General features: G+C 34.6%; 59 protein-coding genes and 1 pseudogene (2 of these 60 cut by a window edge). 42 read left to right on the top strand and 18 right to left on the bottom strand.

What is annotated here, in order from left to right:
- The 5 genes in view from ACUN0F_RS25015 to ACUN0F_RS24995 are tightly spaced (at most 20 nt apart) and all read left to right on the top strand, a layout consistent with a single transcriptional unit that may run on beyond the window.
- Positions 1 to 287, top strand: the end of a protein-coding gene (locus ACUN0F_RS25015; protein ID WP_088062929.1) for an ABC transporter ATP-binding protein. Its footprint begins 706 nt before the window's first position; 287 of the gene's 993 nt are visible here — the last part of the coding sequence; its start codon lies beyond the left edge, outside the window; the stop codon is at positions 285 to 287.
- On the top strand, positions 265 to 1,290 hold the full coding sequence (locus tag ACUN0F_RS25010; protein ID WP_445540382.1) for an extracellular solute-binding protein: 1,026 nt from the start codon (positions 265 to 267) through the stop codon (positions 1,288 to 1,290). The genes ACUN0F_RS25015 and ACUN0F_RS25010 overlap by 23 nt, the downstream gene beginning before the upstream one ends.
- A gap of 12 nt (positions 1,291 to 1,302) precedes the next feature.
- Positions 1,303 to 2,973: an ABC transporter permease gene (locus ACUN0F_RS25005; RefSeq protein WP_445540381.1), complete on the top strand. Its 1,671-nt coding sequence runs from the start codon at positions 1,303 to 1,305 to the stop codon at positions 2,971 to 2,973.
- The gene (locus ACUN0F_RS25000) at positions 2,970 to 4,232 is read left to right on the top strand and encodes an MBL fold metallo-hydrolase (RefSeq protein ID WP_445540380.1); all 1,263 of its coding nucleotides are present in this window, start codon (positions 2,970 to 2,972) and stop codon (positions 4,230 to 4,232) included. The genes ACUN0F_RS25005 and ACUN0F_RS25000 overlap by 4 nt, the downstream gene beginning before the upstream one ends.
- Positions 4,233 to 4,252: 20 nt before the next feature.
- Complete coding sequence (locus ACUN0F_RS24995; protein WP_445540379.1) at positions 4,253 to 5,086, top strand: hypothetical protein; 834 nt, start codon at positions 4,253 to 4,255, stop codon at positions 5,084 to 5,086.
- Positions 5,087 to 5,138: 52 nt separating this feature from the next.
- Here ACUN0F_RS24995 and ACUN0F_RS24990 read toward each other — a convergent pair whose 3' ends face one another.
- Positions 5,139 to 5,561, bottom strand: a complete 423-nt coding sequence (locus ACUN0F_RS24990; protein WP_000214575.1) for a YfmQ family protein — start codon at positions 5,559 to 5,561, stop codon at positions 5,139 to 5,141.
- A 41-nt stretch (positions 5,562 to 5,602) separates the two neighbouring features.
- On the opposite strand from ACUN0F_RS24990, the gene ACUN0F_RS24985 reads away from it, so the two are divergent.
- The 7 genes and pseudogenes from ACUN0F_RS24985 to ACUN0F_RS24955 all read left to right on the top strand — a co-directional run bounded on the left by ACUN0F_RS24985 (position 5,603) and on the right by ACUN0F_RS24955 (position 9,972).
- The gene (locus ACUN0F_RS24985; protein ID WP_080377814.1) at positions 5,603 to 5,719 is read left to right on the top strand and encodes a multidrug transporter MatE; all 117 of its coding nucleotides are present in this window, start codon (positions 5,603 to 5,605) and stop codon (positions 5,717 to 5,719) included.
- 65 nt (positions 5,720 to 5,784) lie between these two features.
- Positions 5,785 to 5,946 (top strand): hypothetical protein, encoded by a 162-nt coding sequence (locus ACUN0F_RS24980; protein ID WP_000108701.1) that lies wholly within the window; start codon positions 5,785 to 5,787, stop codon positions 5,944 to 5,946.
- Between the two features lie 162 nt (positions 5,947 to 6,108).
- Complete coding sequence (locus ACUN0F_RS24975) at positions 6,109 to 6,744, top strand: cupin domain-containing protein (protein ID WP_046955133.1); 636 nt, start codon at positions 6,109 to 6,111, stop codon at positions 6,742 to 6,744.
- A gap of 98 nt (positions 6,745 to 6,842) precedes the next feature.
- A complete protein-coding gene (locus ACUN0F_RS24970; protein ID WP_193671515.1) occupies positions 6,843 to 7,934 on the top strand; it encodes a serine hydrolase in 1,092 nt (363 codons plus the stop codon).
- A 50-nt stretch (positions 7,935 to 7,984) separates the two neighbouring features.
- A pseudogene (locus ACUN0F_RS24965) lies at positions 7,985 to 8,777 on the top strand (DUF3885 domain-containing protein).
- A 158-nt stretch (positions 8,778 to 8,935) separates the two neighbouring features.
- The gene (locus tag ACUN0F_RS24960) at positions 8,936 to 9,511 is read left to right on the top strand and encodes a histidine phosphatase family protein (RefSeq protein WP_000208291.1); all 576 of its coding nucleotides are present in this window, start codon (positions 8,936 to 8,938) and stop codon (positions 9,509 to 9,511) included.
- 89 nt (positions 9,512 to 9,600) lie between these two features.
- On the top strand, positions 9,601 to 9,972 hold the full coding sequence (locus tag ACUN0F_RS24955) for a hypothetical protein (RefSeq protein WP_000461777.1): 372 nt from the start codon (positions 9,601 to 9,603) through the stop codon (positions 9,970 to 9,972).
- 18 nt (positions 9,973 to 9,990) lie between these two features.
- Here the strand turns inward: ACUN0F_RS24955 and ACUN0F_RS24950 are convergent, their stop codons facing one another.
- The 3 genes from ACUN0F_RS24950 to ACUN0F_RS24940 are packed head-to-tail and all read right to left on the bottom strand — an operon-like array spanning position 9,991 to position 11,607.
- The gene (locus ACUN0F_RS24950) at positions 9,991 to 10,923 is read right to left on the bottom strand and encodes an alpha/beta hydrolase (protein WP_052760588.1); all 933 of its coding nucleotides are present in this window, start codon (positions 10,921 to 10,923) and stop codon (positions 9,991 to 9,993) included.
- Positions 10,884 to 11,213 (bottom strand): DUF3147 family protein, encoded by a 330-nt coding sequence (locus tag ACUN0F_RS24945; protein ID WP_000545644.1) that lies wholly within the window; start codon positions 11,211 to 11,213, stop codon positions 10,884 to 10,886. Before ACUN0F_RS24945 ends, ACUN0F_RS24950 begins: the two co-directional genes overlap by 40 nt.
- Positions 11,197 to 11,607: a MarR family winged helix-turn-helix transcriptional regulator gene (locus tag ACUN0F_RS24940; protein ID WP_000651933.1), complete on the bottom strand. Its 411-nt coding sequence runs from the start codon at positions 11,605 to 11,607 to the stop codon at positions 11,197 to 11,199. The genes ACUN0F_RS24945 and ACUN0F_RS24940 overlap by 17 nt, the downstream gene beginning before the upstream one ends.
- Before the next feature lie 125 nt (positions 11,608 to 11,732).
- Between ACUN0F_RS24940 and ACUN0F_RS24935 the strand changes: the two genes are divergently transcribed.
- Positions 11,733 to 12,560: a protein phosphatase 2C domain-containing protein gene (locus tag ACUN0F_RS24935; protein ID WP_002007354.1), complete on the top strand. Its 828-nt coding sequence runs from the start codon at positions 11,733 to 11,735 to the stop codon at positions 12,558 to 12,560.
- Between the two features lie 42 nt (positions 12,561 to 12,602).
- Here the strand turns inward: ACUN0F_RS24935 and asnB are convergent, their stop codons facing one another.
- Positions 12,603 to 14,426, bottom strand: a complete 1,824-nt coding sequence (asnB, locus tag ACUN0F_RS24930) for an asparagine synthase (glutamine-hydrolyzing) (RefSeq protein WP_445540378.1) — start codon at positions 14,424 to 14,426, stop codon at positions 12,603 to 12,605.
- A gap of 419 nt (positions 14,427 to 14,845) precedes the next feature.
- Between asnB and ACUN0F_RS24925 the strand changes: the two genes are divergently transcribed.
- On the top strand, positions 14,846 to 15,412 hold the full coding sequence (locus tag ACUN0F_RS24925; protein WP_000840023.1) for a sigma-70 family RNA polymerase sigma factor: 567 nt from the start codon (positions 14,846 to 14,848) through the stop codon (positions 15,410 to 15,412).
- Positions 15,409 to 16,515, top strand: a complete 1,107-nt coding sequence (locus ACUN0F_RS24920) for a DUF4179 domain-containing protein (RefSeq protein WP_000653149.1) — start codon at positions 15,409 to 15,411, stop codon at positions 16,513 to 16,515. The genes ACUN0F_RS24925 and ACUN0F_RS24920 overlap by 4 nt, the downstream gene beginning before the upstream one ends.
- Positions 16,516 to 16,557: 42 nt before the next feature.
- Here ACUN0F_RS24920 and ACUN0F_RS24915 read toward each other — a convergent pair whose 3' ends face one another.
- Complete coding sequence (locus tag ACUN0F_RS24915; protein ID WP_445540377.1) at positions 16,558 to 17,631, bottom strand: WD40/YVTN/BNR-like repeat-containing protein; 1,074 nt, start codon at positions 17,629 to 17,631, stop codon at positions 16,558 to 16,560.
- 212 nt (positions 17,632 to 17,843) lie between these two features.
- On the opposite strand from ACUN0F_RS24915, the gene ACUN0F_RS24910 reads away from it, so the two are divergent.
- Positions 17,844 to 18,743, top strand: coding sequence for a cation diffusion facilitator family transporter (locus ACUN0F_RS24910; protein WP_445540376.1), 900 nt, complete (start codon positions 17,844 to 17,846; stop codon positions 18,741 to 18,743).
- 193 nt (positions 18,744 to 18,936) lie between these two features.
- Positions 18,937 to 19,107 carry a Fur-regulated basic protein FbpA gene (fbpA, locus tag ACUN0F_RS24905; protein WP_000098304.1) on the top strand — a complete coding sequence of 57 codons (171 nt, stop codon included), beginning with the start codon at positions 18,937 to 18,939 and terminating at the stop codon, positions 19,105 to 19,107.
- Positions 19,108 to 19,163: 56 nt separating this feature from the next.
- Here fbpA and ACUN0F_RS24900 read toward each other — a convergent pair whose 3' ends face one another.
- A complete protein-coding gene (locus ACUN0F_RS24900; protein ID WP_001145069.1) occupies positions 19,164 to 19,835 on the bottom strand; it encodes a GntR family transcriptional regulator in 672 nt (223 codons plus the stop codon).
- 16 nt (positions 19,836 to 19,851) lie between these two features.
- Positions 19,852 to 20,817: a DMT family transporter gene (locus ACUN0F_RS24895; RefSeq protein ID WP_000371449.1), complete on the bottom strand. Its 966-nt coding sequence runs from the start codon at positions 20,815 to 20,817 to the stop codon at positions 19,852 to 19,854.
- Between the two features lie 255 nt (positions 20,818 to 21,072).
- Between ACUN0F_RS24895 and ACUN0F_RS24890 the strand changes: the two genes are divergently transcribed.
- From ACUN0F_RS24890 to fumC, 3 genes are all read left to right on the top strand, one after another.
- Positions 21,073 to 21,732, top strand: coding sequence for a class I SAM-dependent methyltransferase (locus ACUN0F_RS24890; protein WP_001104679.1), 660 nt, complete (start codon positions 21,073 to 21,075; stop codon positions 21,730 to 21,732).
- A 332-nt stretch (positions 21,733 to 22,064) separates the two neighbouring features.
- Positions 22,065 to 23,468, top strand: coding sequence for a Na+/H+ antiporter NhaC (nhaC, locus tag ACUN0F_RS24885; RefSeq protein ID WP_000843982.1), 1,404 nt, complete (start codon positions 22,065 to 22,067; stop codon positions 23,466 to 23,468).
- Positions 23,469 to 23,591: 123 nt separating this feature from the next.
- Complete coding sequence (gene fumC / locus ACUN0F_RS24880; RefSeq protein ID WP_046955119.1) at positions 23,592 to 24,980, top strand: class II fumarate hydratase; 1,389 nt, start codon at positions 23,592 to 23,594, stop codon at positions 24,978 to 24,980.
- Positions 24,981 to 25,068: 88 nt separating this feature from the next.
- Here the strand turns inward: fumC and ACUN0F_RS24875 are convergent, their stop codons facing one another.
- Positions 25,069 to 25,491: a PH domain-containing protein gene (locus tag ACUN0F_RS24875; RefSeq protein ID WP_445540375.1), complete on the bottom strand. Its 423-nt coding sequence runs from the start codon at positions 25,489 to 25,491 to the stop codon at positions 25,069 to 25,071.
- 362 nt (positions 25,492 to 25,853) lie between these two features.
- Positions 25,854 to 26,639: an MBL fold metallo-hydrolase gene (locus ACUN0F_RS24870; protein ID WP_046959027.1), complete on the bottom strand. Its 786-nt coding sequence runs from the start codon at positions 26,637 to 26,639 to the stop codon at positions 25,854 to 25,856.
- A gap of 224 nt (positions 26,640 to 26,863) precedes the next feature.
- Between ACUN0F_RS24870 and ACUN0F_RS24865 the strand changes: the two genes are divergently transcribed.
- Positions 26,864 to 27,628: a DUF2087 domain-containing protein gene (locus ACUN0F_RS24865; RefSeq protein ID WP_001280299.1), complete on the top strand. Its 765-nt coding sequence runs from the start codon at positions 26,864 to 26,866 to the stop codon at positions 27,626 to 27,628.
- 99 nt (positions 27,629 to 27,727) lie between these two features.
- Complete coding sequence (locus ACUN0F_RS24860) at positions 27,728 to 29,137, top strand: MATE family efflux transporter (RefSeq protein WP_000804151.1); 1,410 nt, start codon at positions 27,728 to 27,730, stop codon at positions 29,135 to 29,137.
- A gap of 56 nt (positions 29,138 to 29,193) precedes the next feature.
- On the opposite strand, the gene ACUN0F_RS24855 is transcribed toward ACUN0F_RS24860, so the two are convergent.
- A complete protein-coding gene (locus ACUN0F_RS24855; protein WP_445540374.1) occupies positions 29,194 to 29,892 on the bottom strand; it encodes a peptidase E in 699 nt (232 codons plus the stop codon).
- A 488-nt stretch (positions 29,893 to 30,380) separates the two neighbouring features.
- Between ACUN0F_RS24855 and ACUN0F_RS24850 the strand changes: the two genes are divergently transcribed.
- From ACUN0F_RS24850 to ACUN0F_RS24825, 6 genes are all read left to right on the top strand, one after another.
- Positions 30,381 to 30,779, top strand: a complete 399-nt coding sequence (locus tag ACUN0F_RS24850; RefSeq protein ID WP_002108594.1) for a DUF3942 family protein — start codon at positions 30,381 to 30,383, stop codon at positions 30,777 to 30,779.
- 107 nt (positions 30,780 to 30,886) lie between these two features.
- A complete protein-coding gene (locus tag ACUN0F_RS24845) occupies positions 30,887 to 31,303 on the top strand; it encodes a BlaI/MecI/CopY family transcriptional regulator (protein WP_000495069.1) in 417 nt (138 codons plus the stop codon).
- Between the two features lies 1 nt (position 31,304).
- Positions 31,305 to 32,117, top strand: a complete 813-nt coding sequence (locus ACUN0F_RS24840; RefSeq protein WP_264462592.1) for a M56 family metallopeptidase — start codon at positions 31,305 to 31,307, stop codon at positions 32,115 to 32,117.
- A 54-nt stretch (positions 32,118 to 32,171) separates the two neighbouring features.
- The gene (gene ccdA / locus ACUN0F_RS24835) at positions 32,172 to 32,885 is read left to right on the top strand and encodes a cytochrome c-type biogenesis protein CcdA (protein ID WP_000990452.1); all 714 of its coding nucleotides are present in this window, start codon (positions 32,172 to 32,174) and stop codon (positions 32,883 to 32,885) included.
- 18 nt (positions 32,886 to 32,903) lie between these two features.
- A complete protein-coding gene (locus ACUN0F_RS24830) occupies positions 32,904 to 33,458 on the top strand; it encodes a TlpA family protein disulfide reductase (RefSeq protein ID WP_000733168.1) in 555 nt (184 codons plus the stop codon).
- Positions 33,459 to 33,476: 18 nt separating this feature from the next.
- Positions 33,477 to 34,157, top strand: coding sequence for a prolipoprotein diacylglyceryl transferase family protein (locus tag ACUN0F_RS24825; RefSeq protein ID WP_445540846.1), 681 nt, complete (start codon positions 33,477 to 33,479; stop codon positions 34,155 to 34,157).
- 43 nt (positions 34,158 to 34,200) lie between these two features.
- On the opposite strand, the gene ACUN0F_RS24820 is transcribed toward ACUN0F_RS24825, so the two are convergent.
- Positions 34,201 to 35,487, bottom strand: coding sequence for an acyl-CoA thioesterase/bile acid-CoA:amino acid N-acyltransferase family protein (locus ACUN0F_RS24820; protein WP_445540373.1), 1,287 nt, complete (start codon positions 35,485 to 35,487; stop codon positions 34,201 to 34,203).
- Between the two features lie 165 nt (positions 35,488 to 35,652).
- Complete coding sequence (locus ACUN0F_RS24815; RefSeq protein WP_000427657.1) at positions 35,653 to 36,198, bottom strand: helix-turn-helix domain-containing protein; 546 nt, start codon at positions 36,196 to 36,198, stop codon at positions 35,653 to 35,655.
- A 150-nt stretch (positions 36,199 to 36,348) separates the two neighbouring features.
- On the opposite strand from ACUN0F_RS24815, the gene ACUN0F_RS24810 reads away from it, so the two are divergent.
- Positions 36,349 to 37,689, top strand: a complete 1,341-nt coding sequence (locus tag ACUN0F_RS24810; RefSeq protein WP_445540372.1) for a D-serine ammonia-lyase — start codon at positions 36,349 to 36,351, stop codon at positions 37,687 to 37,689.
- Between the two features lie 159 nt (positions 37,690 to 37,848).
- A complete protein-coding gene (locus ACUN0F_RS24805; protein ID WP_046955111.1) occupies positions 37,849 to 39,096 on the top strand; it encodes a DUF445 domain-containing protein in 1,248 nt (415 codons plus the stop codon).
- Between the two features lie 29 nt (positions 39,097 to 39,125).
- Here the strand turns inward: ACUN0F_RS24805 and exsE are convergent, their stop codons facing one another.
- The 4 genes from exsE to ACUN0F_RS24785 are packed head-to-tail and all read right to left on the bottom strand — an operon-like array spanning position 39,126 to position 42,064.
- Positions 39,126 to 40,082, bottom strand: a complete 957-nt coding sequence (gene exsE / locus ACUN0F_RS24800) for an exosporium protein ExsE (protein ID WP_087983118.1) — start codon at positions 40,080 to 40,082, stop codon at positions 39,126 to 39,128.
- The gene (locus tag ACUN0F_RS24795; RefSeq protein WP_087983115.1) at positions 40,079 to 41,149 is read right to left on the bottom strand and encodes a hypothetical protein; all 1,071 of its coding nucleotides are present in this window, start codon (positions 41,147 to 41,149) and stop codon (positions 40,079 to 40,081) included. Before ACUN0F_RS24795 ends, exsE begins: the two co-directional genes overlap by 4 nt.
- Positions 41,142 to 41,585 (bottom strand): hypothetical protein, encoded by a 444-nt coding sequence (locus ACUN0F_RS24790; RefSeq protein ID WP_264462587.1) that lies wholly within the window; start codon positions 41,583 to 41,585, stop codon positions 41,142 to 41,144. Before ACUN0F_RS24790 ends, ACUN0F_RS24795 begins: the two co-directional genes overlap by 8 nt.
- Positions 41,582 to 42,064 carry an RNA polymerase sigma factor gene (locus ACUN0F_RS24785; protein ID WP_242015944.1) on the bottom strand — a complete coding sequence of 161 codons (483 nt, stop codon included), beginning with the start codon at positions 42,062 to 42,064 and terminating at the stop codon, positions 41,582 to 41,584. Before ACUN0F_RS24785 ends, ACUN0F_RS24790 begins: the two co-directional genes overlap by 4 nt.
- A 283-nt stretch (positions 42,065 to 42,347) precedes the next feature.
- Here ACUN0F_RS24785 and ACUN0F_RS24780 point away from each other — a divergent pair, with 283 nt between their 5' ends.
- The 6 genes from ACUN0F_RS24780 to cls all read left to right on the top strand — a co-directional run bounded on the left by ACUN0F_RS24780 (position 42,348) and on the right by cls (position 48,782).
- Positions 42,348 to 42,986, top strand: a complete 639-nt coding sequence (locus ACUN0F_RS24780) for a response regulator transcription factor (protein ID WP_002007365.1) — start codon at positions 42,348 to 42,350, stop codon at positions 42,984 to 42,986.
- A 4-nt stretch (positions 42,987 to 42,990) separates the two neighbouring features.
- Positions 42,991 to 44,091: a sensor histidine kinase gene (locus ACUN0F_RS24775; RefSeq protein WP_046955108.1), complete on the top strand. Its 1,101-nt coding sequence runs from the start codon at positions 42,991 to 42,993 to the stop codon at positions 44,089 to 44,091.
- Between the two features lie 136 nt (positions 44,092 to 44,227).
- Positions 44,228 to 45,166, top strand: a complete 939-nt coding sequence (locus tag ACUN0F_RS24770) for an ABC transporter ATP-binding protein (protein ID WP_046955107.1) — start codon at positions 44,228 to 44,230, stop codon at positions 45,164 to 45,166.
- 37 nt (positions 45,167 to 45,203) lie between these two features.
- Complete coding sequence (locus ACUN0F_RS24765; protein WP_445540371.1) at positions 45,204 to 46,313, top strand: ABC transporter permease; 1,110 nt, start codon at positions 45,204 to 45,206, stop codon at positions 46,311 to 46,313.
- A 1-nt stretch (position 46,314) separates the two neighbouring features.
- On the top strand, positions 46,315 to 47,460 hold the full coding sequence (locus ACUN0F_RS24760; protein ID WP_445540370.1) for an ABC transporter permease: 1,146 nt from the start codon (positions 46,315 to 46,317) through the stop codon (positions 47,458 to 47,460).
- Between the two features lie 110 nt (positions 47,461 to 47,570).
- On the top strand, positions 47,571 to 48,782 hold the full coding sequence (gene cls, locus ACUN0F_RS24755) for a cardiolipin synthase (protein WP_046955105.1): 1,212 nt from the start codon (positions 47,571 to 47,573) through the stop codon (positions 48,780 to 48,782).
- Between the two features lie 52 nt (positions 48,783 to 48,834).
- Here cls and pyrH read toward each other — a convergent pair whose 3' ends face one another.
- A complete protein-coding gene (gene pyrH, locus ACUN0F_RS24750; RefSeq protein ID WP_048543321.1) occupies positions 48,835 to 49,578 on the bottom strand; it encodes a UMP kinase in 744 nt (247 codons plus the stop codon).
- Between the two features lie 376 nt (positions 49,579 to 49,954).
- Between pyrH and ACUN0F_RS24745 the strand changes: the two genes are divergently transcribed.
- From ACUN0F_RS24745 to ACUN0F_RS24720, 6 genes are all read left to right on the top strand, one after another.
- Positions 49,955 to 51,226, top strand: a complete 1,272-nt coding sequence (locus ACUN0F_RS24745; RefSeq protein WP_445540369.1) for a cation:dicarboxylate symporter family transporter — start codon at positions 49,955 to 49,957, stop codon at positions 51,224 to 51,226.
- A 24-nt stretch (positions 51,227 to 51,250) separates the two neighbouring features.
- Positions 51,251 to 52,690, top strand: a complete 1,440-nt coding sequence (gene aspA / locus ACUN0F_RS24740; RefSeq protein ID WP_445540368.1) for an aspartate ammonia-lyase — start codon at positions 51,251 to 51,253, stop codon at positions 52,688 to 52,690.
- A gap of 74 nt (positions 52,691 to 52,764) precedes the next feature.
- Positions 52,765 to 54,477 carry an oxaloacetate-decarboxylating malate dehydrogenase gene (gene malS, locus ACUN0F_RS24735; protein WP_046955274.1) on the top strand — a complete coding sequence of 571 codons (1,713 nt, stop codon included), beginning with the start codon at positions 52,765 to 52,767 and terminating at the stop codon, positions 54,475 to 54,477.
- A 63-nt stretch (positions 54,478 to 54,540) separates the two neighbouring features.
- Positions 54,541 to 55,839, top strand: coding sequence for a sensor histidine kinase (locus ACUN0F_RS24730; RefSeq protein ID WP_080345061.1), 1,299 nt, complete (start codon positions 54,541 to 54,543; stop codon positions 55,837 to 55,839).
- A gap of 2 nt (positions 55,840 to 55,841) precedes the next feature.
- A complete protein-coding gene (locus tag ACUN0F_RS24725; protein WP_264462582.1) occupies positions 55,842 to 56,774 on the top strand; it encodes a response regulator in 933 nt (310 codons plus the stop codon).
- Between the two features lie 118 nt (positions 56,775 to 56,892).
- Positions 56,893 to 57,671, top strand: partial view of an SNF2 helicase associated domain-containing protein gene (locus ACUN0F_RS24720; RefSeq protein ID WP_445540367.1) — the 5' portion only. The gene runs 2,416 nt beyond the window's last position; only the first 779 of its 3,195 coding nucleotides appear in the window; its start codon is at positions 56,893 to 56,895; its stop codon lies beyond the right edge, outside the window.

Raw genomic sequence — 57,671 nt, 5'->3', positions numbered from 1 at the left:
AATTTGTTGGTAAGGCAAATTGGCTTGTAGAGGGTAAACAAATGATTCGTCCAGAGCATGTGAGCTGGACGAAAAATGAAGTTTGCGAAATGTATACAGGTGAAATTCAGCACGTTACATATGTAGGAGAACGGTATGAAATGAAAGTAAACATGGGTGCACTTGGAATATGGACAGTTTATCACAATAGTAAATTAAGCATCGGTAAACCAGTATCGTTATATGTGCCAAAAAAATGTATTCATCATATAGGGGGAGAATCGTATGAAGAGATTCAGTTCGCTTAAGTCTTTATTTGTATGTACGTTATTATTTTCTGCTGTAGTAACAGGGTGTAGTTCAAAGACAGGTAATGCAGATGCAAAAAGTAAAAATACGAATGAAAAGAAAATTGTTGTATATAGTGCAGGACCAAAAGGATTAGCAGAAAAGATTCAAAAGGACTTTGAAAAGAAAACAGGTATAAAAGTAGAAATGTTTCAAGGAACAACAGGTAAGATTTTAGCGAGAATGGAAGCTGAAAAGAAAAATCCAGTCGTTGATGTAGTCGTACTTGCATCATTACCAGCGATGGAAGGATTAAAAAAGGATGGGCAAACGTTAGCTTATAAAGAAGCGAAACAAGCTGATAAGCTTCGTTCTGAATGGTCGGACGATAAAGGAAATTATTTCGGATATAGTGCTTCAGCGTTAGGAATTGTGTATAACACAAAAAATGTGAAGACAGCGCCTGAAGATTGGAGCGATATAACAAAAGGGGAATGGAAAGGAAAAGTGAATCTTCCAGATCCAGCACTATCAGGCTCAGCATTAGACTTTGTAACAGGATATGTGAAAAAGAATGAGAAAGATGGATGGAATTTATTTGAACAGCTTAAGAAAAATGAAGTTACAGTAGCAGGTGCAAACCAAGAAGCGTTAGATCCAGTAGTAACAGGTGCGAAAGACATGGTAATTGCGGGTGTTGATTATATGACGTACAGCGCAAAAGCAAAGGGTGAACCGGTTGATATTGTCTATCCAAAAAGCGGAACAGTTATTAGCCCGCGTGCAGCAGGTATTATGAAGGATAGTAAAAATGTAGAAGGTGCAAAAGAGTTTATTGATTATTTATTATCAGATGATGTGCAAAAACAAGTTGCTAAAGCGTATTTATTACCAGGCAGAACAGATATAAAAGCAGAAAATAGACCGAATGTAGAAGAGATTCCGGTATTAAATATTGATTGGAAAACAGTTGAGAAAGAACAAGATGAAATAGGAAAACAATTTAAGAAAGTATTTCAATAAGATGGTGATTACATGGTAAATCGATTCGTATCAGTAAGACAAGTTGGAATGACGGTAGCGTTATTACTTGTGGCGATGTTAATCGTCATTCCGCTTTTCCTCATTTTATTTTCTAGCGTATATGAAAATAGTAGTTGGAATTTTTTAAAGCCTTTTGAAGTGATGCAGAGTGGTGGATTAGCTGGGATTTTTCTAAACTCGATGCTTCTAGGTGTACTCGTAGTAATAGGAGCAACCGTATTTGCATTTCCATTGGCGTTCATTATGAGCAAAACAGATGTTGGAAAGTATAGTAAATTGGATATTATTTTTATGATTCCATTTATGACTCCGCCGTATATTGGATCGATGGGCTGGATTTTGTTCATGCAACCGAACGGCTATTTCGAACAGTTTTTCCCGATGCTAAAGACGATTTCATCTTCGTTTTTTAGTTTAGGAGGTATGGTTTTAATTATGAGTCTGCATTTATTCCCATTTCTTTACTTTATGTTGAAAAACACGTTACTTCAAATTGGAAGTAGTAAAGAAGAGGCTGCAGCGGTTCATGGTGGAGGATTTTTCTATCGTTTACGAAAAATAATATTGCCGTTATTAGTATCAAGTTATGTAATGGGTGCTTTACTCATTTTCGTAAAGACGATTGCTGAATTTGGAACACCAGCTACATTCGGAAGAAGAATAGGATTTCATGTGTTAACATCAGAGATTCATAAATTTATTTCGAGTTGGCCGATTGATTTTAGTAGTGCAACAGCATTATCTTCTTTATTACTTAGTGCGTGTATGCTCATTTGGTATATGCAAAATGTATTAAATCGAAAGTATTCATATGCAATGGTTAGTGGAAAAGGTGTGAAATCTAAAAGGTATACATTGTCTATATTTACACGTGTTGTGGCATGGGGCTATGTAATTGGTTTATTAATCGTATCAATTGGAATCCCATACTTTTCTATACTGATTGCTTCATTATCAAAATTAAGAGGCGGCGGCTTGCAGTTAAATAACTTTACAACAAGCCATTATGAAGCGTTGTTTACAATTGGCTCTCCAGGATTAGAAGCTTTATGGAACAGTTTTTTCTTTTCACTTATAACAGCGATTATTGCTGTAATGATTGGGGTCTTTTTGGCGCTTATGATCCGAAAGGGGAAAAAGTCCTCTGAAAAATGGCTTGATATGTGCGGTATGTTACCGAATATGGTACCAGGAATCGTGATGGTTGTAGGGCTGATTTTATTTTGGAATTCACCCTATATGCCCATGTCAATTTACAATACACCAGTCATGGTTATCGTGACGTACGTTGTTCTTTTTTTACCTTATACGGTGCAGTATGTAAAAGCATCGCTCGGGCAAATTGATGATTCTCTTGTACAGGCAGGAAGTATTTTTTCTGGAAATTATATTTATATTTTTAGAAAAATAATATTACCTCTTATTATCCCGGGCATTCTTGCTGGGTGGGCGATGACATTTACAATCTCGATAAGAGAGTTAGTAGCATCCCTTCTCGTACTGCCTCCATCAGTAGAAACTTCAGCAACATTTATTTTTGCTCAATTTGAACAAGGAGAAGTATCTATTGGAATGGCAATGGCTGTCGTTTCAGTTGGACTTACAACAATATGTTTATTACTTCTGCAACATATGGAGCAAAAACGAAAAGGGGTAGCATGATGAGGATAGAAGTATGGGGAGGAGCGGGAGAATACGGTCGTTCCTGCTACTTCGTAAAAAATAAAGAGACGAAAATAGTATTTGATTGTGGTATTAATCGATCATATGAAGATAGTTATCCGAGAATAGAGAGGGAAATTGTACCATTTTTAGATGCAGTATTTTTATCACATATTCATGAAGATCATACGATGGGTTTACCATTATTAGCGAAGTATGGATATAAGAAAAAAATTTGGACGACTCGTTATACGAAGGAGCAACTTCCCGCTTATTATAAAAAATGGAGAAACTATAATTTAACGCAAGGATGGAATGTACCTTATAACGACCAAAATGTTAAAGATTTAAATTATGTATATATTGATGAGATTAGTAATCCGAATGAATGGGTACAGATTACTCCTACATTACGGTTTCAATGGGGGTATAGTGGACATGTATTAGGGGCTGTTTGGTTTTTAGTGGATATGAGTCATACATATGTATTTTATTCTGGCGACTATTCAGCAGAGTCTAACATACTCCGAGCCAATTTACCTGAGAAATTGCGCGGCGATATAAAAGTTGCAATCGTAGATGCCGCTTATCATACTGAGGATGTTTCGCAACATGAAAGAGTAAACGAACTGTGTGCAGAAATTGAACGAGTTGCGCAAAATAAAGGAATAGCATTACTACCATTGCCACCGCTTGGTAGGGCGCAAGATATCGTATTGTATTTATATGAAAAATATAAAGAACTTCCCATTATAGTAGATCAAGAAATTTTGGATGGATTTGAGGAGATGTTCGTATATAAAGATTGGATCAAAAATAATGAAGAAATTGAACGGGTGCTGGAGAGTTTAAAAAGAAACATAATCGTTATGGATCATGACATCGGTACGCAAAATAGTTATGGAATAGTTGTAATGAGTGATGCGAATATGCAAACGAAACGAGCGCAGTTATATTATGAACAACTGCGATATGAAGAACGAAATTCCATTATATTTACTGGACATATTGCTAAAGGGAGTTTTGCATACAAAGTTTTGAAAGAACGTGTAGGTAAAGAATGTAGGGTGAAGCGAGTTCCATATAAAGTTCACCAAAGTATAAGAGATGTGAAAGAGATGTTAAATACATTATTACCAGAACATACGCTGTTAGTACACGCTTTGAAAGAGGATACGGATCGTTTGCAGGAAAAGCTTAGCATAGCAGGGTATGAAAATGTGTATTCACTTACTATGGAGCGTATAGAAGTCATTTAAAATGTAAAGGAGATAGGTATATGAAAAAAGTATTTGTATTCGTAAGCATTTTCTTTTGTTGTTTCCTTTATAACATTAAGGAAGGGTTTGCTGCCAGTCCAATGACACCTAGTTTTGAAGTGAAGTTATTATTAAAACCAGAACAAGTATTAGGTTATAACAAAGAGATAAATCAAGAGGTACTAGAATATTTCCAGGCTGGTACAAATTATGAAAGAATACAAGTGCAATTTTTAGATACGGTAAATAAAAATTTAAGTAAGGAAGGTTGGTTTGCTAGAATTCGAAAGAAAGAATTTAGTAAAGATTTTGAGCTAACATATAAAAAAAGATATCCTATTCCAAACGGTGTAATTCAAGATGCACTAGAAGTAGCTAAAAATGATGGATTTGATAGTAAAACCGATAACTATGATGCGGAAATAGATTGGGGATTTGAGAAGAAAACGTTAAGTATTTCAAATAAGAAAAGCTACAGTGCTAAAGGATATGGAGTACTTGATTTACCAAACGAACGAGCTGCTCAAAACATGTTAATAGAAAAGTTGCCAGGGAAAATGAACAAATGGTTGTATACGAATTGGGGAGAAGAAATGCTCAAAAATTCTCGTATTTATGGCCCTGTATTAATGAAAAGGTATACAGCTGAATTTGAAAATATTAAAACGAATATTGAAGTTTGGCCACTAAGTAATACAGGGAAAATAGAAGATGATTTCGTAATAGAAGTGTCGTTTAAAACAAATGAGGAAAGTATTGCAACAAAACAAAGAGAATTATTAATGAAGAGTTTAGAACAAAAAGGATGGCTGTTACCGAAAGATAGTTTGAAGACTGAGCTTATTTTTCAGTGAATAGTAAAAAGGAATCCATATTCCATGGATTCCTTTTTCTAATATATGAGTATTAAGCTAAATCAGCTGACACGAACATATCATTATTTTGAAGGTTTTTAGAGCGTAAACTATAAGCAACTACTTTCTTTTTATGTTGCTTTACAACATCAACATGCTCTTCATGACTATAAATGTAAAAGATAAAATCTTTTTTACCACGTTTTGCATTGATAATTAAAGGCGTGCCCTCATTGTGTGGTGGTGCATAATAGCGATCTAAAAATAAACCTTCGTTAAAATCATGAATAATTTTGGATTTTTGTTCGCCTTCTAAGTTATTTCCATTGATTGTAACAGTCGAATTCTCTTCTTCAAGTTGTGGATGTGTTTCGTACTTGCTAATAATGGATTCAATAACAGAGTTGGGAAGGCTAGAAACGATAATTTTAAATGCCCCAAATACAACTAACATTACAATAAACCAAGTCGTCATAGTATATCATCCCCTTTATTCTATTTAATAATATAACTCATATGGTAATAGTACATAAGGTGAAGTTTTGTATAATTTGTGAAAAATATGCCATTTTTACGAACGAAATATTAGAAAAATCAATTTTGTTACAAAAAGTTGAAATCGAAGTATTTTAAAAGAAAAAGGTTTATAATAAAAATATAACTAATAACCACATTACTAATTATAAGGAAGTGTAACTATGAGTACTGTAGCAATCGTATATGGTATTATTCTTTCCACAATTATTGTTTTGTTTTTTGTTGGGGTTTCACGTTATATTCATAAATGGAAAGAAGGCGTTGCGAAATTAAATCACATTGAAGAAGAACTTAGTGATTTAATGTTACATCATGGTAAGTAAAAAGTTTATTTTTTAACTAAACAATGTGAAGAATATCACAAAACATGCTCTCATCATGAAGGCATGTTTTTTTGTTATGTGAATGATTAGGCACATTCATACATTTTTTCCATACGATACAGTGTGAAACTAGAAATGTTCGGAGTGGAAAAGAGGGATAAAATGAGTAGTTCAGGTTATGTTCCAGATAATAAAAATTTAAAGAAAAGTTCAGGAACTCCAAACCTTTTCTTTGATTCGAGAAAAAACATCTTTTTTAAAAGAGATGAGAAAAACGTTGCCTATGAAGTTACGTCAACGCAGTTACCAGCAATGATCGGTGGAGCGTTTGTCGATTTATTTATGACAAAAGGGCACATGCGGGAACCACATTGGCATCCGAATGCGTGGGAATTAGATGTTGTTGTATCAGGAGAAGCAGTTACATCCATTTTAAATCCGGAAACGAATCAATTGCAAAATTATCATGTAAAAGCGGGGCAAACTGTCTTTATTCCAATGGGATGGTGGCATTGGATCACAGCGGTAACAGAAGAAGTACAATTACATTTGTTCTTCAATAACGATCAGTTTGAAACAGCAGAAGGATCAGACATACTTAGATTAACACCGCCAGAAGTATTTCAAGCTGCATACGGTGTAAGTGCGGAAAAATTAGGGAAGGACCTTTCGCAAATTAAGGAGTCAGTTGTCATTGGTCCTCCTAACTCCAATCGATTAAAAGGTGCTAAAGAAAGTGGCGACTCAAATATAGTCGTTACGTTAAATGGACAAATAACATCATGTGAAATAGAGTAACTCTTTCTTTTTTAGGAAGAGTTACTCTGTTTTGTATAATTTTGTAATTAGATTCGTTATAATTATATAGTAGGGAACTTAGTAAAGGGGGGCATATTGTGAACATATTAAAGATTATAGGAATTATTGCAGGAGTCATTATAGTAGCCGTTATAGCTTTCTTTGTTATTATGAAGTACTATTTGTCAAAAGAAGATCCGAATTACGTATTAAAGTACATAAAAGAACATAAAGACGATGAAACATGTTCATTATTTATTAAAAGAAATGGAGAAGTAATAACTTCTATAAATGAAAATAAAAAATTGCCATTAGCGAGTATGGCAAAAATCGTAATAGCAGTTGAATTTGCTAAGCAAGTGTCAGAAGGAAAGATAAGCCGAGATGAACAAATTTCATTGCAGGAGCTAGATAAATATTACGTTAAAAACACTGACGGTGGAGCGCACCCTGACTGGTTAGAAGATGTTAAAGCGAGAGAATTAGTGAAAAATGGACAGATAGCTTTAGAAGAAGTCGCTAAAGGAATGATTCATTATAGTTCTAATGCAAATACAACATATTTGTTAGAAAAGCTTGGAATAGAAAGAGTAAATGAAAGTATAAAAGAGTTAGAGCTTACTAGTCATGATAAGTTCTCTTCGTATACTGCTTCACTATATATGAGAGGGTATGTAGAAAAAGAGCTTCATGAACCAGAAAATCAATCGTTAGAAAAGATACGTAACATGTCAAAGGATGAGTATAATCAACATGTGTTACAAATCCATGAATGGATGCAAGACGAAGAAGAATGGAAAAAACGGGATATCCCATTAAAGGTAGATATGGAATTTCAGCGAATTTGGTCAGATCGATTAGTGGGTGCAAACGCTAAAGATTATATGAGTATAATGGAAAAAATAAATAGTAGAAAGTATTTTCCAAAATCAATGCAAGAAGAAATCGAGAACATTTTCAAAGGAACAGTTAAAAATAGTAAGTTCGAATATGCTGGTCAAAAAGGTGGTTCTACCGCATTTGTATTGACAAAAAGCTTGTATACTACAGATAAGAAAGGGAATAAAGTAGAAGTTGTCATTATGTTTAACGATATAGAAGATCAAGTTGCATATCAAAAGCTGAGAAATAATATAAATTATTTTATTCAAGATGCTATAGTGGATGAAGAGTTTAGAAGGGAATTATAATAGAATAATTTTATTATGTAAACAAGATGCTATTAAAGGTAGGTGTTGAGATGGGGTTGAATGAGTATATGCTTGAAACGTTTCCAAATTTAGAACTTAGACCACCCCTATTTTATAATTGGGATATTGGTATTCGCTTTAGATTAGGTGTGAACTATGATTACAATAACATTTATGAAAACTGCCCATATTTAGAAGGCGTTTATAATAGAGCGATTACTTTATTTCAGTCTTTACATGCAACAGAAGATGATATTTATCCCACTTTAATGGGCAGTAAGACCCCCATCTCAAAATTCAGCGAAAGCAAAGAAGTTAGGTGGGGGATCAACTGCCCATAAAAGTCCGATTGGTTCAACTAATAATCAGTGGGGGATGAAGAAAACCCCACTGATTAAAGTTTCACTTTATATCGTAGTGGATGTAAATGACTATGGAGACGGTGAAATTTTCAAACACAAATTGAATATCTTTTCTAAGTGTGTAAAAGAGAAGTCCGATTTGTTTAAGTTACAGAAAAATACAATCCCTTATATTTTTCCAGAAGACGATGAAGACGGGGTATATAAAACCCATAGATATACTTTGAAATGTAAAGTTTCAGACTTGAAATACATTCCTATGCTAAAAGCAATTTGTAATCAAGATATGGGAATAAAACCGCGTATTTTTCATAGGGTGTATTTCATAAATGTTAACAAGAATACTATATTTCACGTTTATGATGATAGAGGTTGTGATGTATTAGCTACCTCTCCTAATACAATTAGGGATATTTATAATACATATAATGATTGGATATTAGAATACGATAGAAATAAAATTGATAAAGTATTTAATTGAATGTAGTCTATTTTAATTGAGGGAAATATCATATGAGGTGTTTCCCTTTTATTAATATGAAAATCAACATTTAAATTTGACAGCACTTATTATAAAGGTAAAGGGATTTGATGGTAATGTATTGAATTTGGATAAAAACGGAAAAGGGAGATGAATAAATGACGACAATCTATTTCGTTCGCCATGCCCATTCTACATATACAAAAGAAGAACGGGAACGGCCTTTATCTGAAAAAGGTTTGTTAGATACGCAGCATGTAACACGCTTATTAAAAGATAAACATATTGATGTTGTGATTTCTAGTCCGTACAAAAGGGCAATGCAAACTGTGCAAGGAATTGCGAATACATATAATTTATCAATACAACTGGAAGAAGATTTACGGGAAAGGCTATTAAGTAAAGAACCAGTACAGGATTTTAATGATGCTCTTCAGAAGGTATGGGAAGACTGGACTTTTGCATACGAAGGCGGAGAATCAAATGATGTAGCGCAAAGACGTGCTGTAATATGTATGCAAAGTATATTAAAAAAATATAAAGGTAAGAATATTGTAATAGGTACTCATGGGAATATTATGGTATTACTAATGAATTATTTTGATTCGAAATATGATTTTCAGTTTTGGAAAACCCTTCATATGCCTGACGTGTATAAATTAACTTTTGATAATAATTGTTTCAGTTCTGCTGAAAGAATACAGTCTACAGATTATCAAATAAATAATTTGTAAAAGTTTATCAAAAAAAGAGGAAAGGGAGAAGTTATTGTAGAAGTATGACTTTGTAACATAAAAAATATGTGTTAAAGGAGGCTGTTTACATGTTTGAGAAAGAGAAAGAAGGGCTTATTGAAGTTCAGAACGTATTTGAAATTGTACCAGCAGATGGAGCAATTATTGGTATGGCAACGGAAGAAGAAATGGAAATTGCTGCTGAACTAGAGCTGCAGTACTATGCCCATTCTCGTTTGTTAGAAGCAAATATTCAGTTAGACGGTTCCTCCTACAAAGAGTTACTTCAGGAGTTCCAGGAGTACGAAAGAAAATCAATGAGCTTTTGGCGAGCAATACATAAGCGTTTAGCTGTGCCATGGGCATGGGTATTACGTATTGACGTTGCGAATGGCCCTATATATGTAAGTAATGGGGATTCGTATTATGAAGAAATCGATGATGAAGAAGATTATGAATAGATAAGTAAGGAAGCAGCGTTAGTTGCTTCCTTTTTTTATTTGCAAGGAGTGAATTGCTTCAATAATAATATCTGGTCGAGTATTTTCAATTCCGTGACCAGCATGTTCGGCAAGTATATATTGGCTATTTATTGAGAGTTGTAATTGTTCATGAATCAGTTCTTGCCACATTGTTTCTAGTTGTGTTGCTTCCTCTTTTGGCATGCCATCCTCAGTCAACTGAGTAATAGAATATTGAGGGTCCCTACCAATAACGATTAAAGGTGTTTCTAATGTTTTATATAACTCTTTTATTAAGCGAGCACAATTTTTCCACGCACATAGTTCAGAAGCTGTCGCTCTATATAATAGAGGAGAGGTAGAAAATTCAATGTACTGTCTTGATTGATTCGCGAGTATAGGTTTTAGTTCATTATAAAGCATGTCTACATCCATTTTGGAGTATGTAATATATTTTTGAAGCCACATATCATCCGAGTCAGTCTGATCAGAAATTGGTAAATAAAGTTCATCTAATCGGTGTAAGTTCATAGAAGTAGAATCAACTAAAATAAGTGCTTGCAACTTATCTTCATGTAACATCGCAAAATGTTGTGCACATAAGCCTCCATAGGAATGACCGATTAAAATGATAGGCTCGTGAATAGCAAGTTCATGTAGTAACATATGAAGTTCGTTTGTCGCTTGTCTTGTAGTACGTGAATGATTTCCTAGTTCGCTTTTTCCATAACCTGGGCGATGGTATGAAATGACTGTAAAATGTTGTGAAAGTTTTTCTATAATAGGGAGCCAATCATAAAATGAGCAACCCATTCCGGTCTGAATAACTACCGTTTGTTTACTACTTCCTTTTATATATACTTCTATAGTTTGCCCCAATACCTCTACAAATTTATAAATAGTAAACCCTCCTAAGCTTGAAATAATTTTTGACAAGCAAAAACGATACACCAAACACCTATACCAAACAGGACAGATGTACTAAGTGAAAATGAGTTTTTTAGACCAATATAGACGATAAATAGTAGTAGTGCGGATGCAGGAAATCCATATAATACACCTATAGCAAATTGACTTAATTCTTGTTTGTTCCCGCCTTCTAAAGAAATCCAAAATAGGCTCAGTAAACTAACGAGAGGAAGGGCAGCAATAAAGCCGCCTATCGTACTATAATGTTTAGCGACTTCAGTAATAACGCCAATAATAAGTGCAGAAACGATTACTTTAACGAGGAAATGCATATTTTGCCTCCTTCGCTAATAACGAAAAGGCTTTTTCAATTAATTGTTGTTCTTCTTTTGATAACTGTGATTCTAATATTTTTATCTTTTCTTTATCTAGTAAAGTATGCTTTTCTAATATTTCAATGCCTTCTTTCGTTAAAGTAAGGTTTACGACCCTTTCATCTTGTTTGTTCCTTTCTTTTATAATAAATCCTTTTTGAATAAGGCGCTTTACGTGTTCTGACGCTGTGTTATGAGAGAGACTAAGCTCAGTAGCCACTTTTCCAATTGTTATATCTTTCTCACGAGAAATGAGTTGTAAAATACGAATGGCTTGGTGAGAAAGGTTGTCCTCATACTCATATCGTAAGTGATAATAAATGCTCTCCCAATGTTGATTGATGTCTTTCATAATGATAAATCCCCCCTATTTTTATATCGTATAGTAAGATATATTCGTGAACATAGAAATAAAATCCTTTTATTTGGATAAAAAATGTTGAAAAAGTTTATTTTTATTGAAATATAAGGTAATCTATGTGTAAAGGTATACATTTAGCAAGAGAGAGGATGATAGCTGTGAATACATTCAAATGGATGAGTCATGAACAGATGTATGTAGATGAAATACATGTTGAAAAATGTGGTCCTCTTTCAGTCGGCGTATATGGGGGAAATCAAGAAAGTGATGCATATGAACGAGGAGATGCGGTGCTTGCTTGGTGGGATCCTGAATTACAATTTGAATTTGTTATGATTTTTGATACACACCACAAAACAAAAAATATCGATTATATAATAGAAGCAATTTCAGCAAGAAAAGAGAAACTAAAAGAGTTATTTTCTTACCCGATACATTTAGCTTTTCATCATACGCATATGTACTTATTAGCGTTATTTACAGATGAATTGTTTATTGAAAAATGTGATCAAGATGATGAGGAACTTGCATGCTTAATTTGTTTGCGAAAAGGCGAATTTTTATATTGGCTATCAGTTGGTGATTGCTTCGCATATTTATTCCATTCTGAAAAAACGAAGAATGGTAAAGGGCGGTTAAATAAACGGAAGAATTACGAATATATTGGTAGGAAAAATATTTTCGCAGCAAATACACCTTGCTTTACATCAGGTGTCAGAGGATTAGAAAAAGGAATGAATCACATTGTAATGGCAACGGACGGTATTTTAGAGTGTGATAAACGAAAATTTGATGATGATCAATCTTTAGTAGAAATATTGCACGACGGAAGTTGCTTACAGATTGAGCCAGTATTAACAAATGTACTGCAGTGGAAAGGTAGAGATTGTGCCACTATTATTGGGTGGTCTATTGACACTGAAAATAAACAATGTGCTAATTAATATAAAAGGAGTTCAAGGTTTTTATCCTTGAACTCCTTTTTGTTAAGCGATATGAATATGATATGTTTTCAACCATTCATTTACTTGTAGCATATATTCCATAGCACTTCTTGCTTCAAAATTGTTAATTTCTTTATTGCTTTCATCGGCAATGGCAAGTAATGTGGAATGATTAATAAGTGAGAAAATAGGATTGTTTTTATTACTGCACAAGTCGAGTGATAAATGACGGATTGTTTGTAAATAATGTGGATCTTGTGAAGTTGGGTAAGCACTTTTTCTTCTATTGCGTACATCGTCAGGTAAAGCAGGTTGCAGTGCTCTACGTAAAATGCCTTTTTCAATATTATCAATGCTTTTTATATTGAAAGGAACGTTCCATAAATATTCAACTAATCTATAATCGCAAAACGGTACACGTACTTCAAAGCCTACAGCCATACTCATACGATCTTTACGATCAAGTAAGAACGGGAGAAATCTCGTTAAAAATAAATAAAACATTTGGCGTTGTTTCGCGGCTTTTTTACTTTCCCCTTCAAGAGTAGGTACTTCAAGAATCGCTTCTTGGAAGCGTGCATCAATATAGTTTTCTAAGTTGCATTGGTTATTTACTTCATTTAGTAGAAGAGGGGAAGTGTTTTTCCAATTTGTTAGCCAAGGAAATTTATCGACAAATAGTAAATCCTCTTGATGAAACCAAGGGTACCCACCGAATACTTCATCAGCAGATTCGCCGGATAAAGCTACAGTTGCATCTTTTTTCATTTCGCAAAATAGTAAATATAGTGAAGTTTCCATTTCGCCAGCACTCGGTAAATCTTTTGCACGGAGAGGGACGAATAAGTGATTTGCTAATTCTTCAGCATTCACAATAATGTCATGATGAGATGTTCCTACATGTTCGGAAACACGTTTTACCCAAGGAGCGTCTAAACCAGTGCGAGCAAATGTCAGCTCGAAATCTTTTGCACTATTTACAAAGTCAACGGAATACGTATGAAGTGTTTTATTTTCCGCTGCAAACTCTTTACCCGCTAGAGCAGTAATACCGCTAGAATCTAATCCTCCTGATAACATACAAACGAGAGGAACATCGGCAATTAATTGTCTTTTTACTGTATCTTGTAAAAGAGATAAAATATGTGATGATGTATCCTCAGTACAGTCTGTATGAACTTTACTTTCTAAATTCCAATATTTCTTAACTACTTTTTTATCACGTGTAAACGTTATAGAATGTCCAGCACGCACTTCTTGAATATGTTTAAAGACGCCACATCCTGGAGTTCGAAATAATCCTAATCCAAATATTTCGTTTATGCCATCTGCATCAATTTCAGCAGGGACAGATGGATGGGCTAATAGCGCTTTTATTTCGGATCCGAAAATAATACTGTCATTTCTTTCTGTATAAAAGAGTGGCTTTACGCCTAAATGATCACGTGCTAAAAATAATTGTTGCTTTTGATCATCCCATATTGCAAAGGCAAAAATACCATTTAAATGTTGTACGCAGTCTTCTTTCCATTCTAAATAAGCATGTAGTAACACCTCTGTATCCGAATGCGTTTCAAATGCATGACCACATTTTTGAAGTTGCTCTCTAAGCTCGCGAAAATTATAAATTTCTCCATTATAAGTAAGAGCATACGTATAATCACCGGCACGAAATGTCTTTGGCTGTGTCCCGCCTTCTGGATCAATTACGATTAACCGACGGTGTGCAAAAGCCGCACGAGGTGAAAACCAAAATCCTTCAGCATCCGGACCGCGATGCTGGATACTATTTGCCATCTTTTCTAAAATAACATGTTCATTGGAAAGATCCTTATTCCAATTTACCCAACCTGTAATTCCACACATACACATCTCATCTCCTAGTTTAAAATGTTGAAAAGTAGATTAATGAAATAAAGTGAAACTTTAATCAGTGGATTTTTTTCCATCACCCACTGATTATTAGCCCTCACCAATCGGGCTTTTACGGGCAGTTATCTCCCACTTAACTTCCTCGCATTCGCCCAATTTTGAGGTGGGATTTATTGCCTGTTAATGCGGGGTGAAATGTACACCAAGTTAAAGAATGACTATATAAATAGTGTACTACATGAATTAAATTGCAGACTTGAGAAAATTTTCTTGTAATACATAGTTATGTGAGACAATGGCGTAGGGAAAGTATTCCATAACATACAAAAAATAAAAAAAGATGAGAGAAAATTTTTTGTAAGACGTTATATAGGGTGTAAAAGCTTTTACAAAAAAATAAGGGGAATCGCTACATGAAATCAAATGAGAAAAATTTTATAAAAAGATTACAACGGCAAAAAGAAGATGCGCTAGAATTCGTTGTCGATACATACTTACCACTCATAAAAGGAATAACGCACAAAGTTCTTCTTCCAGTTCAAAATGATGGACTCATAGAGGAATGTGTAAACGATATATTTCTTTCCATTTGGAATAACGCAAATAAATTTCATGGAGAGCCGAGTGATTTTAAAAAATGGATAGCGGCAATTGCAAAATTTAAAGCGATTGATTATTACCGGAAAGCGACTAGAAAAGTAGAAATTATTTCAGATGAGATTCCTATCAGTACGGAAAAGTCAGCGGAAGACGAATTAATCGTTATGGAAGATAGGGAAGAATTATTGAAGCTTATTAATCAATTAGAACCGCTAGATCAAAAAGTGTTCATTATGAAATATCTTCTCGGTATGAAGACAGAAGAAATAGGAGACAAATTAGGGTTAACTCGGGCAGCGATCGATAATCGTGTGTACCGTGGGAAAAAGAAACTACAACAAAATGCTACGAAAATTAGTTTTGGAGGTAGTGCAATATGAAAGACATTTATGAACTATTAAATGATATTGATATAGATGAAAAAGAACTTGAGGAAATTGAGGCTTCTGAAATTGAAAAAGAAAAAGTGAAACGTAATGTAAAACAATCGATACGCACGAAGAAAAAGATGAAAAGTTGGAAAAAGGGTGTCGCTGTTGCATCTATTTTAGTAGGATTATCAGTTGCAACGCTTGGTATCGGATTTCCTACATATGCAGGGGGATTGCCAATTGTAGGTGATATATTCCGATTTTTAGATAATGGTAGAACAGGGTTATATGAAAATTATAAAGAGTTTTCGACTGAATTGAATATGACGAGAGAGAGTAATGGGGTTAAGGTTACAATTAATGATGCTGTGTTCGATGGTAGAACAATTACAATAACATATTCTATTGAAAGCGAAAAAGATTTAGGAGAGAAACCGTTCCCATTTGGAAGTCCGCAAGTGATGGGCTTTAACGGTGGAGGAGGTAGTTCAGACGTGACAAAAGTTGGAGAGGGAAAATATGTAGGTATGACTACGATGAGTGGTCATGGTAGTGAAAGGTTAGATGTTGCAAATGTTTGGTGGGATATAGAGGCAATAAATATGTATGAGGAAAAGAAATCTATAAAAGGGAATTGGAATTTTGCTCTTACTTTAAAGGCGATGGATAGTAAGGAAGTAAAGGTTAATGGGGTTTCCGAAAAAGAAGGTATAAAAGTAAATATAGACAAAATGGAAGTAACACCTATGTCCTTTATCGTTTTTTACAATCAGGAAGAATCTAAGGCATTACGAAGTATATGGGATAGCGCGGATGTGGAATTAGAAATAAAAGATGATTTAGGAAATAAATATGCAGGTGAAGGAAATGGCGGAACTAGTACAGTAGCAGAACCGCATAAAAGTAGTTGGAGTGCCACATTCCAAAAACTGAACGAAAATGCAACAAAGCTTATCGTTACACCTCGGGTACACTTACGAGTGCATACACCTGAAAATCATGGTGGAGTGGAGTATGTGAATGGAAAAGAGAAGAAAATTGAAGTGCCGAAAAAAGAAGCGAAGAGTAAAGATATTGTTCTAGATGATATCGTAATTGATTTAAAGAAATAAAAGAGAGACTGCCTAAAAACATTAGGCAGTCTCTCTTTTCTGTTAAAAACTAGTTACGAGTAACGCATGCGGATGCTGCTTTTTATACTCATCTTTCCACGGAATGTGTAGTTGTTCCCACGATTCGCCGCTATCATTGGATTGAAAGACGCCATTATTATTTAAAGTGTAAAACGTATGTGGTTCTGCTGGATTTGTTGCAAACATTGAAATGACTGTCCCAATTGCAGATGGTAGTCCTTGCTGCACCTGCTCGAACGGAGTATCTTTCGTTTTACGATAAATATAAGATTCATAAGGAATACGGTGATGAGCGAGGTCAGCGCTCGGTGCGGCAGAAACGAGAATTGTATCACAATCAGTCGGATCGATAGCCATGCTGTATAAATAATGGTGTTCAAGTCCTTCACTGCATGAGATCCAGCTGTTTCCACTGTTATAACTTTCAAGGTATGCGCGATCAGGTCCGCCCATAAAACCATCACCACATGATGCATAAAGGCGATTTGGAGCTTCAGGGTGCATAAGCAATTGATGCGCATCGATAGGAGCACCGAATTTTTTATCAATCCAAGTATGCCCTCTATCATTACTTTGAATAACAGCACCAGCTTCAATTGAAACATGGATTGTATTTGGATTGTTTGGATCAACTGTAATCCAGCGTACATGATGGGTGAAAGGTCTAGGCGGAAAAGCCCACGTATAAGAAGATAATAATGATTTCATATTTTTAAGTTCAGTCCACGTTTCACCACCATTTTCAGAACGGAATAAAGCGCTCGGTTCTGTGCCGGCATAAACGACGCCATAGCCGTTAACTTGTTCATTAGGACTTATCGTAATGGAAGTTATCGAAGAGTGTAAAATACCATCTTCTTTAGGGAAATCAAAGTAACGATATGAATCTCCAATCGGTTTCCACGAATCCCCGCCATCGTCGCTTAACCATAAACCTCGTCCAAATGTTCCGCAGTATACACGATTCTTTTGAAATGGATCAACAGCGATACAGGTAGGTTGCATATTTTGTAAGTGACACGCTGTTTCAAAGTGACCATATTGTTCTTTCACTACAACAATTTCTCGCTCCATACAGAGAAATAAACGTTTCATTTTAGTAACCTCCTTAAAAATTCTTTCATTAGTAAACAATATGAAGCTGAAAAAGAAGTAGTCTTATTTTTTGTTGAGAAAAAGGACTTGTTTGAAAAATATCGAAGTGTGTAGGTAGAGGAAGCGGACGTTTATGGGCAGTTAATGGGGGATAAAGAGGGGGAGTTTGTTTCATACTAACATACAGATATTGCACTTAAAGGAGTATTGGTATGGGACATTCACATGATCACGGTCATTCTAACAATAAAAAAGCGTTACTAATTGCTTTCGTACTAACGACAAGCTTTATGATTGCTGAAGTTATTGGGGGATTTGTAACAAATAGCTTAGCACTATTATCTGACGCGGGGCATATGTTAAGTGATGCAGTATCCTTAGCGTTAAGTTTACTTGCGTTCAAGCTCGGAGAAAAAACAGCAACAACTGCAAAAACATATGGGTATAAGCGAGTCGAAATGTTAGCGGCATTATGTAACGGTGTCGTTCTTATTGTCATTTCAGTATACATTTTTATTGAAGCAATTCGCCGTTTTAAAGAGCCAGTTGAGATTGCTAGTAATGGGATGCTCATTATTGCTGTACTTGGTCTGCTTATTAATATTTTATCAGCTTGGATATTAATGAGAGGCGGAGATGTGAAGGGGAATTTGAATTTAAGAAGTGCTTTCTTACACGTATTAGGCGATCTATTAGGATCAGTTGGAGCGATTATTGCTGCGCTACTTATTAAATTTTTCGGATGGACTGTTGCAGATGCGATTGCTAGTATTCTTGTGTCTATTTTAGTCATTATTAGTGGATGGCGTGTAACACGTGATACGATCCATATATTAATGGAAGGTGCACCCCAGCACATAAATGTTGAAGAGGTAAAAAGTACATTATTAAATATTACGGTTGTAAAAGAAGTTCATGATTTGCACATATGGTCTGTCACATCTGATTTTCAAGTATTAACTTGCCATTTGATTATTAAAGGTGATGAAACGCAAAATGTATTAAAAGAGGCTACGGATGTATTAAAGGAGAAGTTTCATGTAGAACATGTCACCATTCAAGTAGAAATAGATGGTGAATTTAATCATATTGAGACAACTTGCAAAGTATGAAAGAAAAAGGATAAGAAAATGTGTCATAACATTTTTCGCACGGCATACATATATATAATGTGGCCACAAATACTTTGTAAGGTAAATATTTCATGAAATTACTTTACTTATAATGAGTCATCTTTTATAATCAAAAGTGATAATTGATAAAGATTATCATTTTCAATGATCGTGGAAAGGAGTTTTTTTAAAGATGAGTAGTCAACTCCGTTTTGCTGTTGAAAATCGTAAGAGGCATTTAATTGATGAGTTAATTGGAGCAGGTGTGTTTAAAATTCGCGACCGACAATTATACGAGCTGTCTTTAGAGGAATTGGAAAAAGAGTACGAAGATATGGAAGAATATGCAGATATTCAGGCATAACTATATAGATTAGTAAAAGGCGAGCTGGTTACGATTTTGTGTAACCAGCTCTATTATTATTTCGTAGAAATTATTTTTGATATTTCTTTCATTGGACGGAGCCAGTTTTGAGACATCATTTGTTCCATTTGTTTTTCGTCCTGCTTTTGCAATGCTTGAATGATAGAGTGATGTTCTTCAATAGATTGACTTGCTGGAACAAAGTTTTGGAAAAACAAATATTCAAGGCGTAAAACGTGAAGTTGCATATTTTCTAGAAAGGGTTCAATATATTGGTTTTTAGCAATAGAAGAAATTGTATTGTGAAATTGTATATCTAGTTTTAAAGCTTGTTTTGCGTTTTTCTTCTCTATAGAGCGCTGAAAATCAGCATTTATTTCAGAAAGTAGTTTCAGATCAGCGTCTGTAATGTTTTGAAGTGCTTGCTTTCCTATAATAGAGTGAAGACCAGCCATTGTTTCATAAATGATAGGAATGTCGTCTAACTTAATAGGAGCAATTTTTGTTTTTTGCCCAGGTACCATTTCCACTAATCCAGAAAGCTCCAATATTTGAAGTGCTTCTCTTACAGGTGTTCTGCTTACTCCTAGTGCTTCAGCCAACTCCCCATCATTAATTTTTTCATCAGGTTGCAGTACACCTTCAATAATCCAATCTTGTAGTTGATTTAAAACGAGTGATTTTGCCGAAACTCTTCCTTGTTTTTTATAATTTTGAGGGACAGGCATAGTGAATTCAATCCTTTCATTGTATATTTTCCTTTTCCGCATGAACAAGCTTTAATTTCGGTTTCCCTTCATCCGGTTTTTGGCTTAAGATGAGCACCATTACAATGACACAAAAAGCCCCTAATAACTGAAAAGATTGAAAGGGTACGTGTAATATAAGTACAGAAGAAATAATAGCTGCGAGTGGTTCAGTACAACCGAATAATGTCGTTTCTTTCGGAGTCAGGTATCGTATGCTGTCTAAGTATAAATAAAATGCAATCAGTGTTCCGAAAATGACGACAAATGTGATGAGCGGTAGGGTACTTAGTTTTACATATTTCATAGTCGATAATAAAATGAATTCTTTCGTAGAAATAAAGTGTAGAATCGTTACACCAATACCCCCAATAATCATGCCCCATCCAACGATAACAGAGGAAGACCACCTTTCTAGTAATCCCTTTGAATATAAACTATAAAAAGCAAGAGATAATCCAGATAAAATACCCCAAATAATAGCTGGTGTAGGAACAGCCAAGTTATGAACAGACCCGTTTGTTAGTAAGAGAAAAGTGCCTACTAATGAAAGGGTAATGGAAATGAAATCAATTTTTGATGGCCGAACGTTCCATTTGAAAAGTAAGTATACAGTAATAAATATAGGAGCTAAATATTGCAATAATGTTGCGACGGCAGCGTTCCCTTCTTTAATAGAAGCGAAGTACGTGTACTGTACAGCAAGCATACCGAATAGGCCAAACAATATCATTTTAGTAGCATCAGATTTTTGTTTCCATATGCCGAATATTTCTTTTTTTCTCGTTCCGAATGATGAAATAAGGAGCAAGATAACGCCAGATATAAGCAATCGAATTGTAACTAACCATTCAGTAGAAACATTTTCATATTGAAAAAGTTGTTGTGCAGCTGTCCCGGACAATCCCCATAAACAAGCACCAATTACAACCATAATGATTCCTTTTAAACGATTTGGATCCATATAGTTTTTATTCTCCTTTTCTACAAATTCGTTTCGGATACAATATGCAATATATCACGAAATGAATAAAAAATAAACTGAAATTTCTGTGTTATAAGGCAGGAATTTTAGTAGTTCCAGTTATGTTTACGATACAAGTGAGGAGGTGAAATAAAGCGAGATAAAATTATAAAAATAAATCATAATCAAGAGGATAAAAAAATAAAGATAAGAGTAATTTGGTTTGTTAAAAATATGTGTAGAAGGAGATACGCGATGAACTGGGTTACTCATAAACCAACATTTGAATTTGATAATTTTAGTCCATTTATTCGTGCGAATACTGCGTGGCTTGGGCATTTGGAGTTCGCATACGATTTAGTAAGATTTGAAAAACCCGAAATATTAGTTGAGCTAGGTACACATCTAGGCGCTTCTTTTTTCAGTTTTTGTCAAGGGGTAAAGGATGGGGGATTAGCTACAAAATGTTTTGCTGTAGATACTTGGACAGGAGACGGGCATACAGGTCCATATGGAGAAGGTGTTTTCCAAATCGTAGATAAAGTGGTAAACATGAGTTATCCAAATATAGGTAATTTAATTCGATCTACTTTTGATGAGGCTGTTGATCAATTTCAAGATGGAACGATAAATTTGTTGCATATTGATGGCTATCATACGTATGAAGCAGTTTCTCATGACTATAAAACATGGTTACCGAAACTTGCGAATAACGGTATCGTATTATTTCATGATATTGAGGTGAAAGATCGAAACTTCGGCGTGTATAAATTTTGGGATGAGGTTAAAGCGAAGTATCCTCATTTTCAGTTTGAGCATTCCTATGGGCTTGGAGTGTTATTTCCGAAAGGTTGTAGCGAGAAGTTTGTGGAAATACTTAAAAATAAAGAAGAAATACAAAATATGTATAAATAAAAGTGGAGCATGCATCATTTGAATGATGTGTGCTTTTTTTGTGTGGGGAATAATGATACTCCTTAAAACGGTGAGGATAATAGTAAAAAGTTTTATGGTGGCAAATATTAAAAAAGTTACTCTTTGATTGTTAAATATAAAAAATGTAACATTTTTTATATTTTCCATTGCGAAAAGTAGCATCTACTTTTACAATAGAAAAGGTGTCCGTATATTATACTGGAAAAATAAATCGAAATAATATGAAAATTTTGTTTTGTCTTCGCTAATTGTATATTACATACATGTAAGACGACATACGTCATGTTATCGACTTGTAAGGAGAGAAAAAAATGAAAAGTGTAAGATTACCATCGATGCTAGAAATCATAGTTCTTTTATTACTATTTCTTGCTGTTGTCTTTTCCTTCCAAACGATTTTTGATCTCCCAATTCAATTAGCGCTATTTATTTCATGGTTTTTAGTAATTGCGCTTGGATTAAGATTAGGATTTCGTTATCAAGAATTGCAAGATGCAATTACGAAAGGGATTTCTAACGGATTAGAAGCAATACTGATTTTAGTTGCGGTAGGTGCTTTAATTGGAACTTGGATTGCTGGTGGCGTAGTACCAACATTAATCTATTATGGATTAGAGTTTATTCACCCTAGCATATTCCTATTAGCAACATTAATTATTTGTTCGATAACTTCTATTGCGACAGGAACATCATGGGGAACAGTTGGAACAGCAGGTATTGCTATGATGGCGATTGGTGAAGGACTTGGCTTACCACTTCCGCTTGTTGCTGGTGCAGTTCTTTCAGGAGCTTATTTCGGTGACAAATTATCACCACTTTCTGATAGCACAGTTCTTGCAGCTTCTATGGCGAAAGTAGACGTTATTGCTCACGTTCGAGCTATGCTCGTATTAGATGTTCCGGCTTACATTATTACTAGCATTATGTTTACTGTAGCTGGTTGGATGTATGGCGGCGATAATGTAGATTTGAATCGAGTAGAGTTTTTAAAAGAAGCTTTATTAAAGGAATTTGATATTAAAATATGGATGCTTGTTCCGGCAGTCATTGTTATCGCTTTATTAGCGATGAAGAAACCTTCTATGCCAACAATTGCAATGGGAGCTTTAATTGGTGCAATTTGGGCAACTCTTTTCCAAGGAATGAACTTTGGAGAGGCGATTGGAACAGCGTATAACGGATTCTCAATTCAATCAGGTGTTGAGTTTGTTGACAAGTTATTAAACCGTGGTGGAATTAACGGTATGCTTGGCTCAGTAGCCGTTATTATTTTCGGTTTAGGATTTGGTGGATTACTTGAAAAACTAGGTGTTTTAAAAGTGATTGTATCAAAATTTGAGAAGAAATTAAATTCTGCAGGTAATGTAACATTGTCTACATTAATCGTAGCATTCTTAGCTAATATATTTGGTTGTGCGATGTATGTATCATTAATTTTAACACCGAAAATTATGGAAGATAGCTATGATAAATTAAAAATAGACCGACGTGTATTAGCGCGTAACTCAGAAGTAGGTGGAACGTTAACTTCTGGTATGGTTCCGTGGTCGGATAATGGTATTTTTATGGCTGGTATTTTAGGTGTAGCAACGTTCTCATACGTTCCGTTTATGTGGTTAAGCTTTGTATCATTAATTTTAGCAGTTATTTACGGATACACAGGCAAGTTCATTTGGTATGTAGATGACGTTGAAAAAGGAAAGCAAGCATCATAAAAAAATACCTTCTGCGATGGCAGGAGGTATTTTTTTATATATACGAGTGAGAATCCTTATCATTTGGGTGAGATTCTGTTAAAATGAGAAATGTAGGTATTTTATTTTCAAGGGGATGAAAAAATGGAGTACAGAATTGAAAGAGATACAATAGGAGAAATAAAAGTTCCAGCTGATAAATTATGGGCAGCACAAACGCAACGTAGTAAAGAAAACTTCCCAATTGGAACAGAGCAAATGCCGCTTGAAATTGTAAAAGCATTTGCCATTTTAAAGAAAAGTGCAGCACTTAGTAATCAAAAATTAGGAAAGCTATCAGAAGAAAAAGCAGAAGCAATTGTGGCAGCAGCTGACGAAGTGATTGCAGGGAAATGGAATGAACATTTTCCACTTGTCGTATGGCAAACTGGTAGCGGTACACAGTCAAACATGAATGTGAATGAAGTAATTGCAAATCGAGGGAATCAAATTTTGAAAGAGAAGGAATCTGACGTACATATTCATCCGAATGATGATGTGAACATGTCTCAAAGTTCAAATGATACATTCCCAACGGCGCTTCATGTAGCATGTGTAATTGCAGTGGAAAATCACGTATTACCAGCAATTACGAAATTAAAAGAAACGCTAGCAGAAAAAGTAACTGCATTTGAACATATTATAAAAATTGGTCGGACACACTTACAAGATGCAACACCGTTAACATTAGGACAAGAAATTAGCGGATGGCACCGTATGCTTGAAAAAACAGAGCGTATGATTGCTGAGAGCAATACATATATGAAAGAGCTTGCAATTGGTGGTACTGCAGTTGGAACAGGTATTAATGCTCATCCTAAATTTGGTGAGATGGTGTCAGAGGAAATTAGCCAATTTACAGGTAAGCAATTTATTTCTGCACCAAATAAGTTCCACGCATTAACGAGCCATGATGAAGTTGTATATACGCATGGTGCATTAAAAGCATTAGCAGCTGATTTAATGAAGATTGCTAACGATGTGCGCTGGCTGGCAAGTGGTCCACGTAGTGGTCTAGGAGAAATTATTATTCCGGCAAATGAGCCAGGAAGCTCTATTATGCCAGGTAAAGTAAATCCAACGCAAAGTGAAGCGTTAACGATGGTTGTAGCGCAAGTGATGGGAAATGACGCAACAATCGGATTTGCTGCGAGTCAAGGTAATTTTGAGTTAAACGTATTTAAACCTGTTATTGCATATAACTTCTTACAATCCGCTCACTTATTAGCAGATGCAATTGTTTCATTTAATGATAATTGTGCAGTTGGTATTGAAGCAGATGAAGAAGTAATTAAAGAGAATGTGAATCGTTCATTAATGCTTGTTACAGCATTAAACCCGCATATCGGATATGAAAATGCAGCGAAAATTGCGAAGCATGCTCATAAAGAAGGGTTAACGTTAAAAGAAGCAGCATTGCAATCTGGACTACTAACAGAAGAGCAATTTGATGAAATTGTCGATCCGAAAAAAATGATTGCTCCGAAAGAGTAATAAAAAAGCCGAGATTCTTTAGAATCTTGGCTTTTTTGATATTTATTTTTATGACTTCCATTTGTATTACTACAAGTGCCAAAATATATTATTTGTTAGCAGGCATGTTCAATATTTTCATTTGTGGACAGTTTTCTTTTAAGAGTGAAATGAACTTTTCTTCTTCTTGTGGTACGAAAGTTGTCACAGAATCAAATAAATTGTAATGGATTTCTAATTGCTGCCTAGTCCACTTTTCTGAGCGAAGTGTTTTGCCAGAGTATGTAATATGGCGAATATCTTCAAATGGAATTTCAGTACGCAGTATGAAACCATGTTTTACGACAAGAGATGATTCCGTTACGTCGTAGTGAGAGAAATAGAATGAAGAAAGATTCACGATATTTAACAGCATCATGAGAGTGAAAAAAATAGAATTTTCATTTTGGAAGAATAGCGAAACGAGAAAAATAGAGATAAATAATGTAATAAAAATGACGTGAAATGGATTCTTTTTCGCTTTGAATTTCAAGTTAGTCACCTCGGTTTACGTGTACTCTAACTAAATTAAATCACAACATCGTAATAAAACGTATATATATATGCATAATTGCATATTCACACGTTTTATTATTCATGTAAAATTTCTTGATGGGATAAATTCAAAAGAAGTTTTGTAATAGTGGAGTGGCATGAAGTGACTTACAAGAATAGAAAGGTAGCGTTAGTCATAATTATTTGTATGATAATTGTGGGTAGTTGTGCTAATAAATTTATTGAGGATGGAAACCGAAAGCATACATTCGTACAGGTAAGTAAAGCTTTAGTAGAGGTTGTAAATAGAATATATAATGAGTAAAAGGTGTTTTCGTATACGAAAACACCTTTTTGTAGTTAAAATTGAAGGCTGAAGTTTTGGAATGTGTGAATACCAGTCCCATGTTTAATCAGCTCTTTATCATTTAAATATTGAATAGCATATTTCACTTCTTTCAATATAACAGGTGAAAGGCCGAGGGTATGATGTGAACCAAAAATTTGTTTAATAGGAAAGAGGTTTGTAATTTTATTTAGAGACTGAACTAAATCTACAGGGTTTGTCGTTGGATAAAATGCAAAAATCGTGCCTTCATACAGTAAATCTCCTGTGAATAAAAAAGCAGATTCATAATCATATAGGCAAATATGTCCTGGTGAGTGACCTGGCGTATGTATAATTTGAATCTTCCTATTTCCGATATCAATCATATCTCCATCTTGTAGTAATTTTGTTGGTGTTCCTTGAAAGGGTTTGAATGTTTCAGGTTGAAATGTTTTAGGTGTAGGTAAAGTAATATCACGGGCGATGTCGTGCCTAATTTGAGTAATAGGAAGTCCTTTTATGCCATTAATGAGCCAATCCGCCTCTAAAGCATGTACATAGATTTCTTCAAATTGTGCGTGACTACCGATATGATCCCAATGGACATGTGTTGTGACAACAATAATTGGTAAGTTTGTTAGTTGGTCAGTTATACGCTTCAGATTATCGATACCTAGTCCAGTATCGATAAGGAGTGCGGTAGTATCTCCCACAAGTAAGAAGGAATGCACTTTTTCCCAATGTCCATATTCACTAATCGCATATGTATTTCGAGCGATTTGTTTAACCGTAAACCAAGGGTCGGGCAGAATGGTCATGTTTTGTTTCACATCCTATCGTAATTCATTTATTAAATACATTCGCTTTTCTTTATTTTAAATCCTTTTTTAGTTTGTTTAATAGATTTTTTTATAAAAGTTTATAAAATGGGTAAACGGAACGTTGAAATGTTTATTTGTGTTATGTTAAGATGATGAAGTGATAATAAACGTTATTATGATTTGTTTGGCTTTAAAATAAACGTTTTGAAGGAGTGTTTAGTATGAGTGATATTTCAGAGAAGTTTTGGGATGCTTCGGTAGAAGAATTGAAGAAAGGGTATGTATTTGAAGCAGAAGCAGAGGAATATATTTGTTTAGCTTGTGGAGAGGCGTTTATTAAGGGCGTAATTTATCAAGATAATCAAGTTTTGTATGAAGCTGAGAAGTTTGTGCAATTGCATGTGCAAAATGAACATACGTCTATGTTTGAGTATTTATTAAATCTTGATAAGAAGTATACGGGTTTAACTGATTTGCAAAAGAAAATGGTTCAGTTTTTCCATATGGGGCTAAATGATAAAGAGATTGTAAAAGAGATGGATGGTGGAAGTACATCAACCATTCGTAATCATCGATTTACACTTCGAGAGAAAATGAAGCAAGCGAAAGTGTTTTTAGCGTTAATGGAATTATCAGAAGAAAAATCAAAAGTACAAACGAAATTTGTACCGATTCATAGAACAGCAACGATGGTAGATGATCGTTACAATATTACGGAAGAAGAAAATGAGGAAGTATTAAAAGCACACTTTACAGAAGGATTAGATGGGCCGCTTTCTAAATTTCCGAAAAAGCAAAAGCGTAAATTAATTATATTACGCCATTTAGTGACGAAGTTTGATAGTAATAAAAAGTACACTGAAAAAGAAGTAAATACTGTCATAGAAAGTGTATACCCGGATTTTGTAACTTTAAGAAGATATTTAATCGAATATGGTTTTTTAGATAGAACAGCAGATGGAAGCCAATATTGGGTAAAGTTATAATAATGCGGAAAAGAAAATGAATAGAGACACATTATTATAACAACTATACAAAGAAATAGAAGTTGAAAAACAGATTTTTAATAAAAGGAGAAATGAAATTTGAAACCACCTACAGATAATAATAAAGAAGGTGCGGAGTCACATAAGTTAGAAAGTGAGAGTAAACCGATTTGGAAATCGATGTCCATGTTTTTAGTACCGTTACTATTAAGTAATGTATTACAATCGATTGGACAATTATTCGGTATGGTAGTAGTAGGAAGATGGCTTGGCGTTAATGATTTAGCGGCTATATCAGCATTCTTTCCACTATTTTTCTTACTCGTTTCATTTGTAATTGGTATTGGTTCAGGGAGTTCTATTTTAATTGGTCAGGCGTTTGGTGCTAAAAACGAAGATCGTTTAAAAGCTATCGTTGGTACGACACTGACATTTACCTTTATTATTGGAGTTGTGTTGGCGATAATAGGTAGTATTTTTGCGATGGATATTATGCGCCTAATGGGAACGCCAGAAAATATTATTGATATAAGTGTTCATTATGCACGTATTTTATTTATATCGATGCCAGTATTATTTTTATATTTTGCATACACAACATTTATGAGAGGTACAGGAGATTCTAAAACGCCATTTTACTTTTTAATTGTAAGTACAGCGCTAAATATGATCTTATTACCAATTCTTATTTTTGGATGGTTAGGAGCTCCGAAATTAGATGTGTATGGAGCAGCCTATGCTTCTGTTATATCTACAGTGATTACGTTTATTGTCATGCTAGTGTATTTAAAGAAGAAAAATCACCCACTACAATTAGATAGTACGGTAAGGAAATATCTTCGCATGGATGGGGAGTTATTAAAGCTATTGCTACGACTCGGTATTCCAGCGAGTATTAATATGATATTAGTTTCATTATCTGAAATTGCGGTCATCGCGTTTGTAAATCGTTACGGTTCAGATGCAACAGCAGCTTATGGCGTTGTGAACCAAGTTGCAAGTTATGTACAAATGCCAGCTGTTAGCCTTGGTATAACAGTTTCTATTTTTGCAGCGCAGTCAATTGGTGCGAATCGATTTGATCGATTGCAAAAAGTTGTGAAGGCCGGAATTATTATGAACTACGTCATAGGTGGTGTGCTAATATCCCTTATTTACTTGTTCTCAAGAGATATTCTATCGCTATTTTTAACGAGTCAAACTACAATTGAAATTGCTCATAGCCTAGTTATGATTACGTTATGGAGTTATTTAATTTTCGGGCATGCGCAAATTATTAGTGCGACAATGCGAGCGAGTGGCACAGTATTATGGCCAACTGTTATCGGAGTTGTATCAATTTGGCTTGTTGAAGTACCTGTAGCGTATTACCTTTCTTACCATACAAGTCTTGGCATAGAAGGGATATGGATTGGGTACCCAGCAGCATTTATTGTCAGCTTAATATTACAGTATGCATATTATAAGCTTTCATGGCAGAAGAAACGAATTACACGACTAGTGAGTTAAATCATGCGAATGTCCCTAAGTTATTATACTTAGGGACATTTTTTGTAAGTGTATGTTTATAAATAGCTTTTTAAAGTGATATCAAAATGTTGTCTAATGAGCTTGTTATCACTCATATAAAACTCCCACGCTTTTTCAGGTTCACCGATAATTTCAAAAGATTCTTCTGTAATATATAAAGCGCAATTATCCTCTAGTGCAATTCCTTCTATATTACCTTGATGATTTTGTAAAAAGGAATGGAAGGCGTTCATTCTATTTAATTGATTATAATGTGGACAAAACCTTTTGTTAACAATCCCCCAACCGTTACACTCTATATAACCAGAACCTTCATAATCTGATCGGATACTAGATGTGAACCAACACATAGCACCAGCGCTATACCCCGCAATGAGTGTTCCTTGCTTGAGAGCCGATAGTAATTTTTCATCGAGTTTAAGTTCTTTCCATTCTGTAACCATTTGAATATAGTTCCCGCCACCGAGATAAATTAAATCAGCAGACTGAATCATTTCGTCTAGTTCATATTTAGAAGGTGTATCAGCTATAGCACGTAAAATTTGTACTTCACAGTGTAATTGTTTTTCGAACGTGTCTAAAAATAGCTTTATATAGCTTTCATCATCATGACTAGCTGTAGGGATGAATAATACTTTTGGATACTGTTTATTTGTTAATTCTATAAGTCGCTCATTAATAGGCGAGTGATTTGAATCTTGTAAATCACCGCCACCAATGACAGCTAATTTCATAGTAAAGCACCACCTAATCATTTTTGTTATATAAAAATTCGATAGAAGAGAGTAACATTCCTTCTCTCATGTAATGAATAAGTAGAAAATATAGTTTCAGTATATCGGAATAGTAAAGGTAGTGAGAACTATATAGAAAAATGAATTTGAAACAATTTACCCCGCTATTTGCGGGCTGCCCGTAAAAGTCTGATTGGTGAGGGCTAATAATCAGTGGGGATGAACAAAACCCCATTGATTAAAGTTTCACTTTATCGATATATAATACTTCATACTATTGTTTCAAAATATGGAAACAATATGTTTAAATGGATATAACGACGCATTAATTCAAATTGAATTAGTGTTTATATTTTAAAAAGGAATCGGAAATAATGGAGATTTCACAAATCGTTTTTTACTTTTAATAGGAACTTGTATTACAATATGGTAAAATTATTTCAATATATTTATTTAATATAAAAATACAAAGAGGGAGCGTGAAAAAGGTGGATTTTCGATTTGAGTTTGCAGCGAAGGTGAAAGAATACTTAGATGATGAGAAGGATGAAAAAATAATAAAAGATGGACATAGAGATATAATTTTTCACTATTTATATGCGTTAGAGGCTGAAATTGGCGTTGTTAAAAATCCTAATTTTACTTTTTTTACATCAGGAAGACGTTCACATATCGTATTAGAAAATGTTGAATTTAAAACAGAGGTAAATGTAAAAAGTAACATCATTGAAATTACAAAAATAGTGGATAATGTCGTTATTCCTTTAGATACTATCGTAGCAAAGGATCGGGAATTATTTGCACTTGGGCGCAATGAGAAGTTTAATGTACAAATATTAGAGCAGTATCTCTTTGAGACATTTGGAGAGAAATTAGGTTTAAAATGAATGGAATGGCCTACGTATTTATAGGTAGTGAATTTTAGTGTATATCATTCTTGTTTGACCTTTCATTTAATTTATACTACAATTCGTAGTGTGAAAGGAGCCACATTATGTTTACTCAAAACTACAAGTTAAATGAACAAGGATTAAATCACTTTTTTGGACCACTTGAAGCGAAAATTATGGAGATCGTTTGGTCCACCGAGGGTATTACGATTAAAGAAGTGCAGCAGAAATTAAGTGAAGAATCACCTGTGAATTTTAATACGGTCATGACAGTTATGAACAGGTTAGTAGAGAAATTCCACTTAGAAAAACAGACTGTGAAAAGAAGTGGCATATATCGTACTGTACAAACAAAAGAAGAATTCTTATCCAATCAAACGAAGAAGATGACACAGGAATTGATGGGGGAATTTGGAGATTTAGTTGTAAATCATATGCTAGATGAGTTAGAGCAGGCTGATCCGACTTTAATAAAAAAATTAGAAGACAAATTGAGTCAGTTAAAAAAAGAGGATCAATGAAATGAAATGGCAAATGCGTAAAATCGTATTGTTAGCAGTAATTGTTAGTACCCTCTTTTTCAGTATGTTAGTGTATTACGTTACATATCCATTTCTGTTTCAAAATAAGGCGTTCTTTCTTTCAAATTTTTGCTTGTTTCAATTAGAACAACATATGAAGGAATTATCGCTCATTCGTATTATAATTGCTGGATTACTATTACTTACAGTACTCATAGTTTGCAAAAGAATTTGGCGACAATTTTTCTATAGTAAAAAATTACAAAAAGTACTTATCCCTTTCATCCGAAAAGGAAAACAAATATATATATTGCCGACTACGGAAGTTGCGGCATTTACAATTGGGCTATTTCGTCCGAAAGTTGTCATGTCAGAAGGGATGCTTCAAACATTTTCAAATGAAGAAATGGATGCAATTATTTTCCATGAAGAATATCATCAAACTAATCGTGATCCGTTAAAATTATTTTGTTTTACGCTATTAGCAGAAGGAATGATGTACATCCCGATATTAAAAGGGTTGTTACAGCGGTATCACACGTATCAGGAGCTAGCTGCTGATAAATATGCGATGCAAAAAATGGAATCTTCATTTGAGTTAGGTAGCGCGTTATTAAAATTAATTAAAATAAAGACAATGGAAAATCGATGTGTTACAGCTTCATTTGCAAAAACAGCAATAAATTTACGAATCGAGCAAGTGTTAAATGAAAAGGTTGTTAAGCTTACTATTCCGTTACATACGAATTCGGTATATGTAACAGCAGGTTTATTCTGTATGTCGGTTGTACTTATTATCGGAGAGTGCGTATAGCCTCTTTTTTTTAAGAATCAGCACTACTTGTTGTAGTGTTTTAGGGGGAATAAAATGAATGCAGCAGATTTAACAATTTGGCTTGTAGTAGGGGCGGGAGTATTGTCATTTATATCACCGTGCTCTTTACCGCTATATCCATCTTATTTATCTTATATTACAGGTGTTTCTATTCAAGATTTAAAAGAAAATCGTGGGATTATGCAAAAATCAGCGATTATACATACCATATTTTTTATGATCGGATTTTCGGTTATATTTTATGCGTTAGGTTTATCGGTAAGCTGGATTGGAATAACATTTTCATCTAACCAAAAATTGATTCAACAAATTGGTGGGATTTTTATTGTTTTAATGGGGCTATTTATGACGGGCTTGTTTCAGCCTAAGTGGCTTATGGCAGAGAAAAAGGTGCAGTATAGAAGTAAATCGACTGGATATATTCGCTCAATTTTAGTCGGTATGACATATGCAGCGGGTTGGACGCCATGTGTTGGACCGATATTTTCAGCTGTACTCATGCTTGGTGCGACGAATCCTGAAGGGGCACTTCTTTATATTACAGCGTATACTCTTGGGTTTGCGGTTCCATTTTTCGTGATGGCATTCTTTATTGGGAAGATCAAATGGATTGTTACATATGCCAATGTCATGATGAAAATTGGCGGTGGAATGATGATTGTAACAGGTATTTTATTGTATACAAATCAAATGACGAAAATTACAGCATTCTTTATTCGTCTATTCGGTGGATTTACAGGTTTTTAAAAATGAGGAGGAAGAAAAGTGAAGAAACTAATTGCTATTATACTGGCCGGGGCATTAATTTGGGCCGGAGTTAACTTTTATAATACAAAGAAAGAAGAAAAAGAAAGAAAAGCAAAACAAGCGGAGTTACAAGAAACAGAAGTATTACCACAAGTAGGATTTAAAGCACCAAACATAACATTAAAAGGATTAGACGGAAAGCTGCATTCGTTAAATGATGCAAAAGGAAAACCGTACCTTATTAATTTTTGGGCATCATGGTGTGGCCCATGTGAAATGGAGGCACCTGACTTAGTTCGTATGTATGATAAATATAAAAAGGATGTTGAAATTTTTGCGGTAAATGCGACAATTGGAGATCCAGTACAAGAAGCGAGCGCATTTGCAGATCGTCACGGATTTAAGTTTCCTGTTTTATTAGATATGGACGGAGTAGCTGGATTAGATTATAAAGTATTTTCTTTACCAACGACATTTTTTGTTAATAAAGATGGAATTATCGTAGAGCAAGTACGAGGCGTATTACCTCCAGATCAATTAGAAGAGAAATTTAAGAAATTAATTGAGAGTTAAAGAGGGGATTTCATAGTGATGGAGTGGATCGTGAAGTTACAACCCGTATCTCTTATAATTGGAAGTTTATTTGGATTTATGTTGATGAAACGAAAGATGAAGAACGAAAGTGTACCATATGAAAAAATGATGGATGCAGTAACCAATGCTTTTCTAATCATCGTATTTGTATGGAAATTTGCACCGGCAATTTTAAATCCAGTATGGGCTTTTGGATCGCCATTGCAAGCATTATTAGCTATAGGAAGTATGAAGTATATTATAGCAGGATGTGTAATTGCGAGTGCATACATTGTTTGGAAAAGTAAAAAGGAGCAATTTTCGCTTCGTATTTTACTCGATGCATTGCCTATTGGGCTATGTATGAGTATTATTTTTTATTTTCTATTCCACCACAAAATAGGTGTACAAACGACATTGCCTTGGGGAATGAAAATATATGAATCTAAATTTTTATATCATCCCATTTTCGCATACGAGATCATCCTTGCCCTTTGTATAATCGGCTTGTTATGGATGAAAAATGAAAGGATGGGAAATGGAAAGAACATAAGTGTTTTTCTAATAGTTGAGGGAGTTGCTCATATTATTATTTCGCTTATTAGTGAACAAAATTCGGTTTTATTTGGTTTATCAATACAGCAAATAATGAGCTTCTTTTTTATTAGTTTAGGGATTTTGTTGGTGCCGAAAAAATAAGAGGTATGCGTGTATGAGATTTTCATACACGCATACCTTTTTATCATTGGGATTGTGCGCTTTTCTGAAAAAAACGAATGGTTTTCTTCCAAGAATCAATACTCGCGAAAGCATTATCTTTTTTGCTCCCCTGGTTATAATTTACCCTTAAATAAGGGATGCCGATAGAATGTCCAGCCCCTTTATATACGAGTTGTTTATAAAAATGAGGGGAATGAAATGTATCCAATCTATTAATTGCCTTTTTTGATAATCTTACAATATCAGCTTCATCTTCTTCACCAGCAATTAGCAATACATCTCCATTAATTTTTTCAACTGGTATAGTAGCATTTTCAACAACTTTAGAATCTGAAGTTAAAGCGTTATACCACTTTCTATATGGCATTCCCCTATGTTCTTCAAACATTTTACGACATTCGAGTGCGACGGAGATGGGGTTTATTGGAGACGCATACGGTAATACTTTCCCTTTATATGTCCAAGCAGGAGGTAATGTTGTAGCATCGGACCACGGTACAATACCACTTAATGCAATAGCTGAACCATTTAGAGAGGTGACAGCGTTTATTTCTTGGAAAAAGCATGCTGATAAAAGGGCTAGTTCACTTCCTCGAGAAGTACCATGTATACCTAACCAATTTTTGGTGACTTCTTCTCGTTGTTTCATCCACTCAATGGCTGTTTTTATATATTCAAGGGGGATTTCTACAAGTTGTTTTGGTAGATTATCGATTCCGAAATAAGCGAGGGCGAGTACTGAAAAATTATGTGATGCAAGTAAAGCGGCAAGGTATTCATTTAATCCACCCTCCGAACCGCCGAGTACAATAATTCCTGGATTCGCTTTTTTGTTTTCGTTGTAGAAAAAGGTGGCAATCAATCCATTTTCTCTAATTGGATACCGAACGATTTGTTTGGATTTCCATAATCTTGAGATGTTGATTTCATCGATAGTAGATCCATTAATTTCAAGTGATAAAGTTAAGTTTTGAGGCGACAATGGGTTCTTATAATTTCGAGTAGAATCGTAATGTTCGTTTATTTTAATAATGTCTAAGGACCAAAATAATCCCATTCCATCAATCCCTGTATAAGAGCCAGTAATAGGTGCTTGTTCGGTAAGGTTTACATTCCCATTTTTAGATGCAATAAAGGTGGCATTTGATTCTAAATATATATCATTTATTCCCTCGGCAATTCTGGAGGCTCTTATTGTTACTTCTTGTAAAGGTTCTAATCCAGTTATATAAATTTGAATGGGAGAATCAATTAATGAGAATAACGAACTAACATGAATGCGGGGCTTCGTTTTTTTGTGAATGTTCATTTCATAACACCTCAATTTAAATTATATATAACAAGTTTTCTACGAATAACAAAATAGACCTCTACTGTAAATAGAATTTTATTAATATGAGGAGGAGTTTCTTTCTTATTAAATAAGAAGGATAATCCATGTTTAACAAGGATTATCCTGTTTTTCTTAAATGTATTAAAAAATCGGCGGAGTAACAGAAAATAAAACAATGGCATTTTTCTCGAATTGATTTACCCATTTATGTTTTAAATAAGCGGGTATTTTTACGCTATCACCCGTTTCTAATATGTATTCTTCTTCATTTAAATGTAATGTGATTTTCCCGTCTAATACGTATGCTAACTCTTCACCTTTATGTTCTAGTACATTTTCTGATGAAGCTGTATTCGGTGGAACAGTCATAATTGCTGTTGCTAAATTTCCTGTGAAATCAGGTGAAAGCAATTCATATGATAAATTATCGATAATCATTTTTTTTCGTTTATGAGAACGTACAATTAAATCGTCTGTATTTGTATCTTCCAGTAAAAAGCTAAATGTTGGAACATCAAGAGCTTTAGCGAGTACTTTTAATGTTTGAATAGAAGGGTTAGCAGACCCACGCTCAATTTGACTTAACATAGATGGTGTTATACCTGCCATCGTTGCTAGTTCTTTACTCGTTAAACCTTTTTCTTTTCTTTGTTTTTCAATCTTTTTACCAATATCTATATTTTCCATAATGAAAATCTCCTTACTAATTATTAAATTATATTTAAATAAATTAAATTGAAATTAACTAAAGTGAATAATTTATGTTAAACTATATTAAAATTAATTTAATTATAATTTATTGAATCGTAAGCTACAAGGTTATGAGGAGGAAGAGAAATGAAGGAAATAGAGAAATTAAAAGAGCAATATCCACTAATAAATAAATTAATCGCAACAGAAGAAGTGTTTTGGATGAATCCGAACATGGAAAAATATGAAACGGCAATAATAGATTCACCACTGAATGAAGAGAATGTAAAAGATGCGGAAGAGAGATTAAAGCGTTTTGCACCATATATTGCGAAAGTTTTTCCTGAAACGAAAGAAACAGGCGGTATTATAGAATCACCTTTAGTGAAGATACCTTCTATGAAAAGGTCTTTAGAGAAAAATTACGGGCAACCTATATTAGGAGAATTGCTATTAAAGTGTGATAGTCAGCTTCCAATATCAGGATCAATTAAAGCTAGGGGCGGGATTTATGAAGTGCTGAAACATGCTGAACAATTAGCTTTGCAGCATGGGATGTTAATAGAAGAAGATAATTATTCCATTTTAGACAGTGATACTTGTAGAGAGTTTTTTGCAAAATACTCAATTGCGGTAGGTTCTACCGGTAATTTAGGGCTAAGCATTGGGATTATGAGTGCGAAACTAGGTTTTAACGTAACTGTTCATATGTCAGCGGACGCAAAAGAATGGAAAAAAGATTTATTAAGAAGTAAAGGTGTAAACGTTATTGAATATGAAGCTGATTATAGTAAAGCAGTAGAAGAGGGGCGTCAGCAAGCAGATGCAGATCCTAGCTGTTATTTTGTAGATGATGAAAACTCACATGATTTATTTTTAGGATACGCAGTAGCAGCATCGCGTTTACAAAAGCAATTAGAAGAGGTAGAGATTGTAGTAGATGAAGAGCACCCTTTATTCGTTTACCTTCCGTGCGGAGTAGGGGGCGGACCTGGCGGAGTCGCATTTGGTTTAAAGTTATTGTATAAAGACAACGTGCACTGTTTCTTTGCGGAGCCTACGCACTCTCCATGTATGTTACTCGGTTTAATGACAGGACTTCATGATAAAATTGCCGTTCAAGATATAGGGATTGATAATGTAACAGACGCGGACGGACTAGCGGTAGGAAGACCGTCTGGATTTGTCGGTAAAACGATGGAACCATTTTTGAGTGGAAATTACACAGTAAGTGATGAAGAGTTGTATAGATTGTTAAAAGAACTAGCTGATACGGAAAATATTTATTTAGAGCCTTCTGCGTTAGCGGGCATGATAGGACCAGTGAAAGTATGTACAGAAGATGAGTATTTACAAAAGAAACAGTTAACAGAGAAGATGAAAAATGTTACTCATATTGTGTGGGGAACGGGTGGTAGTATGGTTCCGGAAGATGTAATGAATGGCTATTATAAAACAGGTGAGGCATTAATGTTAAAACAAAAATGAGGCTAGTTGTAGCCTCATTTTTTATTTATATAACAAATGTATTATTATAAATTCTTTGTTATTTTCGCATTAGTTCATTATAGTATAGATATAAAGAACGAATATGAAATAAACATAACAAAATAGCTTTATTTTACATAATAAGAGGATGTGTATACGATGTCATTACAGACTAAATATATAGCGGGTATTTCGCTTGGGGTTATGGGAGTAGGCTTTGCCGCTTCTATCCCTTTTCAAGGAACGGTAGCAGGGGAGATTATTCAAGGGGGATTTGAAGCTGGATTAGTTGGTGGACTTGCGGATTGGTTCGCAGTTACAGCTTTATTCCGTCATCCGATGGGAATTCCAATTCCTCATACAGCGTTATTACCTAAAAATCGAAAACGAGTAACGAAAGGGCTCATTCATACGTTAGAAAATGAGTGGCTAACGAAAGAAAGTATTACGAATAAAGTAAAAGAAATGCAGCTAGCACAAATGGTGTTGCAAATTGCTGAGAGAGAAATGCAGTCTGACGCTGTGAAAAAGGGGATTGTAACGATTGCTGAGAAAGCGATTGTTTCAATAGATACAGAAAAATTAGCTGTTATTATTGAAAAAGAATTAAAAATGTATTTGCATACAATTAATACAAGTAACATTTTACAGGTGCTTGTTGATCAATTAGTTGTGCAAGAATATGATGAAAAGACACTGGATTACATATTAGTAAAAGTGAAAGATTGGACAGCGCAAGATGAAGCACGTTACCAGCTCGGAAGCTTAGGTATGAAGGCGATGGAAAACATAAAAGTAGATGGATTCTTACAGTTTACTTTGAAATCGTTTATGAATATTGTAGATGAAGATAAAATTGGCGGCATTTTGCAGAAGTTTATTATTAGTAATATTAACAGCTTACAAGATGCAGATAATAGCACAAGACAACTTATATTAGCGAAAATTCGCCAAGAAATTATAAATGTAAAAGAAAATGAAGCGTTACTACAAGAATTAGAAAATTGGAAAGAAAAATGGATTGCCAATTGGAATGCTACTGACAAAATTAAAGAGATGCTGGAGCAAGTGCAACAAAAGGCAATTACTTTTGTGAAAAATGAAGAATTTACGGATAAATATGTTATTCCATTTTTACAAACACAAATGAATAAAATAAAAGAAGACGAACAGACTGTTCAAAAAATAGAAGGTTGGTTACAAAAACAAGTTGTCACACTTGTGGAAAAGAATCATTCGAAAATCGGAAAACTTGTACAAGAAAACCTTGATAAGTTAGATGATAAAACGTTAATTGAAATGATTGAAAATAACGTCGGTAAAGATTTACAGTGGATCCGAGTGAACGGGGCGGTTTGCGGATTTATGATTGGATTAGTGTTAGAAGGAATTAAAGCGATTATATGAGAAAAACCTTCCACAATTGTGGAAGGTTTTTATTTTTCAATAATACTCATATTGATATTATAAGCTTTTTCAATATTTAACTTGTACGTCCCATTGCCTGTTTTAATTGAATTTTTATACCAATGTTCTTGTTCGTTGAATTCTTTATTTTCTTCTGAAGTATTCTCTTCTTTTTTCGTTAAATCTTCAACTTGTTCCCAAGGTGTGTTTCCGTGGGATTCTTTTTTGTTTGTTATGGCGATTAAAGATACATCGCTTTCTTTTGCTAAATGAACAGATACATGTGAACTTTCTTGTACAAACCAATTATTTTGTAATTGACCAGGATAAAGGGATAGTTCGTTATTTGAAGCACGAACTTCTACATTTTTATTTTGCGGAAGAACGAGTGTCGGTTTGACTTGTGGTGCTGAATTCCATAACGTATGTTGAACGGGTAATGATTTTAAAGTAATATACATCGTTTCCCCAGCTGTTTGAACCGAAAGGAAATCTTCTTGTTTTAAATTAAGTTTTTCATTAGTTTTCGTCGTCATTTCATATGTTCCAAGAAGGTGAATTTGATTTGTATCATTTCCCTCTATTGTTAGAGGGTGCTGTCCTGCATCCACTACAATTTTTTTGATAGATTCAGGTATATCAATTTGTCCACTTGGAATATTACTCGTTTGGCGAGTGGTATGAATAGAATGACGAACTTCATCTAGTAATCCAGTTGATAATAAACAGTAAAAAGCAATTCCAACGCTTCCTAAAATGCCGATAAAGAAAATACTAAAAATATCATATTTAATAAAGGATTGTTCCTTTTTAGAAAATAGAAGGTATAGTAAAATTTCCACGCCAAGAATAATAAGTAAAACAGGCCACCATGCTGTTAAGGAATCTAATACCTCAGTACCTTTTACAACTGAAAATAGTAAGAAGCAACCTAATGAAATAATAGAAAGCCCCATTGAAAATGTTCCAACGCGCCATGTTCTCATTCTTTTGTACCACCTTTGTTTTCTTTATTTCCAAGTAACAATTTAAAGCCGCCACCAATTAAGAGGAGTGCAACGATAGATGTTTGGAAATAGCGATAATATAGCTCGCTAAGATGAATGTTAAATATAGTGGCAAAGTAATCATTCAAAATAGGAAGGAGTGTTTGATCTAATAAATAATAACCACCGAGTGTAATTAACCCAATACCGATCCATCTTTGATGATTGATAAAATAATCAATGATAGGTTCGTCATGTACACGTTCTTTTCCATACTTTGCAGTTTGCTGTAAAGCGTCAAAGAAGCTATAGAACCAAATGATTGGTACTAAAAATAAAAACGCTGAAAGTCTTAATAAGTCGAGTAAATAGATGGAAAGTAAAAAGGCTGCCATAAGCTGAAGACCGCGGCGTTGTAAGCCTAAATACATATGTCCCGCTCCAGGGAACATCGCTAAAATAGAAGCGAATGTTTTATTCTTCTTTCCTTGTTCACGATGCTCTTCAAACTCTTCGAAAATAGTACGGTCATCTAGTTGCTCGCCACGTTCTTTTTTCTGGAGTTGCTGAACAACATCGAAGAAATTGTAAATCCATAAAACAGGTAATGTTATAAGGAAGATAAGGAAACTTTCTTGTGATGTTAAAAGTGCAACGAAAATAATCATACTTCCGATCCCTGTGCAAGCTACTAAAAATGTAAGTCCACGTTGCATAAGCCCTAATTGGAAATGACCAAGTCCAGGTATGATGGATAGGAGAATGATATAAAATCGTTCGCTTTCTTTAGAGGAATCTGTTAATTCTCCGGCTGCTTGTTTTTTTGATTGGTTAATAATAGTGATAACTAAATCTAGTAAATTGACCACCCATAACACGACTAGTAAAAATAGAGAGATAAAAGCCAACTCACGCGCTATTAATTCTACTACGCAAAAAACTGCAAAAGAAAATAGTAATAAAGCCCCTCCGCTATATAAAATAAACCGTCCAAACTTCTTTAAATATAAATGTCCAAGCCCAGGAATTAGCCCTAATACAAGTGCTAAAAAGGGATTTTTATTCATGCTTTGAACCTCCGTCCTTTTTTGATGTGTCTACCGATTTGTTTACAATTTGTTGTGAGATAGAAGACTCGTTATGTTTTGAAGATTTCTCGAAATTTGATGTAGCTGTGAAAATATACTGGAATAAACCACTTACCATAAAAATAATTGTAGCCGCAGTCGCAATTATGTAATGAATAATCGTGCGCTTCAGTGAGTTTGATTTTACATTTTCATTAGGCTGTAGCGTTTCAAAATTTATTTGCGTCATAACTTCGTTCGTAAATGAATCATCATTTATCATTGGAAGGTTTTCCTGTTGTTCATCGATACTTTCCATATAAAGTGCTAAACAATGATCACATTCATAAAGGTGTTCTTCCATAGATTCACGCTCATTGCTTTCTATAAAATCTAAAGTATAATTGCGCCAATCTTCTTTTGAATAATGCATCATAGAAACTCTTCCTCCTTCCAATGTTTTTTAATCCATTTCCTTGCCCGGTACAGTTTCATTTCGACTGTTTTCACTTCGATGTTTTCCTGCAAAGCAATTTCTTGATAGCTTTTTTCTTCTAAGTAATGTGAGAGAACGATGTCACGGTAATTCTCGGGAAGTTCTCTCAGTTTTTGAGCAATGAGTAATTTTTGCTCTTTCGTCAATAATAAATCCTCAACGTTATGAGAGGATTTTATATTTTCCTCAGTTTCTTTACATAAGGAGAGTTCTTCATTTTCTCTAGCTTTTTTCCTCTTATAATCAATAGCGTGATTGGTGGCAATACGCGCCATCCAAGTTTTTAATCCGCGAAATTGATAATTAGGGAGAGAGGCGTGAATTTTTACGAATACTTCTTGTGTAACATCTTTCGTATCTTCTTCATGTCTTAAAATAGAAAAGATAACTTGAAAAATATAATGACGATATGTTTGCACAAGGATACGAAAAGCGTGTTCGCTTCCTTGCTGTGCTTTTTCAATTAATTGTTTTTCCTCAATGGGTCTCTCCCTCCTTTTTGACGCATTCTATTATATAGACGTAAGAAATGATCGGTCACCCTACACATGTTGTAAAAAAAGAATAATATATTTTTAGGAAGGAAGCTATATGAAAAAAGGTGTGAAAAAATAGTAAAGAGAAGTATATAATGAGCAAGTAGGAAATGTTATGGGAAGAAAGGATGTGAATGTTAGTAGGGGAAGGTCCACACTAACAAACATGAAAATTAAAATATTAATAGCAGATGATAATTCTTTTATTAGAGAAGGCATGAAAATTATTTTAAATACATATGAAGAGTTCGAAGTAGTAGATACTGTGAATGATGGGAAAGAAGCGGTGGAATATTGCAAAAAGAACGACGTTGATATCGCTCTTTTAGATGTCCGCATGCCAAATATGAACGGGGTAGAGGCAACGAAATTTATTTGTGCAGAAACGGAAACGAAATCACTAATTTTAACGACGTTCGATGATGATGAATATATTTTGGACGCAGTGAAGAACGGGGCGAAAGGTTATTTATTAAAAAATAATGATCCAGAGCGTATTCGTGATGCAATAAAAGGAGTATATAACGGTCAAACTGTTATGCAAGATGTAGTGCTTGATAAAATTAAGAGCAATTTAATGGAAAGCAAAGAGGACGAATGTAAAATAGATACAAGTCTTTTTACAGAAAGAGAACTTAGTATTATCGCATTAATTGCGAAAGGTTTCTCGAATAAAGAAATTTCAAAGCAACTTTTCATATCAGAAGGAACGATTGCTAATTATATTACATCAGTTTTAGGGAAAACTGGACTTGAACATCGTACACAAATTGCGATTTATTATTTAACAGGGAAAGTAGATTAAAGATATGGAATTTTGGTTAATTGTAAGTAAATTAATTGTTTTTATATATATTGTGTTTAGCTACATTTATTTAAATGTCGCGAACTTACCATGGATTATACTTACTTTGCTTTTATATCTTTCTGTAAATGTGCTGATTTCTATATTTAAAAAAGATACGTACAAAAACATATTATCTAGTGTTTCAATTGGCATAGTTATGTTATTTACATGGAAGGTTCATCCGTTTTTTATTTTATTTTTACCATTGAACTTATATGAAATTATATTTCGTTATATAGAGAAGAAATGGCAGCTCTTTATCATTATGCTGATTCCTATTATCTTTACAGATGAAAGTATTCGAATGACATATGGATTAATTGTTGCATTTTCTTTCATTGTATTAACTATGGCAGAACGGTATATATCGCGTGTATTAAAGCTTGAATCACAAAATGATAAGATGCGAAAAGATATGCAGCGGCTGACGAAAAGCTTAAATGAAAATAAAGAGTACATAAAGCAATCGGAGTACACATTTAAGTTAGAAGAGAGAAATCGGTTGTCACAAGAAATTCATGATAAAATTGGTCACTCGATGACAGGGGCGCTAATTCAAATGGAAGCAGCCAAGAGATTAATGGGGATAGATAAAGAAAAATCTGCCGAGTTATTACAAAATGCAATTCATATATCGAAAGATGGAATTGAAAGTATTCGGGTTACATTAAAAAATATGAAGCCGCCAACTGAGCAAATTGGTATTCATCGTATGAAATTATTCATAGAGGAATTTGCCGGTAAACATGATATAAATATTCCTTTCGTATATAAAGGGAATTTAGATATGATTTCTCCAATTCAGTGGAAGATTATCGGTGAAAATGTTACGGAGGCACTAACGAACGCGATGAAATATGCTGATGCGACAGTCATTTCAATCGATATTCATGTACTTAACAAGATGGTGAAAGTACAAGTGAAGGATAACGGAAAAGGTGCAGCTCTCGTTAAGAAAGGTCTCGGGATTATGGGAATGGAGGAGCGAACAGCATCAGTAAACGGAAAAATTATCGTAGACGGAAGAAGTGGTTTTTCAGTAACGATGCTGTTGCCGATATAAGAAATTGTGATGAGGATGAATCATCTCATATGAAAAAAGTGAATATTCTCATGTGAAAAGAGTGAACTTCTGCACTGAGCAGGTTCATTTTTTTTGTTTATACTAAAAGCAGAGAAATCGAAATAGGGGTGAAATGATGAATACATTAGAAATAAAAAATTTAACGAAAAAATTTGGTGATTTCATCGCGGTAGATAATATGTCTTTATCTATTAAAGAAGGAGAAATATTTGGCTTTTTAGGGTCAAATGGTGCTGGTAAGAGTACAACGATAAATATGATTGCCGGGTTGTTAAGAAGTAATGAAGGCGAAATTAGCATATTAGGAAAAAATATAAAGAAACATAATCGGTTTGCCAAAATGAACATCGGTATCGTTCCACAAGATATTGCGATTTATGAAGAGTTAACTGCCTATGAAAATGTGAAATTCTTTGCTGGACTGTATGGGTTAAGAGGAGCTGAGCTAAAAGCGAGAGTAGAGGAAGCACTTCAATTTGTAGGGCTTAGTGATAAGCATAAAAGTTACCCGAAAAACTTTTCTGGCGGGATGAAACGAAGACTGAACATTGCTTGTGCGATTGCTCATAGACCGAAGTTAATTATTATGGATGAGCCGACAGTTGGAATTGATCCGCAGTCAAGAAACTATATCCTTCAGTCTGTTCGGAATTTAAATGAAATGGGGAGTACTATTATTTACACGAGCCACTACATGGAAGAAGTAGAAGAGATTTGTACGAAAATAGCAATTGTAGATCACGGTAAAGTGATTGCAGAAGGAACGAAAGAACAGTTAAAAGCGATTATTACCGATACGAAAGACATTTGGATTGAAGTAAAATCAGTAGAAAATTTAGATGTAGAAAAGTTAAAAGAGATAAACGGTGTGAAAGCTGTTCAAATTGAAGAGAACGTAATCAAGGTAAACTCGGATGCAGGAGTAAATAATTTAAATAAAATTATTCAGCATTTCATTAATCATGACATTGAAATTCGTTCGTTAGAGGAGCAGGCCCCGAACTTAGAAACAGTATTCCTTACGTTGACTGGAAGAAACTTACGAGATAAATAAAAGGTAAATGAAGAAAAGGTAAAGGGAGGTTCATCAATTGAACATCTTCAATATTGCAGTTATGCATATTAAAAGAGATTTCAGAGACGTAAGAACTTTAGTTTTTATGTTAGCATTTCCGATTGTACTTATGCTTGTGTTAGGAACAGCGTTAACGAATGCATTTGATAGCGATAGTCAATCGATTAAAGATATACAAGTGCTCTACAAAGATGAAGCGAGTAGCACATTTTCTCAAACGTTCGAAGCATTTACGAAAGAAGTCGATAAATCGGGTATTCATTTTAAAAAAGCTTCAGGCAGTATAGATGGGAAAGAAGAAGTGAAGCAAAATAAATATGCTGCTTATGTAGAATTAAATAAAGATGGTGCGAAATTTTACGGAAGTGACAAAAGTAGTATTGAGGGAAGTATTGTGGAAGGCATGCTTACAACATTTATTGATAAGTACAATGTAGCGGCCGAAGTTGCAAAAGTTGATCCTAGTAAGGTGAGCGCGGTTATTTCAAGCGGAAATCATAATGATTATATAAAAGAAACATCTTTACAAGCTGCGAAAAAGCCAGGTTCTATGGATTACTATGCGGTTGTAATGACGACGATGATTGCACTATATGCTGCGATGGGAGCGAGTTCTTTAATTCGTGGAGAACGAATACGTAAAACAGGAGATCGCCTCATTGCTGCGCCTATAAGTAAGGCTGAAATATTCATTGGAAAAGTACTTGGTAGCCTAGTAGCAAATGCTCTTTGCGTATTACTTGTCATGTTATTTAGTAAATTTGTCTTTCAAGCGAATTGGGGCGAACATCTTGGAATCATATTTATTATTTTATTAACACAAATCTTTCTAGCAATTAGCTTCGGTTTAGGGATTGGATATATTACGAAAACAGCTGAATCATCGAGAGCGATTATTCTTGTAGTTGTGCAATTAGCCTCTATTTTTGGTGGTGCATATTTCGTAATAGAAGAAAATTTCGTTACGAATTTATCACCATTAACGTGGGCAAACACAGCTGTTATGAAAATTATTTATGCAAATGATGTAGGAGCAGCGCTGCCAGTAATATGTTTAAATCTTGGCATTTCGGCACTCTTTTTATTAATTGCAATTATTGCATTACGTAGACGGGAGGGGCTATAGTATGAAAGATATTTTATGGCTCATACAAAAAACGTTATCTGTACTTTTGAAAAATAAAAAAGGGTTATTCATTATTATTAGTTTGCCGATAATAGGAACACTAATCTCCTTCTCAATGTATGGGAATGTGGGGCAAGGGACGTTAAATATCGGGGTTATAAATAAAGAAGATCAATTTATAGCAAATGATACGGTGAAATTTTTAGAAGGGTTAAATCATGTAAAGGTAAGTAAAATTAAAGAATCTGAAGTAGAAGATAAACTCACTTCCAAAAAACTTGATGGTGTTATTACATTAGATTCTGGTTTTTCAAAAAGTGTTCGAGAAGGGAAACCGAGTCATATTGAAATTTCATCGATTAAAGGTGACCAAGTAACAGGATTTATAAAATCATATATATACAACTATACTGATAATGTAGCAGCTATTAGTAAAGTGGCAGGAACAGATCAAAGTGCATTTGATACTATGTACGCAGGTTATCAAAAAAGTTCATTTAAAATGAAAACTGAGACGCTAGAAGATACTTCGAAAAATAAAGATATGACAAACCAAACGATGGGTTACCTTATTATGTTTATGCTGTTTTCAGCAGCTAACTTATCAGGTTATATTTTAAAAGAAAAAGAAAATAGAACGTATTTTAGACTCTTATCAACGCCGATAGATGGGAAGAAATTCATATTATCTAATGTCGGGGTAAATATGATGATACTAACAGTACAAATTTTGATTACAATCCTATTCCTAACGAATATTTTTCATACGAATATTAATATGCCTTTCATAGTGATGCTTGGCGTACTCATGCTATTTGCTTTAATTGCGATTGGAATATCATTAGTTCTGGTCGCTTTTTCGAAAAACTCAGCATCGGCAAATGCGATGCAAAATATGATCATTGTACCGACATGTTTACTCGCTGGATGTTATTTTCCATATGACATTATGCCGAAAGCTGTGCAAAAAGTAGCTGATTTTCTTCCGCAGAGATGGTTATTAGACACAGTATCAAAACTTCAACAAGGAATTCCGATTTCAGATTTGTATTTAAATATATTAATCTTAATTGCCTTTGCGGTAGCATTCTTCTTAATTGCTATTTATAAGTTTGGAAGAAATAATGATGCGAGGAACTTTGTTTAGTGGAGAAAGGGTGTGACGTTAAATCGCATCCTTTTTTGTATGAAGCATGAAATCTAAATTTGAATGACAAAATAGAAGGGTGGAAAGAAAATGAGCGGAAGGAAATCAAAATGATTAAAAAAATATTGCGTGTTACTTCTATTGTAATTACTATTTTCGTTTTTGTTTTAATTTGGATGCATATTGACGTTACGCTCGGAAGAAAAATGGAAGTCGGGAAAAATATGCCGACAGAGTACGCTCCTCATTATAGTGATTTTCAATTATATGTAGAAGGAAAGTCATTTTATAAACAGTTATTTACTGATATAAGAGAGGCGAAGCAATCTATTTACACGTACTTTTTTATTTTGTCGGATGATAAAAGTAGCCATACTTTTTTAAACTTATTAAAAGAGAAGGCAAAAGAAGGAGTAAACGTCTATTTATCAGTTGATCGCATTAATGATTTATCATTTGAAAGAAAGATGATAAATGAATTGCGGGAAAGTGGTGTACATTTTACATATAGTAGAAAACCTGAATTGCCATTCGGATTTTATTCACTTCACCATCGTAATCACCGCCGTATTACGACGATTGATGGGGAGATTGGCTATACAGGTGGTTTTAATATAGGAGATGAGTATTTAGGGAAAGATAAGCATTTTGGATATTGGCGTGACTATCATGTGCGGCTTAAAGGAGAAGGAGCAAAAGATTTAGAAGAACAATTCGCTTTAGATTGGAAACGAGATACGAAAGAAAATATAAAAAGAAGTACGAATAAAGCTAGTAAAGGGAATACATTACATACGATGGCTAGCTATAATGGACATCACGTCGCTGAAACATATATCGAATTAATAAAACAAGCGAAGCATTCAATCGTAATTACAACACCTTATTTTATAGCGAAAAATAAAGAATTTATGAATGCTTTAATTGAAGCGCAAAAACGTGGTGTTACAGTGAAAATACTTTGGTCATATAAACCAGATATTCCTCTCATTAAAGAGGCAGCGTATCCTTATATTCGTCAAGCTGTTAATAATGGGATTAAAGTATATGGTTATAAAAAAGGAATGTTTCATGGAAAGTTAATGCTGATTGATAATGAACTAACTGTTATCGGTACAACGAACATGACTGCACGTAGCTTTTATATAAATGATGAGATGAATTTGTATATTCATGGTGGAACTATCGTTTCAGAAGTGAATGAGGCGTTAACAGAAGATTTTCGTGATTCGAAAGAGATGACGAAAGAATTTTTTGAAAAGTTATCGTTTTGGGAGCGTTGTAAGGAGAAATTAGCAGGGTTGGTGGACTTTTATTTATAAGGTTAATGGAAAAGGGTGTCTTTTATAGACACCCTTTTTTAATGAGAAATAATTAGTTTTCATGCACAAGCAATGAAGCATCATCATTAATCAATGTCCCCACATGCTCCCCTAAGCAAATTCTTTTCATTACACCAGGCTCATCAAAGTTAAAGACATGTGCTGGTAAATTATAATCACGGGCAAGTAATAAAGCGGCTTGATCCATGACTTGAATGTTTTGCCTAACAACATCGTTATAGTTTAGTTTTCTGTACATTTTTGCTGATTTATTATGTTTTGGATCACTAGTAAAGACGCCATCTACTCCTTGTTTTGCGACTAATATTGCGTCACTATTCATTTCAATGGCTCTTTGAACACTTGGATAATCTGTCGTAACGAACGGCTGCCCGTTACCGCCGCCAAAAATGACAACATAACCGTTATCTAAATGATGTACTGCGCGTAGGCGGATATATGGTTCAGCTACAGCATTAAACGGGATGGAAGTCATAACGCGTACTTCTTTATTTGTTTTACTTGTTAAGACGCCGCGAAGCATTAAGCTGTTAATGATTGTACCTAACGTACCGATATTATCAGCTTCTACTCGATCAATGCCCCATTCTTCAGCTAGATGACCTCTGAAAATGTTACCGCCGCCGATGACAATGGATACTTCGATACCTAAGTCAATAATGGATATAATTTCGTTTGCGATATGTTCTAATCTTTTGGAGTTAAAGCTATTTCCGGATTGATCAGCAAGTGCGCCGCCGCTTAATTTAATTAAGACTCTTTTATATGGCTTCATAACAATTCCCCCTATATAGATCGCAATAAAAAAGGAACAAAGGCAAATGCCTTTGTTCCTTTTTAAGAAAATGAAAAAGAAAAGAAGAAGATAGGACGAATTTTTGTACATAATTTTTCATACCATCCACTCCTTTTCATTTCGATTTATTGTAAGTGTATATCTTTTTGATTATACGAAACAATCTGATTACTTATCAAGTATATTGTATCTCTTTTTAATAAAAAGGTGTCAATGAAAAAGAAAAGAAAAATTTTCGAATTTTTTGTGACGAACTTGTAGGTTTTTGTATGATTTTGTAGGTTCGCTTATAAGATGTGTGAGTAGCTTTTATAAATTCAAATTGAAAGCGTTCGCATGAAGGGGATGAACATAAATGAAAAAATTCGGATTGGCAACACAAATTTTTGTCGCGCTTGTTTTAGGGATTGTAGTAGGGGCAGTCTTTTATGGCAATAAAACGGCGATTTCTTATATCACACCAATTGGGGATATATTTATTCACTTAATTAAAATGATTGTAGTACCGATTGTTATTTCGGCATTAATTGTTGCAGTAGCTGGTGTAGGAGATATGAAGAAGCTTGGGAAACTGGGTGGTAAGACAATTCTTTATTTCGAAATTATTACGACGATTGCTATTTTAATGGGATTACTTGCGGCGAATATATTCCAACCAGGTACTGGCGTTGATATGAGTAATTTACAGCAAAGTGATATTTCTTCTTATAAACAAACGGCAGATGCTACAGAGAAGAAAGGATTCGCTGAGACGATTGTTCATATTGTACCGAAAAACGTATTTGAATCGATTTCACAAGGTGACTTATTACCGATTATTTTCTTCTCCGTATTATTCGGTTTAGGAGTTGCGGCAATTGGGGAAAAAGGGAAGCCTGTCTTTAACTTCTTTGAAGGTGTACTCGAAGCGATGTTTTGGGTTACAAATCAAGTTATGAAATTTGCACCATTTGGTGTATTCGCATTAATTGCGGTTACGGTTGCAAAATTTGGTGTAGCAACACTACTTCCTTTAGGAAAACTAGTGCTAGCTGTATACGTAACTGTTATACTATTCGTTGTGATTGTATTAGGTATTAATGCACGAATGGTTGGCGTAAACATTTTCACATTAATGAAAATGTTAAAAGAAGAACTCATTCTTTCATTTACGACAGCAAGTTCAGAAGCTGTTTTACCTAATATAATGAGAAAAATGGAAGAGTTCGGTTGTCCAAAGGCAGTTGCCTCTTTCGTTATTCCGACAGGTTATACATTTAACTTGACTGGATCGGCTATTTATCAAGCGTTAGCGGCATTATTTGTTGCACAAATGTACGGTGTGCACATGTCACTAACAGAGCAAATAACGTTATTATTCGTTCTCATGTTAACATCCAAGGGTATGGCGGGAGTTCCAGGTGCATCGTTCGTTGTTGTATTAGCAACGTTAGGTTCAATGGGGTTACCACTAGAAGGTATCGCGTTAATTGCGGGAATTGACCGCATTTTAGATATGATTCGCTCATCTGTCAATGTATTAGGAAATGCATTAGCGGCCATTGTTATGTCGAAGTGGGAAGGCGAATTCGATAATGAGAAAGCAAAACAATATGTAGAAACAGTCAAAGAAACAAAAGCAGCATAAGAAATCGTTAAGGAGTGAATAATCATGGCAACATTAACTGAAGTTAAAAACGGTGTTCGAATTGAAAAAGATTTTTTAGGTGAAAAAGAAGTACCGAATTATGCATACTACGGCGTACAAACAATGCGTGCAGTTGAAAACTTCCCAATTACAGGATACAAAATCCATGAAGGTTTAATTAAAGCGTTCGCAATTGTAAAAAAAGCAGCAGCGCTTGCTAATACAGATGTAGGAAGATTGGAATTGAACAAGGGCGGTGCGATCGCAGAAGCTGCTCAAGAAATTCTTGATGGAAAATGGCATGATCATTTCATCGTAGATCCAATCCAAGGCGGAGCAGGTACTTCAATGAATATGAACGCAAATGAAGTCATGGCCAATCGTGCTCTTGAATTATTAGGAATGGAAAAGGGAGACTATCATTATATTAGTCCAAATAGTCATGTAAACATGGCGCAATCAACAAACGATGCATTCCCAACGGCGATTCATATCGCAACATTAAACGCATTAGAAGGTTTATTACAAACGATGGGTTATATGCATGATGTATTTGAATTAAAAGCAGAGCAGTTCGATCATGTTATTAAAATGGGTCGTACACATTTACAAGACGCTGTGCCAATTCGTCTTGGACAAGAATTTAAAGCATACTCTCGCGTACTTGAACGTGATATGAAACGAATTCAGCAATCACGTCAACACTTATATGAAGTGAACATGGGGGCAACTGCAGTTGGTACGGGCTTAAATGCAGATCCAGAATATATTGAAGCAGTTGTAAAACATTTAGCTGCAATTAGTGAACTACCACTTGTTGGTGCAGAAGACTTAGTAGATGCAACGCAAAATACTGATGCATACACTGAAGTATCAGCAGCACTTAAAGTATGTATGATGAATATGTCTAAAATTGCGAATGACCTTCGCTTAATGGCATCAGGTCCACGTGTTGGCTTAGCGGAAATTATGTTACCTGCTCGTCAACCAGGTTCATCTATTATGCCAGGGAAAGTAAACCCTGTTATGCCAGAAGTAATTAATCAAATTGCGTTCCAAGTAATTGGTAACGACCATACAATTTGCCTTGCTTCAGAAGCAGGACAATTAGAACTAAACGTTATGGAGCCAGTACTTGTTTTTAACTTACTTCAATCTATTAGCATTATGAATAACGGTTTCCGTGCCTTTACAGATAATTGCTTAAAAGGAATTGAAGCGAATGAAGATCGCTTAAAAGAGTATGTTGAGAAGAGTGTAGGAATTATTACAGCCGTGAACCCTCATATCGGTTATGAAGCAGCAGCTCGCGTTGCGAAAGAAGCAATTGCAACAGGTCAATCCGTTCGAGAACTTTGTGTGAAAAGCGGTGTACTGTCACAAGAAGACTTAGAGTTAATTCTAGATCCATTCGAAATGACACACCCAGGGATTGCAGGAGCAACTCTTTTAAAGAAAAATTAAAAGAAGAGGGGGACAATCCCCTCTTTTTTGTTTACAATATAGAAATGCTATATATGAATAGAGGTAGGGATGTTATGAGTAAGTTTACAGTAGCTTCTAATGGTTCATTAGAAACGACATTAAGAGGAGTAGAAGTATTATCAACACCACTTTTAAATAAAGGGGTCGCTTTCACGCAAGAAGAGAGAGAAGAATTAGGTTTAAAAGGGCTTTTACCGCCAGCAGTTTTAACATTAGAAGAACAAGCACGCCGAGCATATGAACAATTTTGTTCTCAGCCGGATGATTTATTAAAGAACGTATACTTAACAGCGTTACATGATCGAAATGAAGTGTTATTTTATCGTATATTAACAAATCATTTACGTGAAATGTTACCAATCGTATATACACCAACAGTAGGCGTAGCGATTCAAAGGTATAGTCATGAATACCGTAAACCACGTGGTGTGTATTTATCAATTAATGATCCGTCAGGTATTGAAGACGCATTTGCTAATATCGGTGCAACAGCTGAAAACATTGATTTAGTCGTTGTAACAGATGGAGAAGGCATACTTGGAATTGGTGACTGGGGTGTTGGTGGTATAAACATCGCAATCGGGAAATTAGCTGTTTATACGGCCGCAGTTGGTATCGATCCTAGCCGTGTATTACCGGTAATTTTAGATGTGGGTACAAATCGTGAGGAACTATTAAACAATCCATTTTATATTGGAAATCGTCACCCTCGTATAACTGGTGAAGCTTACGATAAATTTATTGATACATTTGTACAAGCAGTGAATAAACAATTCCCGAAAGCACTTTTACATTGGGAAGACTTTAGCTCTCGAAATGCACGAAAAATTTTAGATAAATATCGTCATGATATTTGTACATTTAATGATGATATTCAAGGTACAGGTGCAGTTTCACTGGCTGCTGTGTTATCGGCAGTGAAAGTTTCGGGTGTACCTTTAAGTGAACACCGCGTTGTTGTATTTGGTGCTGGTACGGCTGGAATCGGTATCGCAGATCAAGTTAGAGATGCAATGGTCCGCGTTGGTGTATCAGAAGAAGAATCATATAAGCGTTTCTGGTGTATTGATCGTAACGGGTTAGTTACAAATAATATGGAAGATCTTCTTGATTTCCAAATTCCATATGCAAGAAAAGAAGCGGAAGTAAGTGAGTGGAAACAAAATGATGTGATCGGACTTGCTGAAGTTGTGAAGCATGTAAAACCGACAATTTTAATCGGTACATCAACTGTTGCAGGAGCATTCAAAGAAGAGATTATTAAAGAAATGGCTTCTCACGTAGAAAGACCAATCATTTTACCGATGTCGAATCCGACGCCACTTGCTGAAGCAAAACCAGCTGATTTAATCGAGTGGACAGAAGGAAGAGCATTAGTTGCAACAGGAAGTCCATTTGAACCAGTTACATACAACGGTGTAACGTATGTGATTGGACAATCAAATAATGCACTTATTTTCCCAGGTCTTGGTCTTGGAACAATTGTCGTACGTGCAAGCGTCATGACGGATGGAATGTTTGCAGCAGCTGCTGAAGCAGTTGCCAGCATGGTAGATACAAGTCAGCCAGGAGCACCTATTTTGCCAGAAGTTGAAGAGTTACGTAATATCTCGGAAATGGTTGCAATTGAAGTAGCGAAAGTTGCTGTTGCAGAAGGTGTTGCTAGAGAGAACTTAAGTGATAACGATATCAAGATTGCAGTGAAAGAAGCAATATGGGAGCCGGAGTACCGCCAAATAAAAGCGGTAGAAAAGGTTAGAATATAGAAATAAAGCCCGTTTATTATAATAAGCGGGCTTTCACTTTTATTGTCGAAAAAAGTATAGGAAGTGGCACCTTTGAATTGGAATCAATTATGGAAGAAAGATATATCCCTTTTAATTATATTAATGGTTGTTGTTCCGATTGCTGGAGAGCTTAATTTTCATCCTTTTAACGATACGTTTCGCGTTAGCTTTGGGACACCGCTTTTCTTTTTTTTATTATTATTTTTAAGAAGAATACCAGCAGCGGCTGCAGGTATTCTTGTCGGTATATGTGTCGTTTTATTCCGTGTATGCCTTGATTGGATCATGCAAGGTTCATTTCATATGACAGAATCATTTTATTTGCGCTATCCTGTGTTCTTCTATTATTTTATTTATGGAAGTCTTTTTTCACTTTGTAGGGTGAATAAGTTTCATCAGAAACCAATCGTTATTGGGTGCCTTGGAATTACAATTGAAATTATTGCAAGTATGTCAGAACTTGCGATTTATCATATGGTAGTACTCGGTACAACGATAACAGTTTCTGAAGTGAATAAATTAATTATTATTGCTATTTTTCGTAGTTTCTTTGCACTTGGCTTTTTAAATATGATGATTTTATATGAAACGAAATTAAAAGAGTCACAAGTCCGAAAAGAAAATGAAAAAATGTTCATGCATCTTTCAAATTTATATGTAGAATCTGTTCACTTGAAAAAAACGTTACAAAATGCAGAATTGATTACACAAGAAGCATATCAACTATATCGGAATTTACAGACAAGCGATGATTCTAGCAGTAAAATAGCATTGAAAATAGCAGGAGAAGTGCACGAAATAAAAAAGGATAATCAAAGGATTTTTGCAGGATTATCTAAACTGTTATTAGATAAAAATGTGGCTGAGTATGTAGAAGGACATGAGCTTACAGAAATGATCGTAAGGATAAATGAGAAATATGCTGAAATGCTAGGGAAAGATATACGTTTTTCAAAACATATAGAAGGTGAACACGCTGCATATCACGTGTATACAGTGCTATCAATCTTTAATAACTTAGTTGCCAATGCAGTGGAAGCAATTGAAGATAGAGGTCTCATTCGTATTAAGTTATATAAACGAGAGCAACATGTAATCTTTGAAGTAATTGACGATGGCCCTGGTATTGCACAAAAGTATAAGAAATTAGTATTTAAGCCAGGGTTTACTTCCAAGTATGATCAAACAGGAACACCATCAACAGGTATTGGACTTTCTTACATACACGAAATGGTAACAGAGCTCGGTGGAGAAGTAAGGTTAGAAGACAATGAAACAGGAAAAGGGTGTAAGTTTATCGTTTGTTTACCGGAGTGCAGTTTAAAGCGGGAAGGGGAATAGGTTTGTTTTATTATATTGTAGATGATGATGAAGTTTTCCGTTCAATGCTTTCGCAAATTATTGAGGATGGCGATCTTGGGGAAGTAATTGGAGAATCGGAAGATGGAGCGTTTATTGAAGCAGAACAGCTAAATTATAAAAAAGTAGATATTTTATTTATTGATTTATTAATGCCAATGAGAGACGGCATTGAAACAGTTCGCCATATAGCGTCTTCATTTACTGGGAAAATTATTATGATTTCCCAAGTTGAATCGAAACAGCTCATCGGTGAGGCGTATACACTTGGTGTAGAATATTATATTACGAAACCACTAAACAAAATAGAAGTAATATCTGTTGTACGAAAAGTGATGGAGCGTATTCGTTTGGAACGTTCTATATATGACATTCAAAAATCATTAAATAATGTGTTTCAGTGGGAAAAGCCGCAAATGCGTAGTGAAACAGTGCAAGAGGGAAAAAAAATATCAGATTCAGGACGCTTCTTACTAGCAGAACTCGGTATTGCGGGAGAGAACGGAAGTAAAGATTTACTTAGTATGCTGGAATATTTATATGGGCAAGAAAAGGCGCAAACATTTGAATTTGGCTTTCCTGCGTTAAAAGATATTTTTCACTATATTACGATAAAAAAATTAGGGGATGAAACTTTAGATACGGATATTGATAAAGAGAAAAAAGCATCTGAACAAAGAGTGCGCAGAGCGATTTATCAGTCGTTAAATCATTTGGCCTCTTTAGGGTTAACAGATTTTTCAAATCCGAAATTTGAAAGCTATGCCCCAAAGTTTTTTGATTTCACTGTAGTTAGAAAACGGATGACAGAAATGACAAAGGATGAACTAGCAACTTCTGGACATATACGAATTAATACGAAGAAATTTATTCAAGTGTTATATTTTGAGGCGAAACGGTTGGTGGAGATAGAGTGAAGAAGGTGCTTATAAATAAGCATCTTTTTTTGTTCAATCAATATTTTATATTTTCTCGTAGAGAATGTAAAATGTTAAGTAAGAGAAAATGGTTTTACATTAAGGAAGTGTCAAAACAATGAGTTTTACATTAAATAAATCGATTATAAAAGAAGTATGCGGAGAGACCTCATATAAAAGAGGTGAAGCTTATTATAAAGCAAATAAAGTAATCGTGAATCATTATGATGAAACGAAAGAAATTTGTGAGGCGACGGTAAAAGGGAATGAAGATTTTCATGTTACAGTAGAAAAAGCTAAAAAAGGTGATGTAGTTGCGAGGTGTAGTTGTCCTTCATTAGCGTCTTTTCAAACGTACTGTCAACATGTTGCAGCCGTACTAATACAAATAAATTATAACCAGCAAACGGGCGGCATGTCCGAAAATATGAGCGGAAATGATCAATTAACGAGCGGAATGTTTCAGTTGTTTGCAGACAAACCACTGCGGCCAAAAAGTAAACAACACCGTTTTGATACACGTGAAATATTAGATGTTGCGTTTATATGTTCACCAGTAGCGACGAAAAGTGGTGGGGCCCTTCTTGGAATTCAGTTAAAACTTGCGAAAACATATTTTATAAAGCATATTAGAGAATTTCTTTCTAAAGTGGAGAAGAGAGAGACTTTTCATTGTTCTAATGAATTTACATACACACCAGATGTACATAGCTTCAGGCAAGAAACAGATGCGGTTATTCAGAGGCTTATTAAAATGTATCATAATGAAAAAATGTATGAAGATGCGTTAGAAGTACATGCGAAACAAGATGAAAGTATGATATTCATACCGCCAGCTTCGTGGAAAGATATGCTCTCTTCACTTTCTAAAGTTGAGTATGTACAGCTGAAACAAAA

The organism is Bacillus sp. 1A (genome assembly GCF_052682215.1).
Note: the sequence above shows the minus strand (reverse complement) of the source record. Positions and strands in the feature narration are given on the sequence as shown.

Coding starts and splice junctions, on each gene's coding strand:
- ACUN0F_RS24775 (WP_046955108.1), top strand. CDS start 42,991: ATGGAATTTTGGTTAATTGTAAGTAAATTAATTGTTTTTATATATATT.
- nhaC (WP_000843982.1), top strand. CDS start 22,065: ATGAAAAGTGTAAGATTACCATCGATGCTAGAAATCATAGTTCTTTTA.
- ACUN0F_RS24925 (WP_000840023.1), top strand. CDS start 14,846: ATGAAATCAAATGAGAAAAATTTTATAAAAAGATTACAACGGCAAAAA.
- ACUN0F_RS24895 (WP_000371449.1), bottom strand. CDS start 20,817: ATGGATCCAAATCGTTTAAAAGGAATCATTATGGTTGTAATTGGTGCT.
- ACUN0F_RS24845 (WP_000495069.1), top strand. CDS start 30,887: ATGTTTACTCAAAACTACAAGTTAAATGAACAAGGATTAAATCACTTT.
- ACUN0F_RS24760 (WP_445540370.1), top strand. CDS start 46,315: ATGAAAGATATTTTATGGCTCATACAAAAAACGTTATCTGTACTTTTG.
- ACUN0F_RS24990 (WP_000214575.1), bottom strand. CDS start 5,561: ATGACGACTTGGTTTATTGTAATGTTAGTTGTATTTGGGGCATTTAAA.
- ACUN0F_RS24975 (WP_046955133.1), top strand. CDS start 6,109: ATGAGTAGTTCAGGTTATGTTCCAGATAATAAAAATTTAAAGAAAAGT.
- ACUN0F_RS24815 (WP_000427657.1), bottom strand. CDS start 36,198: ATGGAAAATATAGATATTGGTAAAAAGATTGAAAAACAAAGAAAAGAA.
- ACUN0F_RS25005 (WP_445540381.1), top strand. CDS start 1,303: ATGGTAAATCGATTCGTATCAGTAAGACAAGTTGGAATGACGGTAGCG.
- ACUN0F_RS24890 (WP_001104679.1), top strand. CDS start 21,073: ATGAACTGGGTTACTCATAAACCAACATTTGAATTTGATAATTTTAGT.
- ACUN0F_RS25010 (WP_445540382.1), top strand. CDS start 265: ATGAAGAGATTCAGTTCGCTTAAGTCTTTATTTGTATGTACGTTATTA.
- ACUN0F_RS24935 (WP_002007354.1), top strand. CDS start 11,733: ATGTGTAAAGGTATACATTTAGCAAGAGAGAGGATGATAGCTGTGAAT.
- ACUN0F_RS25000 (WP_445540380.1), top strand. CDS start 2,970: ATGATGAGGATAGAAGTATGGGGAGGAGCGGGAGAATACGGTCGTTCC.
- malS (WP_046955274.1), top strand. CDS start 52,765: ATGAGTAAGTTTACAGTAGCTTCTAATGGTTCATTAGAAACGACATTA.
- ACUN0F_RS24995 (WP_445540379.1), top strand. CDS start 4,253: ATGAAAAAAGTATTTGTATTCGTAAGCATTTTCTTTTGTTGTTTCCTT.
- exsE (WP_087983118.1), bottom strand. CDS start 40,082: ATGAGAACATGGCGCGTTGGAACATTTTCAATGGGGCTTTCTATTATT.
- ccdA (WP_000990452.1), top strand. CDS start 32,172: ATGAATGCAGCAGATTTAACAATTTGGCTTGTAGTAGGGGCGGGAGTA.
- ACUN0F_RS24810 (WP_445540372.1), top strand. CDS start 36,349: ATGAAGGAAATAGAGAAATTAAAAGAGCAATATCCACTAATAAATAAA.
- ACUN0F_RS24910 (WP_445540376.1), top strand. CDS start 17,844: ATGGGACATTCACATGATCACGGTCATTCTAACAATAAAAAAGCGTTA.
- ACUN0F_RS24985 (WP_080377814.1), top strand. CDS start 5,603: ATGGTAATAGTACATAAGGTGAAGTTTTGTATAATTTGTGAAAAATAT.
- ACUN0F_RS24790 (WP_264462587.1), bottom strand. CDS start 41,585: ATGATGCATTATTCAAAAGAAGATTGGCGCAATTATACTTTAGATTTT.
- ACUN0F_RS24915 (WP_445540377.1), bottom strand. CDS start 17,631: ATGAAACGTTTATTTCTCTGTATGGAGCGAGAAATTGTTGTAGTGAAA.
- ACUN0F_RS24955 (WP_000461777.1), top strand. CDS start 9,601: ATGTTTGAGAAAGAGAAAGAAGGGCTTATTGAAGTTCAGAACGTATTT.
- ACUN0F_RS24840 (WP_264462592.1), top strand. CDS start 31,305: ATGAAATGGCAAATGCGTAAAATCGTATTGTTAGCAGTAATTGTTAGT.
- ACUN0F_RS24945 (WP_000545644.1), bottom strand. CDS start 11,213: ATGCATTTCCTCGTTAAAGTAATCGTTTCTGCACTTATTATTGGCGTT.
- ACUN0F_RS24825 (WP_445540846.1), top strand. CDS start 33,477: ATGGAGTGGATCGTGAAGTTACAACCCGTATCTCTTATAATTGGAAGT.
- ACUN0F_RS24745 (WP_445540369.1), top strand. CDS start 49,955: ATGAAAAAATTCGGATTGGCAACACAAATTTTTGTCGCGCTTGTTTTA.
- ACUN0F_RS24900 (WP_001145069.1), bottom strand. CDS start 19,835: ATGCCTGTCCCTCAAAATTATAAAAAACAAGGAAGAGTTTCGGCAAAA.
- ACUN0F_RS24805 (WP_046955111.1), top strand. CDS start 37,849: ATGTCATTACAGACTAAATATATAGCGGGTATTTCGCTTGGGGTTATG.
- ACUN0F_RS24865 (WP_001280299.1), top strand. CDS start 26,864: ATGAGTGATATTTCAGAGAAGTTTTGGGATGCTTCGGTAGAAGAATTG.
- ACUN0F_RS24820 (WP_445540373.1), bottom strand. CDS start 35,487: ATGAACATTCACAAAAAAACGAAGCCCCGCATTCATGTTAGTTCGTTA.
- fbpA (WP_000098304.1), top strand. CDS start 18,937: ATGAGTAGTCAACTCCGTTTTGCTGTTGAAAATCGTAAGAGGCATTTA.
- ACUN0F_RS24770 (WP_046955107.1), top strand. CDS start 44,228: ATGAATACATTAGAAATAAAAAATTTAACGAAAAAATTTGGTGATTTC.
- ACUN0F_RS24795 (WP_087983115.1), bottom strand. CDS start 41,149: ATGAATAAAAATCCCTTTTTAGCACTTGTATTAGGGCTAATTCCTGGG.
- ACUN0F_RS24870 (WP_046959027.1), bottom strand. CDS start 26,639: ATGACCATTCTGCCCGACCCTTGGTTTACGGTTAAACAAATCGCTCGA.
- ACUN0F_RS24780 (WP_002007365.1), top strand. CDS start 42,348: ATGAAAATTAAAATATTAATAGCAGATGATAATTCTTTTATTAGAGAA.
- asnB (WP_445540378.1), bottom strand. CDS start 14,426: ATGTGTGGAATTACAGGTTGGGTAAATTGGAATAAGGATCTTTCCAAT.
- ACUN0F_RS24980 (WP_000108701.1), top strand. CDS start 5,785: ATGAGTACTGTAGCAATCGTATATGGTATTATTCTTTCCACAATTATT.
- pyrH (WP_048543321.1), bottom strand. CDS start 49,578: ATGAAGCCATATAAAAGAGTCTTAATTAAATTAAGCGGCGGCGCACTT.
- aspA (WP_445540368.1), top strand. CDS start 51,251: ATGGCAACATTAACTGAAGTTAAAAACGGTGTTCGAATTGAAAAAGAT.
- ACUN0F_RS24855 (WP_445540374.1), bottom strand. CDS start 29,892: ATGAAATTAGCTGTCATTGGTGGCGGTGATTTACAAGATTCAAATCAC.
- fumC (WP_046955119.1), top strand. CDS start 23,592: ATGGAGTACAGAATTGAAAGAGATACAATAGGAGAAATAAAAGTTCCA.
- ACUN0F_RS24960 (WP_000208291.1), top strand. CDS start 8,936: ATGACGACAATCTATTTCGTTCGCCATGCCCATTCTACATATACAAAA.
- ACUN0F_RS24940 (WP_000651933.1), bottom strand. CDS start 11,607: ATGAAAGACATCAATCAACATTGGGAGAGCATTTATTATCACTTACGA.
- ACUN0F_RS24920 (WP_000653149.1), top strand. CDS start 15,409: ATGAAAGACATTTATGAACTATTAAATGATATTGATATAGATGAAAAA.
- cls (WP_046955105.1), top strand. CDS start 47,571: ATGATTAAAAAAATATTGCGTGTTACTTCTATTGTAATTACTATTTTC.